The following is a 56175-nucleotide window of genomic DNA, read 5'->3' on the forward strand; positions in this document are numbered from 1 at the left end:
GGAGCGGGCCGAGGCCGCCCGGGCGGAGAGCGTCGCGGCGGGCGCGGCGGCGCGGCAGGAGGCGGCGGCCCGCGCCGGCGAGCGGGACGCCCTCGCCGCAGACCTGGCGGCCGCGCGGGAGGCCGCCGGCGCCGCCGAGGCTCGGCTGGCCGAGCTGACGGTACGGCTGCGCGCCGCCGAAACCGACCGCGACGCGGCGCAGCGGCGGGCCGCCCAGCTGGCCGACCAGGTCAGCGACCTGGCCACCGCCCTGGCGAGGCTCGGCGCCCGCGACACCTGACGTATTTTGGTTGAATGCACAACCACATGACGTTCCCGCCGCCGGTGGCGGCCACCGCCGGCAACCCCGACCCGGCGGCCCCGCTGGTCGTGCTGCTGCACGGCCGCGGCAGCCACGAGCAGGAGATCCTCTCCCTGGCCGGCCACCTGCCCGCCGGCCCGGCGTACGCGGCGGTCCGCGCGCCGATCGCCGAGGGCGGCGGCTACGCCTGGTTCGCCAACCGGGGCGTCGGCCGCCCGGTCGCCGCATCGTTACGCGCCGCCATGGGCTGGTTCCGCCGCTGGCTCGACGAGGTGGCCCCCGCCGGCCGGCCGGTGGCGCTGGTCGGTTTCAGCGGCGGCGCCGCGTTCGCCGGTGGCCTGCTGCTCGACGACCCGGCCCGGTATGCCGGCGCCGCGATCCTCTACGGCACCCTGCCGTTCGACGCCGGGGTGCCCACCACGCCCGACCGGCTGGCCGGGGTGCCCGTGTTCGTGGCCCAGGGCGAGCACGACACCGTCATCCCCCGCGAGCTGCTCGACCGCACCTGGGCGTACCTGCGCGGCGAGTCCGGCGCGGCCGCCACGGCCCGCCGTGACCCGGTCGGCCACCAGATCGCCCCGCCCGCCCTGACCGGCCTGTCCGACTGGCTGCGGGAGCGGCTGCCCGCCTGATCACGGGCTGGGACGGGGCGGCGCCGACAGCCCGGCGACGGCGATGATGCGGGTGTGGGAAAGACGTACGAGCGCATCGACGGTCGGCTGCGCACCTTCATCGAGGCGCAGCCGATGTTCTTCACCGCCACCGCCCCCCTGGCCGGCGACGGCACCGTCAACCTGTCCCCGAAGGGCCTGCGCGGCTGCCTCGCGGTGCTCGACGAGCACACGGTCGCCTACCTCGACTTCGCCGGCAGCAACGCGGAGACCATCGCCCACCTGCGGGAGAACGGCCGCATCACGCTGATGTGGTGCGCGTTCACCGGCCCGCCGAACATCGTGCGGGTGCACGGACGCGGCGAGCCGGTGTTCCGCGACGATCCCCGCTGGGCGGACCTGCTGCGCCACTTCCCCGACATCGACGCCAGCGTGCACGGGCTGCGGGCGATCATCGTGGTCCGCGCCGACCTGATCCGCGACACCTGCGGGTACGCGGTCCCGCTGATGACCTACGACGCGGACCGCGACCTGCACGGCCGGCGGTTCGCCCGGGAGGACGACGCGTCGCTGAGCGCCTACTTCGCCGGCAAGCCGCACATCGCCACCAGCATCGACGGGCTGCCCGGCCTGCCGCTGCCGCTGCCACCCACCCCGGCGGCCTGACCCCTGGCACGTCAGTGGATGCCGGCCATCAGGTGCCGGATGTGCCGGGTGAACATCACCGCGCTCACCCCCAGCACCACCGACGCGAGCCCGAAGGTGAGGAAGTACGTCGACTCCGACCAGGTCCCGGCCAGCCGGGCCACCTGGCCACCGATCGCGTCACCCACGGCGGTGGCGAGGAACCACAGCCCCATCATCTGACTGGCGTACTTGACCGGGGCCAGCTTCGTGGTGGCCGACAGGCCCACCGGGCTCAGCGACAGCTCACCGGCGACCTGGATGGCGTACACGGCCACCAGCCACCACGGCGACACCAGCTCGCCGCCGACGGCGGCCCGGGCGGCGGCGGCCATCAGCACGAACGACAGGCCGTTGAGGACCAGCCCGACGGCGAACTTCATCGGCGTGGACACCCGGTGCCCCAGCTTCAGCCACAGCCAGGCGGCCAGCGGCGCCCCGATGATGATCAGGATCGGGTTCACCGACTGCAGCCAGGACGCCGGGAACGTGAAGCCGAGCGCGTTCCGGTTGGTCTTCTCGGCGGCGAAGATGTTCAGCACCGACCCGGCCTGGTCGTAGATCAGCCAGAACGCGGCCGCGAACACGAACAGCCACAGGTACGCCTTCATCCGGCTGCGTTCGGTCCGGCTGATCTCCCGGTCGGTGAGGATCCGGGCGAAGTAGCCGATGGCCACCAGCACGGTGACCAGGGTGAGCAGGTTGACCACGGTGTTGACGGTGAACAGTCCGGTCACGGCGAGCGCGGCCAGCACCGCCAGCGCCACCACGACGACCACGCCGATGCGGGTCAGCGCCCGCCGCCGGTCGGCCCCGAGCAGCGGGTCGACCGGACGCGCGCCGGCCTCCCCGAGGTTCCGCCGGCCCAGCACGTACTGCAGGACGCCGAAGGTCATCCCGATCGCGGCGGCGCCGAACCCCAAATGCCAGTTGATCTTCTCGCCGAGGAAACCGGTGACCAGCGGCGCGATGAACCCGCCCAGATTGATACCCATGTAGAAGATGGAGAAGCCGGCGTCGCGGCGCGGGGAGTCCCGGTCGTACAGGTCGCCGACCATGGTGGAGATGTTGGGTTTGAGCAGGCCCGTGCCGAGCACGATCAGGGTCATGCCGGCGAACACGCTCCACCTTGCCGGCACCGCCATCACGTAGTGGCCGGCGGCGATGACGATACCGCCCCACAGCACGCTGCGCCGGGCGCCGAGCAGCCGGTCGGCGACCCAGCCGCCGGGCAGCGCCATCAGGTAGACCATCGCGTTGTAGGTGCCGTACACGGCGTTGGCGGTGGTTTCCGGGATGGCCAGGCCGTCGTCGGCGACGGCCGCGGTCAGGTACAGCACCAGGATCGCCCGCATGCCGTAGAAGCTGAACCGCTCCCACATCTCGGTGAGGAACAGCGTCGACAGCGCCCGGGGGTGGCCGAAAAACGTCTTCCCCCCGGGCGGTCGGGCGTCTATCGGCGCGTCACTGGTCATCGTCACCTCCCGCACACCTGCGGCGGCTAACATCCCCAATGACAGCCAAATCACTCCACCCATTCGACCCGGCCGGGGACGACCCCGCCGGGCACCTGTCATGGCCGGCTACTCTTGCAGGGTCCCGACCGATGCGGGCCGGTTCCGCGTGGGCGGGAATGGCCGGGCGGGCAGGGACCGTTACACCGAGAAGACCAGCACCACGAACGAGGGGAAGCCGATCATGGGCGAGCGCATGCTGCGCGGAAGCCGCCTGGGCGCGGTCAGCTACGAATCCGACCGCAACACGGAGCTCGCGCCGCGTCAGACCCGCGAGTACCTCTGCGCCAAGGGGCACCAGTTCGAGGTGCCGTTCGCCGTAGACGCCGAGGTCCCGACGACCTGGGAGTGCAAGTTCGACGGCAGCGTCGCCCGACTGGTCGACGGCAGCGAGCCGGAGCAGAAGAAGGCCAAGCCGCCGCGTACCCACTGGGACATGCTGCTGGAGCGGCGCTCCATCGCCGAACTGGAGGACATCCTCGCCGAGCGGCTCCAGGAGGTCCGCACCCGCCGCGGCCGCGCCTGAGCGCACCAACGACCGAAGCGCCCCCGGGGATCACCCCGGGGGCGCTTCGTCACATCTGCGCGGTTACGACCGGCCCGGCTCGATGATCTCCCCCTCAATGGGCCGGCCCGGCTCGACAACCGGCGGCTGCTGCTGCGGAGCCGGCGGTGGCTGCGGCGCGCCCCGGTACACCCGAACCCGGCGCGGGCCGAACAGGTCACCGGCGACCATCGACGACACCCGGCCCTCGGCGAGACGTTGCACCCCGACCCGGGTCAGCCGCCGCACCGGCGGCACCAGCAACAGCAGCCCCACCGCGCCGCTGAGCAGGCCGGGCAGCGCCAGCAGCAGCGCCCCCAGCAGACCCACCAGCCCGTCGGTGACCTGCCGCCCCGGCGGCTGCCCGGACTCCACGGCGGCCCGGAAACCCCGCCAAGCCCGAACCCCCTCCCGGCGCAGCAGCACCAGGCCGAGCAGGGACGCCGCGAACACCAGCAGCAGCGCCGCCCCGAACCCGACGCCCCGCCCCACCAGGACGAACACGGTCAGCTCCAGCACCGCGAGCAGCAGCAGGGCCGGCGGCACGTACCTCAGTCCTCGGCGCATCTCACCTCACAAGCCAGGGTGTCATCACGCCCCTCCAGCATGACACGCCCGCGCTCACGGCCACCGCGCCAACTCGGCGGGGGCGCCCCGACGCACCGACGGACGCCGGTCCCGCAGCCCCCAGCTGGTGATCCGCCACAACGCCTCGGCCATGATCAACGGGCTCATCTTGCTGTCGCCGTGCTCCCGCTCGACGAACGTGATCGGCACCTCCACGATCCGCACCCCAGCCCGGTGGGCCAGCCGGGACAGCTCGACCTGGAACGCGTACCCCTGCGAGCACACCGAGTCCAGGTCGATGGCGTCCAGCGCGGTCGTCCGGTACACCCGGTAGCCGCCGGTGGCGTCGGAGACCGGCATGCCCAACGCCAGCCGCGTGTACAGGTTGGCGCAGCGGGACAGCAGCAGCCGCCGCAGCGGCCAGTTCAGCACCCGCGCGCCGCGGGTCCACCGGGAGCCGATCACCACGTCGGCGTCGCGGGCCGCGGCCAGCAGCGCCGGCAGGTCCTCCGGGGCGTGCGAGCCGTCGGCGTCCATCTCCACCACGGCGTCGTAGCCGCGCTGCCGGGCCCAGGCGAAACCGGCCAGGTAGGCCGCGCCGAGGCCGTCCTTGCCCTGCCGGTGCAGCACGTGCACGTGCGGGTCGGTACGGGACAGCCCGTCGGCGATCGCGCCGGTGCCGTCGGGGCTGTTGTCGTCGGCGACGAGGATGTCCACCGCCGGCGCGGCCTCGCGGACCCGCGCGACGATCGTCCGGACGTTGTCGGCCTCGTTGTAGGTGGGGATGACCACCAGCACCCGGCCCACCCCGGGATGGCCGGCCGTGCGTTTCCCGGCTGCCACGCCCACCTCGTACCGCCCTTCCCTCGTCCTACCCCGGGGTGACCTCCCGCCGCCGACGCAGCACCGCCGCGCCGGCCAGCGCCGCCACGGCCAGCGCCGCGAGAGCCACCTCCGGCCACACCCCCGCCCGGGTGGCCGGGGTACGCCCGTGCCCGAGCTGCAACTGCCGGACCACCACTGCCGCGGCGTTGAACCCGGTGGCCCCGTCTACCCGCCCGACGGGGGAAACGAACCCGGACACGCCGACCGTGGAGGCCATCAACGCCGCACGGCCGTGCTCGACGGCACGAAGCCGCACCATGGCCAACTGCTGGCGGGCCTCCGCCGCGTCGAAGGTGGCGTTGTTGGTCTGCACCACCAGCAGCTGCCCGCCGCCGGTGACGGTGTCCCTGACAAGGCCGTCGTAGGCGACCTCGAAGCAGATCACGTCGCCGAGGGTGATCGCTCCGGCGTTGAGCACGCCGGGGGCGGCGCCGGGCACGAAGTCGGCGCGGACCCGGTCGACCTGGTCGCTGACCATCCGGGCGATCTTGCGTAGCGGCACGTACTCGGCGAACGGCACCGGATGCCGCTTGACATACAGCTGCCCGAGGTCCGGGCCGGTGCCGGGCCGCCACACCAGCCCGGCGTTGCGGACCTGCCCGGCGTCGGGGCCGAGCAGCACCGCGCCGATCAGGATCGGCGCGCCGATCGCGTCGGCGGCCTGGGAGATACGGTCCGCGGCGTCCGGGTTGCGCAGCGGGTCGATGTCACTGGAATTCTCCGGCCACACCACCAGGTCGGGGCGGCGTTGCGTACCGGCGGTGACCTGCTGCGCCAGTCGCAGGGTCGCGTCGACGTGGTTGTTGAGCACGGCCTGCCGCTGGGCGTTGAAGTCCAGCCCGAGGCGGGGCACGTTGCCCTGCACGATGGCGACGGTGACGGTGTCCCCGCCGCCGCGCACCCCGACCGGGACGGCCGACCCGGCGGCGAGCAGGGCCGCCAGCGCGGCGGCGAGCCCCGCCACGGGCCGCCAGTGCCCGGCGGGCCGGCGCCAGTCCCGCCAGGCGGCGGTGACGAGCAGCCCGCCGGCCAGCGCGACGGCGCAGGTGACCAGCGGGGCGCCGCCGAGGGCGGCCAGCCGCAGCAGCGGGGAGGTGTCCTGGCTGAACGCCAGCCGCCCCCACGGGAACCCGCCGAACGGGGTGCGGTCCCGCAGCGCCTCCTGCGCCACCCACAGCACCCCGGTCAGCAGCGGCCACGCCGCCCGGTGCCGGTCGACCAGCGGGGACACCCAGGCGGTGGCCGCGCCGAGCAGCGCCACGTAGCCGGCCTGCAGCAGGGACAGCAGGATCCACGGCAGGGCGCCGGTGTGCAGGTTGGTCCACTCCAGCAGCGGCGCGAACAGCGCCAGCCCGGTGAGGAAACCCAGCCCCGCGCCGGCGCGCAGCCGCCGCCGGTGCGCCGCCGCCGCGAGCAGCGCCACCCCGACCGGCGCCAGCGGCCACACCCCGTACGGGGGGAACGCGACCAGCAGGGCCAGCCCGGCCGCGACGGCCAGCGGCGCGGCCACCCGCAGCGGCAGCGGACGGGGCCCCGCCACCTCGTGTGCCCCGTGCGGGACACGCACCTCTTCCCGGTCCAGCGTCGTCACCGGCACCTCACCACGATCACGCGCCGAAGGCTACCCGCCCGGCCCGGCCGCCGGCCCGTGACCCGGGGAGGCAGCCCACGGCAGGATCGGGGCGTCGTGGATGAAACACGCCAGCACGGTGGTGGCCAGGTCGAGCAGGCACCGGTGTTCGCGGCGGCCAGGCCGGCCGCCGCGCGTCCAGGTTCGGCGGCTTTTCCACGCGGCGGCGGCCGGCGCTGCCAGACTCGGCAGCATGAGCGCAGGCCAGTGGCGGGGTCGCATCCTGCCTGCCGCGCCGGGGTCCGGCGTGACCCGCCTGGAGTTGTTCTACGACCTGGTGTTCGTGCTGTCGTTCCTCAACGTCACCGTCCTGCTGGCGGCGAGCCTGAGCGTGCGCACGCTGCTCGCCGGGCTCGTGGTGCTGGCCCTGCTGTGGTGGTGCTGGGTCTCGTTCGCCGCCCTCGGCAACGTGGTCCGCACCGACCAGGGGGTGCTGCCGCTGATCGGCGTGGTGACGGTGGTCGCCCTGTTCGTGCTCAACCTGAGCCTGCCGCAGGCGTTCACCAGCCGTCCCGGTGGGCCACCCGGCCCGCTCGTCTTCGCCGCCTGCTACCTGATCATCCGGGCGGTGCAGGTGCTGGTGGTGCTGACCCGCGCCGACGCCCCAGGCCGCGCGGCGCTGCGGTTCGGGCTGCCGCTGCTGGCCAGCGTGACGCTCATCGTGGTCGCCGGAGCGCTGCCGCAACAGCCGGGGGTCGGGCCGACCTGGCTGCGGGTGGCGCTGTGGGCGGCCGCCGTGGTCATCGAGTTCACCGCCGGGGGCCGGATCCGCAACGTCGGCCTGGCAGTGGTCTCCGCCGCCCACTGGGCGGAACGGTACGCGCTGATCCTGCTCATCGCGCTCGGCGAGTCGATCATCTCGCTGGGGCTGGGCCCCAAACCGGCCGTCGGCCTGCCGCTCAGCTGGGCGGTGATCGTGGCGTCGGTGTTCGGCGTCACCACCATCGCGGCGCTGTGGTGGATGTACTTCGACACCCTGGCGCCGGCCCTGGAACAGAAGCTGCACCGCACCCGCGACGTCGACAAACGGACGGCCTTCGCCCGGGACGTCTACGCGTATCTGCATCTGCCGTTGGTCGTCGGGATCATCCTGTTCGCCCTGGGCCTGAAACGCTATCTCGCCGTGATCGCCGACCCGCATGTCGACCCGTGGCGGGTGCGGGCTGTCGGCCTGGACAACCGGGTGCTGTTCGCCGGCGTGATCATCTACATCGTGGGCCTGCTGGCGCTGTGGGTGCGGGCCACCCACCGGGTCCGGCTGCTGCCGACCGTGACGGTGGTGGCGCTGGCCGTCGTGCTGCTGCCCGCGGGCCTCCTGCCGGCGGTCGCCGGCCTGGCGGTGCTCGCCGCGGCCTGCGTCGCGCTGGTGCTGGCCGGGCTGCGCACCAGCGACCCGCTGCGCCGCCACGTCCGGCAGGTCGCGCTACAGGAGCAGATCGCCACCGAGCAGGAACAGTCCGAGTGGCGCCGCCGCCACCTGTGACAGCGCAACGAAAATCGGGGCGCGGCTCGCGCCGCGCCCCGATGCTCCCAGGCCCTTCCCGGCCGGTGGGGCGAGAATGAGCGGCGCCGACCTTCGGACCGACCGGACGCGGACTGGCTGCCCCCGCCTGGCCGTTGTCTACTGGCCGTGCCTTTCACCCTGCCCGTACACCGGTAACCGCGGCCGGTTCGCGCCGCCCCGCCGACCCCCGCCCGCTGGACCTGGCCGCCGCAACCACTCGGGTCGCTCGGCCAGCGGACGAAGGGACGAAGCGAACAACAGCCGCTTCCCGTGGTAGGACTCAAAGACGGTACGGCGTGCACCCCCGCCGCTGTCAACCCACCCCGGCCTGTCGTGTGTTGCGCCACGGCGTGTCGCGTCGGCGCGTCTCGATCCGTGCCGGGTGGCGGCTCAGTCTCCGCCGAGATGCCGGCGCAGCAGCCGGGCCGCCGCTTCCGGGTGGTCGGCGGCGAGAAGCCCACCGGCCGCGAGGACGTAGTCGACGTCGACGACCGCGCGGGCCGCCCGGGGCAGCGGCCACCCCCCGGCGTGGTCGGTGAGCACCGCCGCCAGCACCGCGGCCGCGTCGCCGGCCGGCGCGTGCCGCAGCACCCCACCGGAGCCGACCATCAGCTTCACGTCGCGCAGATCCCGGCCGGCGCGTTCCCCGGTGGCCGCGCCGCGGGCATGCCGGCGCAGCGCCACCGTCGCGGCGAGCCCGGCGATGCGCCGGTCGGCGGCCCGGTCGACGTCGTCGGCGGGCAGGAACCCGGGGTCGGCGGCCCGCACCGCCGCCGCCACGGCCAACTGCTCCTCCTCCCCGAGGGTGAGCAGACGTTCCTCGGCGGCGGCGCGGACCACACCGGGGGCGCTCCACCGCATGCCCAGGTCCCCCTCCACGGTGCGGGCCCGCCACAGGGTGCCGGCGACCTCCCGGCCCGGCCCGCTGTCCCGCTCGTCGGGGGTAAGCACCGAGTACACGTCGGTGGTGGCGCCACCGACGTCGACGACGGCCAAATCCCCGCCGAGCGCGTCGGCGAGGACCTCCACCCCGGTCAGCACCGCGTCGGGGGTGGCCGCCCGCACCAGCCGGGCGAACCGGCCGCCGCGGGACAGCTTCTTCCCCCCGATCACGTGCCGCAGGAACACCTCCCGGATCGCCGCCCGCGCCGGTGCGGGGGCGAGCACCCCGATGCGGGGCAGCACGTTGTCGGCGACGGTCACCGGCACCTTCGCGGCGGCGAGCAGCGCGTACAGGTCGTCGCGGACCTCGACGTTGCCGGCGAGGACCACCGGCACCCGAAAGCGCGCCTTCGCCAGCCGGGTCGCGTTGTGCGTCAACGTCTCCGCGTCACCACCGTCGGTGCCGCCCACGAGCAGCACCACGTCGGGACGGGCGGCGCGCAACGCGGTCAGCTCGGCCGCGCCGAGCCGCCCGGCGGCCACATGCACCACGTTCGCCCCGGCCGACAGCCCCACCCGCCGACCGGCCTGAGCGGTGACGAGCGGCTCGTAGCCGACGACCGCCAGCCGCAGCCCACCACCGGCCGACGAGCACACGTACCAGGGCAGGTCCCGCACCCCGGCGCGGGCGGTGGCCACGCCGACAGCGGCGTCCAGGCCGTGCAGCACGTCCGTGCCAACAGTGGTCGGCGCGGACGCCGCCGCGACCAGCCGGCCGTCGTCGAGGTCGACCACCGCGGCCTTGGTGTACGTGGACCCGACGTCGGCGCAGACGGCGGCGTTCACGCCGCCGAGGGAACGACCACGGTGCCGGTCGCGGTGACCGCCACGATCGGCTCGGCGAGCACCTCAGCGGCGGACTCGCTCCTGTCGGGACGGCCCCGGCACACCACCCGCGCCTCGAAGTCGATGGTGCGGCTGCGGGTGCCCACCCGGGTCACCGTGGCCACCACCTCCAGCACGTCCCCGGCCTTCATCGGCGCCCTGAACTGCACATCCGAGTAGGAGGCGAACAGCCCCTCGTCACCGTCGGTGCGGATACACACCTCGGTGGCGACGTCCCCGAACAAGCCCAGCGCGTACGCCCCGTCGACAAGGTTCCCCGCGTAGTGGGCATGCGAGTACGGCACGTACCGCCGATGCGTCACCGTCAGACCGACACGGGAATCACTCATGCTCTCGCCTTCTTGTTCGTGATCAGGGCGTGGACCAGATAACTGGCCACCTCGCCGGGGGTGGTGCCGCGGCCGAAGATCCGGTCGACACCCAGCTCCCCGGTCATCGTCTCGTCGAAGCGGGGCCCGCCGACGATCAGCAGCGGCCGCTTCCCGGCCGGCATCGCCTCCCGGAACGCCGCGGACATCTCCCGCGTGTTGTGCAGATGCGCGTCACGCTGCGTCACCACCTGCGACACCAACACCGCGTCGGCCTTCTCCCGCCGGGCCGCCTCCACCAGCTCCGGAACGCTGACCTGCGCCCCCAGGTTGCTGACCTTCAACTCCCGGTAGTACTCCAGGCCCTTCTCCCCCGCGATGCCCTTGACGTTGAGGATCGCGTCGATACCGACGGTGTGCGCGTCCGTGCCGATACACGCCCCCACCACCGACAGCTTGCGCCGCAACTTCTGCTTCACCACCGCGTTGACCTCCTTGGCCGACAGCAGCGGGAAGTCCCGTTCCACCACCTGCACCTGCGACAGGTCCACCAGATGGTTCACCCGCCCGTACACCACGAAGAAGGTGAACCCGTCGCCCATCTGCTTGGCGTGCACCAGCATCGCCGGGTCGATGCCCATCTTGTTGGCCAGCTGCACCGCCGCGCCCTCGGCCCGCTTGTCGTGCGGCACCGGCAGCGTGAACGACACCTGCACCATGCCATCGCCGGTGGTGTCCCCGTACGGCCGGACGATCTTCTTTTCCGCCGGGGCCGTCACGGACGGTCTCCTTCCAGGATCTCGGTGGCCGGGTTGTAGTAGTCGGCCTCGTGCTTCGCGACCCCGTCGAGGCCCTTGCCGCGGTCCGCGGGCCGCTTCATGATCCCGAACGTGCCCTCGGCGATCGCCGTGAGCAGCGACTGGTCGCCGATACGGTCGAGCAGGTCGACGGCCTCACCGAGAACCCGGTGGGCACGCTGCTGGATGAACCCGCCCGGCGCGGGCACGAAGTCCTCGTGCAGCCCACCGGAGGCACCCAGCACATACCGCACGTTCTGCAGGGCGATGTCCCGATCGGACAGCCACGGCGTCACCACCGCCTCGGTCATCATGCCGACCAGCAGGATCCCCTGCCCGGTCATGGCACCGACCAGGTTGAAGAACCCATCGAGCAGGTTGCCGCGGAACACGTCCCCGGTCATGTGCTTCGTCGGCGGCATCCACTTCAACGGCGCATCCGGGAACAACTCCCGGGCCAGCAACGCATGCGCCAACTCCAGCCGGAACGACTCCGGCAGATCCGGGTTGATCTCGAACGCGTGCCCCAGCCCCAACTGCCAGTCGGCCAACCCCGCCTCGTGCGCGAAAAACTCGTTGAGCAGCTGCGACACCGTCACCGTGTGCGCCTCGTCGACCGCGTCGGCGGTCGTCAGGTAATTGTCCTCACCGGTGTTGATGATGATCCCGGCACGGGCGTGCACCTGCCGCGAGAACCGCTGGTCGACAAACGTGCGGATCGGATTGATGTCACGGAACAGGATCCCGTACATCGAGTCGTTGAGCATCATGTCCAGCCGCTCCAGACCGGCGAGGGTCGCCATCTCCGGCATGCACAGACCCGACGCGTAGTTCGTCAACCGCACATACCGGCCCAGCTCCCTCGACGACTCGTCCAGGGCGGCCCGCATCAGCCGGAAGTTCTCCTGCGTGGCGTACGTGCCCGCGAACCCCTCCCGGGTAGCGCCCTCCGGCACGTAGTCCAGCAGCGACTGCCCCGTCGAACGGATCACCGCGATGATGTCCGCCCCCGCCCGCGCGGCGGCCTGCGCCTGCGGGATGTCCTCGTAGATGTCGCCCGTCGCCACGATCAGATAGATCCACGGCCGCTGCTTCGGATCCCCGTACCGCTTCACCAGCCGGTCCCGCTCGGCGCGGCGCCGGTCAATCCGCCGCACGCCCGCCGCGACCGCCCGACGGGCCGCCTTCCCAGCCGCGGTCGCCGCCCGGCCCGTGGGCTGGGCAAACCGCACCGACCCCGCCGCGGCCTTCTGCGCCAGCAACGTCACGTCACTGATCTGCTCCCGCGCCAGGGCGTCGAACACCGGCACGGCCACCCCGTGCCCCAGCCCCACATCAGCCACGACCGCGTCGACGAGCCGGTTCACCCACGGAATCCCGTCCGGGTCCGCGCCGGTCACCCCGGCCAGCCGCAGCACCGCCCGCTCCACCGACACGGTGGTGTGGCTGCGCGCCAACTCCACCACCGGCTGCCCGGCGCGGCGCGCCAACTCCCGCGCCCGCGCCACCAGCGCCGGATCCAGCTCAAGCTTGCCGCTCACGCACTACCTTCCTCATAGATCAGCTCACCGCGCAGCACCGTGGCCCGGCACACCGGCAGCGGCGTCGGATCGTCCGCGCCACGCAGCTCCGGATCCTCGGCCTGCAACACCGGCAGACCCCTGTCCACCCCGGCCGGGGTGGACCACACCGCGAACGTCGCCGGCGCGCCCAGGGCCAGGACACCCTCGTTGTCCAGATGCACCGCCCGCCACCCGCCACGGGTGTGCGCGGCGAACGCCGCCCGCACACTCATCCGCTGCACCGGGTTGTGGTGCGCCGCCGCCGCCCGCACCGACCCCCACGGGTCCAGCGGCGTCACCGGCGAATCCGACCCGAACGCCAACGTCACCCCGACCCCGTGCATCGCACCCATCGGGTTGGACTCCAACGACCGCGACAACCCCAGCCGCGACTCGTACATGCGGCCCGCGCCGCCCCACAGCCGGTCGAACGCCGGCTGCATCGACGCGACGATCCCGTACTCCACGAACCCGGCGATCAACCGCTTGTTCATGATCTCCGCGTGCTCCACCCGGTGCCGGGCCAGCCGCAGCCGATCCACCCCCAACTTCTCCGCCGCCTGCGCGAACCCGTCGAGGACCGTGGAGATCGCCGCGTCGCCGATCGCGTGGAAACCACCCTGCAGCCCGTGCGCCGCGCAGTCCAACAGGTGCTCCCGCACCTGCTCGGCGCTCACATACCCGTGCCCGCACCCGCCCGGCTCCCCGTCCAGGTACGCCTGCGACACGTGCGCCGTCCGCGACCCCAGCGCCCCGTCGGCGAACAGGTCACCACCGGCCCCGACCGCGCCCAACTCCCGCGCCCGCGCCGCGCCCAGCAGCTCACCCCAGTACCCGTACACCTCGGGCAGCCCCGCGCCGGAGATGCCCAGCAGCCCGGTGAAGTCCTCCTCGTCGGAGATCTCCGGACCGCCGCACTCGTGCACCGCGGCGATGCCCAGCGACGCGGCGTGCGCCAACGCGGCCCGCTGCGCGGCGACCCGCTGCGGCCGGGTCACCGACGCGAACGCCGCCGCCCGCACCACGTGATGCGCGTCACGCCGCAACCAGCCCGACGGGTCATACCCGGCGGCGACCACCACGTCCGGGCAGGCCGCCAGCAACGCCCGCGACACCAGCGCCGAATGGATCGACGCCTGCGACAGATACACCCGCCGCCCCCCGGCCGCCCGGTCCAGCGCCGCCGCATCCGGCAACGTCCGCTGCGCCCAGGACGACTCGTCCCAGCCGTGCCCCAGCACCACCGCGTCACCCGGCAAGCCCGCCGCGAACCCCGCCACCGCGTCCAGCAGCTCACCCGCCGACCGCACCCCGGACAGGTCCAGACCCGACAGGGCCAGCCCGGTGTCGGTGGCGTGCACGTGGGCGTCCACGAACGCCGGGGTCACCAGCGCACCCGCCAGATCCACCACCCGGCCGGCAGCCGGCGCGTCCGCGTCCGCCCCCAACCAGGCGATCCGGCCGTCCCGCACCAGCAGGGCGGTCGCGCTCGGATCGGCCGGACAGTGCAGCACGCCGCCGCGGTACAACGTCGAGGGGTTCGTCATGGTGTCAGTCTGCCGCCAACCGCGCCTCGAACAGACGACGCACCCCCGGCTCGGCGCGCAGCAGCTCCAACGCCAACTCCGCGTGCCCCGGCACGTACCCGTTGCCGACCAGCATCGTCACGTCCGCCGCCAGGCCCTCCGCGCCCAACGCCGCCGCCGCGAAGCTCGTCGCCATCGAGAAGAAGATCACCGTGCCGCCGTCCTCGGTGGCCAGCACCGCCCCGTGCTCACAGCCGGGCACGTCCACGCACACCACGGTCACGTCCGCCGGCGCACCCAACGCGGTGGTCACCGCCGTGGACAGCCCCACCGGGTCCCGCGCGTCGGCCAACGCGACCACGTCGGCCAGCCCGGCCGCCGTCAGCGCGTCCCGCTCCGCCACCACCGGCACCACCCCGACCGTCCGGCCGGCACCCGCCCGCCGTGCCGCGGCCAGCGACAGCGACCCGCTCTTGCCGGCGCCGCCGATCACCGCCACCCGCACCGGCCGGGCGTCACCGGCCCTCAGCCGGCGCTGCACCTGCTCGTCGACCACCCGCGCGGTCAACGCCGGCGCCCCGCACACGTCCAGCACCGCCAGGGACAGCTCCGGGTGCAGGTCCGCCGGCAGCACCGCCGCGATCGACCGGGCGAACAGGATCGCGTACCCGTCGCACGGCACCTGCTCGCTGCGCCCGTCCCAGCGGGCCAGCCCGTCCAGGATCGTCAGCGGCGTCAGCGTCAACGACACCAGCGTGGCCACCCGGTCACCCGGCGTGAGCCCTAGCGGGGACCGCCGACCAACCTCCTCGACCGTGCCGATCAGCATGCCGCCCGAACCGGTGACCGGATTCTGCATCTTCCCCCGGGCCGAGATGATCTCCAGCACCTCGGCGCGGACCTTCTCCCCGTCACCACCGTGCTTCTCCGACAGCTGCCGGAAGCTCGCCGCGTCGAGGTTCAGCCGCTCCACCCGGATCCGCACCTCGTTCAAGGCGATCCGCGGATCGGCGTCCAGCCGCCAGGCCGCCTGCGGCAGCACCCCCGCGGGTTCCACGACACGGTGCAGTCCCACCGGTGACGTCACGCCGACCCTCCTCCGTCCAGCCGCTCGAAGCCCCTGGCCAGGACTCGCGTCGCGGGAAAACTTCCGGCAGACTAATTTCTTCACCGGATATTTTCCAGTAGCCTTCGTGACCGTTGATCCACCCGCACCGACCAGCAGGAGGGGCCGTGACCCAGACCCAACCGGTGGAGGCCATCCCAGCGCCCCACCCCGCACCGGCCGCGGTCCCCACCGCCGGACAGCCCTACGAATACCGCCGCCGTCCTCTCGTCGAACCCGACTGGACCCGCTTCCCCGGCTGGCGCCACGTCACCCGGGAACAGTGGGAGAACGCCCAGTGGCAGCGCGTCAACTGCGTCAAGAACATCAAGCAGCTGCGCACCGTCCTCGGCGACCTCGTCGACGAGACCTTCTACGCCGACCTCGAGGCCGACCAGAAGGCCCTGGCCACCATGTCCATGCTGGTGCCCCCACAGATGCTCAACACCATGGTGCCGTTCGCGCCCATGACCACCGAGGCCTTCCTCGCCGACCCGGTCCGCCGCTACATGATCCCCGTCGCCTCCGACCGGCGCACCGACTGGCCCTCCCACCCCTACGCCAGCCGCGACAGCCTCCACGAGCACGACATGTGGGTCGCCGAAGGCCTCACCCACCGCTACCCCACCAAGGTCCTCGCCGAACTGCTCTCCACCTGCCCGCAGTACTGCGGCCACTGCACCCGGATGGACCTCGTCGGCAACTCCACCCCCGCCGTCGACAAGCTCAAACTCACCCTCAAGCCCGTCGACCGCTACGACGCCCACATCGCCTACCTCAAGGCCCACCCCGGCGTCCGCGACGTCGTCGTCTCCGGCGGCGACGTGGCCAACGTGCCGTGGAAGAACCTCGAGTCATACCTGATGCGGCTGCTCGAGATCGAAACCATCCGCGACATCCGGCTCGCCACCAAGGCCCTCATGGGCCTCCCCCAGCACTGGCTGCAAACCGACGTCGTCGAAGGCCTGGAGCGGGTCGCCCGCACCGCCGCCCGCCGCGGCGTCAACCTCGCCATCCACACCCACGTCAACCACGCCCAGTCGCTCACCCCGCTGGTCGCCAAAGCCGCCCAGACCGCCCTCGACGTCGGCGTCCGCGACGTCCGCAACCAGGGCGTGCTCATGCGCGGCGTCAACGCCACCACCCCCGACCTGCTCGACCTCTGCTTCGCCCTGCAGGGCGAGGCCGGCATCCTGCCGTACTACTTCTACATGTGCGACATGATCCCCAACGCCGAGCACTGGCGGGTCCCCGTCTGGCACGCCCAGCAACTCCAGCACGACATCATGGGCTACCTGCCCGGCTACGCCACCCCGCGCATCGTCTGCGACGTCCCCTTCGTCGGCAAACGCTGGGTCCACATGCTCACCGAGTACGACCGCGACCGCGGCATCTCCTACTGGACCAAGAACTACCGCACCTCGATCGAGTCCGCCGACCTCGAAGCGCTCAACAAGCGCTACGCCTACTACGACCCGATCGACACCCTGCCCGAAACCGGCCAGGCCTGGTGGGCAGCCCACCGCAACGACTGACCTACGCACCACCCGTCGTCCGGCACCCGCACCACGGGTTGCCGGGCGACGGCGTTCCCGCCGGCTGGATCAGCCGCCCCGCGGCGCGTACATGATCACCGCCACCCCGAGCAGGCAGATCGCCGCGCCCACCACATCCCACCGGTCCGGGCGGAACCCGTCCACCAGCACACCCCACGCCAGCGACCCCGCCACGAACACACCCCCGTACGCGGCCAGGATCCGACCGAAATGCGGGTCCGGCTGGAACGTCGCCACGAACCCGTACACGCCCAGCGCCAGCACCCCGCCGGCCACCCACCACAGCCCCCGATGCTCCCGCCAGCCCTGCCACACCAGCCACGCCCCACCAATCTCGGCCAGGGCAGCCAACACGAACAGCACCAGGGAACGCGCAACCGTCACGCCGCGACCGTAACCCGGCCACCCGGTTGGCCGGCCACCCGCCCACCACACACCGGTGCCCCCGGCACGTCGTACGCGCCAGGGGCACCACCAGGCCGGGGTCAACTCGTGAAGGAGCGACCACTCACGTCCTGCTCGCTCTCCTGGACGCGCTCGCCGGGCCGTCCACCGCGGGCCTCCTCCTGCCGCCCCACCTGCTCCGCCCGCGACCGCTCCTGCCGGGTCATGTCACCCATCCGAGCCCGGGCCGCACCGGCCACCCGCTCGACCCTGTCCTTGGCCTTCTCGGTGCTCATGTCGCCTCCTGCGTCGTTCCCACAGACCGGGGGCCTTCGCCCCTCCCTACCCGCGTCCCCGTCCCTCCGCCCGGAAAACCTCCGCCGGCTCCGGACGAGGCACCTCGAAACGGAACCGGACAACCGGGCCCGGGCGGCGCATCCCGCCCAGAACCAGCCCGTACCCGGGTAGCGGAGGCGACCCAGGACACGCGGCGGCGGGCCCCCGGAGACCGGGAGCCCGCCGCCGTGCGGGTCACTTCTCGAAGTTCTTCACGTTGCGGCCGGCCTCCTTCTGCCGGTCCCGCGCCATGCGCTGCTCGCTGGCGCCCTGTGCCCGCAACCGCTCGTTGTCGGTGGCGTCGCCGATCCGTTCCTTGGCGAGGCCGCTCATCTCCTGGGCCTTGTTCTTGGCCTTGTCGGTGAAGCTCATGGCACTCCCCTTCGCTGGCAACGGTGCCCGGGCCGTTCGGCCCGCTCCCTGACCGCGTCCCCGTGGTCGTCGAGCTGAAACGCCGTTGTTGAACGCGGCGGTGGGCACCATCCCTAGAGCGTCCTAGGACACTAGGTGAACGCGAAACCGCCGTGGCTGGTTAACTGGACGAATGGGAGAGATCCTGCTGATCCGGCACGGGGAGACCACCTGGAGCGCCAGCCACCGGCACACCTCGTACACGGATCTGGAGCTGACCCCCGACGGGGAGCGGCAGGCCCGCGCGCTCGGCGTGCTGCTCGCCGGCCGCCGCTTCGCCCGCGTCCTGTCCAGTCCCCGGCAGCGGGCCACGTGCACCACGCACCTCGCCGGCCTCGACGCCGACGCCACCGACCCCGACCTGGCCGAATGGAACTACGGCGAGTACGAGGGACGCACCACCGCGGACATCCACGAGGAGAACCCGCACTGGAACCTCTGGACCGACGGTGCTCCCGGCGGCGAGTCACCGGCCCAGGTCGGCGAACGCGCGGACCGGGTGCTGGCCGGGATCGCTCCCCTGCTCGACCGGGGCAGCGTCGCCCTGGTCGGCCACGCGCACAGCCTGCGGGTCATCGGCGCCCGCTGGATCGGCCTGCCCCCGTCCGCCGGTGGGCTGCTCCGGCTGGACACCACCACCGTCTCCGTGCTCGGTCACGAGCACGGACGGCAGGTCATCCTGCGTTGGAACCAGCCGGCTCCGCCGCCGCCCGGGAACGACCCCGACCAGGCAGGTCGGCATTGATCTTCGGCGGGCGGTTCTCGTAGGGCGTGGAGAGGACCACGGTGGTGCGCGTGGTGACGTTGGCCGCGGTACGGATCTCCTGCAGCACCCGCTCCAGGTCCGCCGGCCCGGCCACCCGCACCAGCAGCAGGTAGAAGTCCTCCCCCGCCACCGAGTAACACGAGTCGATCTCGGGCAGGTGGGCCAGCCGCTCCGGCGCGTCGTCGGGCTGCGACGGGTCGAACGGCCGGATCGCCACGAACGCGGTCAACGGCAGGTCCAACGCCTCGAACGAGACCCGCGCGGCGTACCCCTTGATGACGCCGCGCTGCTCCAGCCGGCGGACCCGCTGGTGCACAGCGGACACCGACAGCCCCACCTTCTCGGCGAGGTCGGTGTACGACAGCCGACCGTCCCCGGTCAGCGCGGCGACGATGGCCCGGTCGATCTCCTCCACGCGGTGCAACCTACCGGAGAGAACGCTCCCCTGCCGCATCCGGCCCGCCGGGCGTCACGCTCGGTGGGCCGGATGGTCGCCCTCCGCGCCCGTCAGCCCATCCGGAGCGACCGGGCGATGACCAGCCGCTGGATCTGGTTGGTGCCCTCGACGATCTGGAGCACCTTCGCCTCCCGCATGTACCGCTCGACCGGATGGTCGGCGACGTAGCCGGCGCCGCCCAGCACCTGCACCGCGTCGGTGGTCACCCGCATCGCCACGTCGGTCGCGAACAGCTTCGCCTTCGCCGCCTCGATCGAGTACGGTCGGCCGGCGTCGCGCAGCCGCGCCGCGGCCAGCGTGAGCGCGCGGGCCGCCGAGATCTGGGTGGCGGCGTCGGCGAGGATGAAGCCCAGTCCCTGGAACTCGATGATCGGACGGCCGAACTGCTGGCGCTCCTGCGCGTAGCCGGCCGCGTAGTCCAGGGCGGCCTGGGCCAGACCGACCGCGCAGGCGGCGATGCCGAGCCGGCCGGAGTCCAGCGCGGACATGGCGATGGTGAAGCCCTGCCCCTCGCCGCCGACCAGCCGCTCCGCCGGCACCCGGGCCTCGTCGAAGGCGATCTGGGCGACCGGGGAGGCGTGCAGCCCCATGGTCCGCTCGGCGGCCTGCGGGTGGATCCCCGGGTTGTTCCGGTCGGCCAGCAGGCAGGAGATGCCCTTCGGGCCGGGACCGCCGGTGCGGCAGAAGATGTTGTAGAAGTCGGCGACCCGGGCGTGGGTGATCCACGCCTTGGTGCCGGAGACCACATAGTCGTCGCCGTCGCGGACCGCCTTGGTGGTCAGGGCCGCCGCGTCCGAGCCGCCCTGCGGCTCCGAGAGGCAGTAGGCACCGAGCAGTTCCCCGCCGATCATGTCGGGCAACAGCTTGCGCTGCTCGTCGGTGCCGAACTGGGCGAGCGGGTAGCAGGACAGGGTATGCACGCTGACCGCCTCGGCGACCGCGAGCCAGCGGCTGGCCAGGATCTCCAGCACCTGCAGGTAGACCTCGTACGGCTGGGCGGCGCCGCCGTGCTCCTCGGCGTACGGCAGGCCGAGCAGCCCGGCCCGGCCCAGGGTGCGCAGCACCTCACGGGGGAACTCGGCGCGCTCCTCGAAGCCGGCGGCCTTCGGGGCGAGCTCCCGATCGGCGAGTTCGGTGGCGAGGTCCAGCAGGTCGTGGGCCTCGTCGGTGGGGAGGATCCGGTCGACAGTCATAGCGCGATGAGCTCCGTGGGGGTGGTGTTGAGCCGTTGCCCGCCGTCCGTCGTGCAGACGACGATGTCCTCGATCCGGGCGCCGTGCCGCCCGGCGAGGTAGATACCGGGTTCGACCGAGAAAGCCATGCCGGCCTCCAGCGGTCGCGGGTTGCCGGCCACGACGTACGGTTCCTCGTGGGTGTCCAGGCCGATGCCGTGGCCGGTGCGGTGCAGGAAGGCGTCGCCGTAGCCGGCGGCGCTGATCACGTCCCGGGCCGCCGCGTCGACCGCCTCGGCGGTCACCCCGGGCCGCACCGCCGCCACCGCCGCCCGCTGGGCCGCGTGCAGCACCGCGTAGTAGTCGGTGAACTCGGCCGGGGCGGGACCGCTGGTGACGTACGTGCGGGTGCAGTCGGAGCGGTAGCCCGACGGCATGGTGCCGCCGATGTCGACCACGACGGGCTCCCCGGCCCGGATCGGCCGGTCGGACGTGCCGTGGTGCGGGCTGGCGCCGTTCGGCCCGGCGGCGACGATGACGAAGTCCACGTTGACGTGGCCGGCCGCGCGGATCGCGGCGGCGATGTCGGCGGCGACCTCGGCCTCGGTCCGGCCGGGACGCAGCCACTCCCCCATCCGTCGGTGCACCGCGTCGATCGCGGCGCCCGCCTCGGCGAGGGCCGCCACCTCGGCGGGCGACTTGCGGATCCGCAACTCCCGCAGCACCTCGGACGCGAGGCGCTGGGCGGCGTCGGGCAGCGCGGCGCGCAGCGCGAGCACCTGCTCGGCCCACATCCGGTCGGCCAGCCCCACCGTCGCCACCGGGCCGGGCAGCGCCGCCCGGACCAGGGGGTACGGGTCGGTGCCGTCGGCGTGGTCGACGATCCGCACGCCGGTGGCCGGGGCGGGGGACGCCTCGGCGGCCGGGCGCTCCAGGACCGGCACGATCAGGGTTGGTTCGCCCGCGGCCGGGAGCACCAGGCAGGTCAGCCGCTCCCCCTCGTGCGCGTCGTAGCCGGTCAGGTAGCGCAGGTCGGAGCCGGGCGTGAGCAGCAGCGCGTCCAGGCCCGCTGCGGCGGTGGCGCGCTGGGCGGCGGCCAGCCGCGCGGCCGGGTAAAGTTCGTCGGTCCCCACCCCGTGAGCTTAACGGTCGTTTGGGCCGCGGTGGGAGTCAGTCGGCGCGGGTCGGGGCGTGCCGGGCGATCGGGTTGGTCAGCTCGCCGACCAGTTGCAGCGCGCCGGACGGGTCGGCCAGGTCGACCATCTGCTGGTTGTCGCGCAACTGCAGCCGGTTGAGGCAGGACCGCGCGAACCGGGACGCGAACAGGTCGTACCGCCGGAACCGCTCGGCCAGGTGCGGCACGGCCGCCTGATAGTCGGCCGCGCACTCGGCCACGGTCCGCCAGAACGTCTCCTCGTCGAGGAGGCCGTCGGCGGCCAGCAGCGCCGCGAGATGGCGAAGGAAACAGTCGAAGACGTCGGTGAAGATCGACAACAGCCGCAGCTCCTCGGGCACGGCCGCGCGGATCCGTTCCACCGCCGGCGGCAGCGGCGCGTCGGGGCTCAGCACGGCGATCTCCTCGGCGATGTCCTTGAGGATGAACCGTTCCACGACCCCGTCGTGCAGCACGAGGATGACGTTCTCGCCGTGCGGCATGAAGACCAGGTCGTGGGCGTAGAAGGCGTGCAGCAGCGGGACCAGGTAGGCGTCCAGGTAGCCGCGCAGCCACGCCTCGGGCGGCCGGCCCGAACGGGCGATCAGCGCCCCGGCCAGGGGGCGGCCGGCCGCATCGCGGTGCAGCAGCGCGGCCATGGTGGCCAGCCGCCGCCCCGGCGGCAGGCCGGGCAGCGGGCTCTCCCGCCACAGCGCGGCCAGCATCTTCCGGTACGGCGAGTGCCGGTCGGTGGCCGCCTCGTACTGCCGGTGCCGGTAGCCGACGGCGGCGCGTTCCCGCAGAATCGACAGCCCGGTGCGGGTGAACACCTCGTCGCCGGCGATCAGCGCGGCGAGCCAGTCGTTGATGGCCGGGGTGGCCACCATGTACGCGGCGGACAGCCCACGCATGAAGCCCATGTTCAGCACGGACAGGGCGGTCTTGACGTAGTGCCGGTGCGGCGCGGTGACGTTGAAGAAGGTCCGCACCGACTGCTGGGCGTGGTACGCGTCCGGGCCCTCACCGAGGCAGACCAGCCGGCGGGCGGCGACTTCCCCGGCGAAGGTGACCGCGAGCTTGTTCCACCACTGCCACGGGTGCACCGCACCGGGATGAGGTGGTGGTCGGCGAGGTCGAGACCGAGATCGGCGAGGGTGGCGGCGAACCGGGCCAGCGTGCCGGCGTCCAGTTCGGCGCGGATCAGGTGGTCGTGGTCCAGGCCGGCGCCGGCGCTGAAGGTCGAGTGGTCGCGGTGGGCGGCCAGCCAGACCAGCCGCACCTCGGCGGCCACCTCCGGGGCGTACCGGTGGTGGTCGTCGACGCCGAAACCGAGCCGGCCCCCGTTGGCCACGAAGCACGGGTGTCCTTCGGTCATCGCGGCCTCGACGCTCTGGAAGTCCGCCTCGACGAGGTCGGCGGCGGACGGCTGGGCGCGGCGGCCGGTCGGCGAGGGCGGCCAGGGTGGCGGTGACCTCCTCCAGGTACAGCGGCAGGGTCCGGTCGGTCAGCCCGAGCGCGTCGCGCAGCTCCAGGCAGAGCTCGACGGCGTCGAGCGGCGCGTCCCGACCGTCGCGGGTGCGGCGGATGCTGTCCGAGTCGATCTCCCAGTGGTCCAGGGCGCGCCGCGCCGCGCTGAACCGGTACGCGACGTCCCCGGCGCGCACCAGGTATCCGCCGTCGACCGCCACGGGGATGATCAGCCGTTCATGGGCGAACTCGGCCAGGGCCTTGCGGACCAGATGGCGATTGGCGCGCGCCCAGAGCTGCGGGGTGAGGTGCGCGACGGCCTGGGTCGGGGTCATGCGGCGGGTCCTTCCGGGTGGCCCGTGGCGGCGCGGAACCGCTCCCGGGTGCAGGTGCTGAGCAGGGCGGTCTTGCCGGGCAGGGCGACCGGGCCGACGACGGTGAAGCCGACCGCCGCGTTGAGGGCGTGCACGGCGGTGTTGCGCACGTCCGGTTCCACCACCACCCGGCGCACCGCCGGGTCGGCGAAGAGCCAGGCCAGGACGGTGGTGATGACCGCCTGGGTGAAGCCGGCGACGGGGGTGTCGGTGGGGGCGCAGAGGAAGTGCATGCCGACGTCGCCGGGGCGGGCGTCGTACCGGCCGACCAGTTCGACGTGCGCCGGGTCGTAGCGTTCGGCGAGGAAGGTGGGGGTGCCACGCCACAGCCCGAGGTAGGCGTCGTGGTGCGGGTGGGCGGCGATCCGCTGGTATTCGGCAGTGACCGCGGCCGGGTCGGCGTCGGTCATCTGCCAGAACACCGCCTTCGGGTGGGTGACCCAGCGGTGCAGCAGCGCGGCGTCGGCGACCGGGTCAAGGGCACGCAGGCTGAATGCCCCCAGCCGGGGATCCTGTCGGGTGTAGACCGTCACGCCGGCACCCCGAACTCCTGGAAGGCGATGCGGCGCTCGATCGGGTAGTGCTCCCGGCCGAGCAGCTCCCGGATGATCAGCGAGTTGCGGTAGGCGCCCATGCCCAGGTCGGGGGAGGTGACGCTGTGCGTGTGGGTGCCGGCGTTCTGCAGGAAGATGCCCCGGCCGGTGTGGTCGATGCTGTAGTTGCGGGCGACCGCGAAACGGCCGTGGCCGTCCCAGCGGATCCGGCCGCGGACCGGGGCGAGGAAGTCCGGCACCCGGTAGCGGTAGCCGGTGCCGAGCACCAGGGCCTCGGTGTGCAGGGTAAGGTCGCGGCCCTGTTCGAGGTGGCACAGGCCGAGCGTGTAGCCGCCGGTGGCGGGGTCGCGGCGGGCGCTGGTCAGCTCGGTGTTGGTGAGCAGCCGGACGGGCAGCGGGCCGGCGGCGCTGCGCGCGTAGAGCAGGTCGAAGATCGCGTTGACCAGGTCGCCGTCGATGCCCTTGAACAGCCCGTGCTGTTCGGCTTCGAGCCGGTAGCGGGTCGGCTCGGGCAGCGAGTGGAAGTAGTCCACGTAGTCGGGTGAGGTCAGCTCCAGGGTGAGCTTGGTGTATTCGAGGGGGAAGAAGCGGGGCGAGCGGGTCACCCAAGTGAGCTTCCGTTGGTCCGGGTCGAGGTCGGTGAGCAGGTCGTGGAAGACCTCGGCGGCGCTCTGCCCGCTGCCGAGCAGGGTGATGCTGCGGCGACGGCGCAGCGCGGCCCGGTGGTCCAGGTAGCGGGAGGTGTGCACGGCGTCAAGGCCGGCGCAGGCGTCCGGCACGTACGGCGGGGTGCCGGTGCCGAGCACGAGGTGCCGGGCCCGGTGGGTGGCGGTCCGGCCGCCGGTGGCGGCGTGCACCACGTACCGGTCGTCGGCCGGGTCGTACTCGACGGCGGTGACCTGGTGGCCGAAGCGGAGGTTGCCGAGCTTGCCGGCGGCCCAGCGGCAGTAGGCGTCGTACTCGACGCGCAGCGGGAAGAAGCTCTCCCGGATGTAGAACGGGTAGAGCCGGCCGGTCGCCTTGAGGAAGGCCAGGAAGGAGTACGGCGAGGTCGGGTCGGCCAGGGTGACCAGGTCGGCCAGGAACGGGGTCTGCAGCCGGGCGGTGTCCAGCAGCATGCCGGGGTGCCAGGCGACGTCGGGGCGGGCCTCCAGGAACAGCCCGTCCAGGTCGGCGATCGGCGCGGTGAGGCAGGCCAGCCCGAGGTTGTAGGGGCCGAGCCCGACGGCGATGAAGTCGCGGTCGCTCACCGTGCCCGCCTTCCGTTCGCGACGGCGGGGCTCGCCAGCCCACTCCGCGCGCTCACCGGGCGTACCCGCCGGCGTGGGCGGCGATCAGGTCCAGCACCTGCCCGACGTCGGCGACGGTGGTCTCCGGGTTGAGCAGGGTGAACTTCAGGAACTGTCGGCCGTCGACGACGGTGGCGGCGACCATGGCCGCCCCGGAGGCGGCCAGGGCCGCGCGGGCGTGCCGGTTCGCCTCGTCGGCGCGGAACCGGTCCACGGGCAGGTAGCGGAAGACCACGGTGCTCAGCGGCGAGCCGGCCAGCGCCTCGAAGCGCGGATCGGCGTCGACCAGCGACCAGGCGGCGGCGGCCCGGTCGAGCACCTCGTCGAAGAGGGCGCCGACCGCGTCCGGGCCCAGCACCCGCAGGGTCAGCCAGAGTTTGAGCGCGTCGAACCGGCGGGTGGTCTGCAGGCTCTTGTCGACCTGGTTGGGCTGGGTGGATCGGGCCGGGTTGAGGTAGTCGGCGTGGTAGGTGGCGTGCCGCAGGGTCCGCCGGTCGCGGACCAGCACCGCGCTGGAGGAGACCGGCTGGAAGAACGACTTGTGGAAGTCGACGGTGACCGAGTCGGCCCCCTCGACGCCGGCCAGCAGGTGCCGCCGGGTCGGCGAGACGAGCAGCCCGCAGCCGTACGCGGCGTCGACGTGCAGCCACACCCGGTCGATGGCGCACAGTTCGGCGAGCTCGGGCAGCGGATCGATGCTGCCGAAGTCGGTGGTGCCGGCGGTCGCCACCACCGCCATCGGCACCCCTCCGGCCTGACGGCAGCGGTCCAGTTCGCGGCGTACCGCCTCGGGCCGCATCCGCCGCCCGGCGTCGGTGGGCACGGCGACCACGGCCTCCGGTGCGAGGCCGAGCAGGTCGGCGGACTTGCGGACGCTGAAGTGTCCGGCCGCGGAGACGAGGACCCGCAGCCGAGGCAGCAGCTCCCGACCGGCGCCGTGGCGGGCGCAGGCCTCCTCGCGGGCCAGCAGCAGGGCCTGGAGGTTGGACTGGCTGCCTCCGCTGGTGAACACGCCGTCGGCGGTGGACCCGAGGCCGAGCCGCCCGGCGGTCCAGCCGATCAGGCGGCGCTCGATGAGCGTCGCCCCGCCGCTCTGGTCCCAGGTGTCCAGCGAGGAGTTGACCGCGCTGAGCACGGCCTCGCCGAGCAGCGCCGGCAGCGCCACCGGGCAGTTGAGGTGGGCCAGGTAGCGGGGATGGTGGAACCAGACGGCGTCGCGCAGGTAGACGTCCTCGAGTTCGTCGAGGGCGGCGATCGGGTCGCCGAGCGGCCGGTCCAGGTCGATCGGGTCGATGCGGCGGGTCAGCACGTCCGGGCCGACGCCGGTGCACGGCCCGTCGACGCCGGCCACCCGCCGGGCCACCCGGTCGACGCCGGCGGCGACGAGCCGACGGTAGCGTTCGGCCGAGCCGGCGTGCAGCAAGTCGACGCGGGCGGCCGGCCCGGGTCGGGGCGGCGCCGCCGCGACAGGGTGCGCCTGTGTGGTCATGGTGGGTCCTCCACGGATCGTGGGCAGCCGGCGCCGGCCCGTCGGCGCGGGGCGGCGGGCTGGGTCAGACGAGGATGGGAACGGTCAGGCGGTGGCGGTCTCGGCGCGGAGGTCCTCCTCCGACGCGCCGCGGCGCCAGTAGCCGGTGAAGGTGACCCGGGCGCGGTCCAGGCGGCGCTCGCCGACCAGGTGCCGGCGCACGGCCCGGACCATGCCGGCCTCACCGGCGATCCAGGCGTACGGGGTGGTGCCCGGCAGCCGCGCGGCGCGCAGGGCATCGGCCAGCAGGGTGGTGCCGGGGGCGGTGCCGCCACGGACCAGCCAGGTCACCTCGGCGCGGGCGGCGCTGGGCAGCGGTTGGATGTCGGCGGCGCCCGGGACCTCGACGAAGGCGCGGGCCGGGGTGCCGGCGGGAAGCCAGTCGAGGATGCCGGCGACGGCGGGCAACGCGGTCTCGTCGGCCACCAGCAGCACCGCGTCGGTGCCGGCGGGTGGCCGGAAGCGGACGCTGCGCTCGTCGGGCACGGCCGGGCCGAGCAGCAGCACCCGATCGCCGGGCCGGGCCCGCCCGGCCCACCGGGTGGCCGGGGCGGTGTCGCCGTGGCGAACGATGTCGATGTCCACCTCGGCCAGCTCCGGGCGTTGGGCGCGGATGGTGTACGAGCGCATCACCGCCCGGACCTGCGGGTCGAGGTCCCGCCAGGCGGCGTGCCAGTCCTCCCCCGCCTCGACCGGCACGACCGGGGCGGCCTGGCCGGGGTGGGGCAGGAAGAGGGAAACGCTCTGATCCCGACCGCCGCCGGGGAAGCCGGCGAGGTCGTCACCGCCGAGAGTGACCCGGACCAGGCAGGCGCCGACGGGGCGGATGGCGACGACCCGGGCGGCGTAGAAGCGGTACCGCAGGGCGACGGCGGCGGTGGTCACGTGGTGACCTTCCTGGCGTCGCGGATCGCGCGGGCCAGGTTCTCCAGCAGCGAGGCCGCCCCCGCGTACGAGAAGCGGGGCACCGCGTCCCACGGGGTGACCTGGCCGGCGCGGACGGCGGGCAGTTGGGTCCAGGTGGGCTTGGCGGTGAGGTCCTTGGCCTGCAACGCGGTGGAGCGGTTGTCGAGCAGGATCAGGTCGGCCGGGAACTTGCCGGCGTTCTCCCAGCTCAGGGCCTCGAAGTAGTCCCCCTGTTCGAGCTTGGTGGGCAGCACGAGGTCGACGCCGAGTTCGGCGAAGTACATCAGGTCGGTGCTGACCTTCGGGTTGGAGACGTAGAACAGGTCGGGGCTGCCGGAGGCGGCCATCACCCGGAGGCCCGGGTTGGCCTTCACGGCCTGGCGGACGGCGTCGGCGGCGGCGGCGAACCGGGCCTTCGCCGTGGTGACCTTCGATGCGGACAGGTCGGCGCCGAGGGACTCGGCGAGTTGGGCGTACCGCTCGATGGGCCGGGTCATCGGCACCCGGGCGGTGGCCACCGCGATGCTCGGCGCGAGCGGGAGGATCTTGGCCTTGCTCTCGTCCGGGACGTACCAGAGCGCGCCCGGGTCGTACATGTGGGTGACGAGCAGGTCGGGGCGCAGCGCCGCGTACTTCTCCAGGTTGAACTCGCCCCAAGCGTTGCCGAGGAGCTCGACGCGGTCCACGTCGAGGTCGCCGGCCTGCGGGTCGCGGGTGCCGTCGGCGCGTCGGGTCTCGCCGAACACGCCGACGATCTGCGTGTCGAGTCCGAAGTCGACCAGGGCGGCGGCCACCCCGGTGAAGGCGACGACCCGCGAGGGCCGCCGGGCGACGTCGACCTGCTGCTGGCGGTCGTCGGTGAAGGACCAGGGGCCGCCGCTCGGCGCGGTGGCGGTGTCGCCGCCGCCACCGCAGCCGGCGAGGAGGGCGGTGAGGCCGGCGGCGCCGCCGGCGGCGAGCAGGCCACGGCGGGAGAGCCGGCGGCCGGACAGGGCTTCGGGCATGACGGTGTCTTTCGGTACGGGTCGGAAAATGACGATGGACAGCGAAGTTAGGTTAACCTAACCTAACTTGCTGTCAAGCCCGTTCCACCAACCGGAGTCCACACTGTCCGTCATCGCCTCACCACGAAGCGCCGCCCCACCCACGCCGCAGCGACGTCGCGGCGCACCCGCCACCGGCCTGGCCGTCGGGCTGCTGCTGCTCGGCACGGTCGCCGTGCTCAGCATCGCCGTCGGCGCGAAACCCCTGCCCCTCGCGGACGTGTGGCACGGCCTGACCGACCCCGCCTCCCCCGACTACGCCGTCGTACACCGGATGCGGCTGCCCCGTACGCTGCTCGGCCTCGTCGCCGGCGCCGCGCTCGGCGTCGCCGGCGCCGCCATGCAGACACTGACCCGCAACCCGCTCGCCGACCCCGGCCTGCTCGGCATCAACGCCGGCGCCTCCGCCGCCGTGGCCACCGCCACCCTCGCCCTCGGCGTCACCGCCCTGAACCAGCAGGTCTGGTACGCGCTGCTCGGCGCCGCCCTGGTCACCGTCGGCGTGCACGCCGTGGCCGGCGGCCGGCACGCCACCCCCACCCGGCTGGCCCTGGCCGGCGCGGCACTTAACGCCGCCCTCTACTCGTACGTCAGCGCGATCATGCTGCTCGACACCACGTCCCTGGAACGGCTGCGGTTCTGGACCGTCGGCTCCCTCGCGGGGGCGCGCACCGACACCGTCCCCCAGCTGCTGCCCTTCGTCCTGGCCGGACTGCTGCTCGCCCTGCTCGCGGCCCGGCCGCTCGGCGCGCTCGCCCTCGGCGACGATTCCGCCCGCGCCCTCGGCGCCCGCCCCGGCCTGGTCCGGGCCGCCGTCGTCGCGGCCGTCACGCTGCTGTGCGGGGCGGCCACCGCCGCATGCGGTCCGCTCGTCTTCGTCGGGCTGCTCGCACCACACCTGGTCCGCGCCCTCACCGGCCCCGATCCGCGCCGGCTGCTGCCGTACTGCGCCGTGTTCGCCCCGGTGCTGCTGCTCACCGCGGACATCGCCGGACGCGTGCTCGGCCGCCCAGGCGAACTCCAGGTCGGCCTGGTCACCGCCGTGCTCGGCGGCCCGCTCTTCCTGCACCTGGTCCGGCGCGGACAGCTGGCCCGCCCATGATCGTGCTGCGCCTCCCCGGCGGGCTGTCGCTGCGCCTGCACACCCGCGCCCTGGTCGTCGGCGGCGCCGGCACGCTGCTCGCGGCGAGCCTCGCCGTGCTGGCCGTCGGCGCGGGCGACTACCCGATCAGCCCCGCCGAGGTGCTGCGGGTCCTCGCCGGCGGCGGCACCCCCGCCGAACGGTTCGTGGTCACCGAGCTGCGCCTGCCCCGACTCGCCACGGCACTCGCCGTCGGGGCCGCCCTCGGCCTGGCCGGCGCGGTGTTCCAGTCGCTGACCCGCAACCCGCTCGGCAGCCCCGACATCCTCGGCGTCACCCAGGGCGCGGCCACCGGCGCGCTGGTCGTGGTCGTGCTCGGCGGCAGCAGCATCGCCCTCGGCGCGGCGGCCGCCGCCGGCGGACTCGCCAGCGGCGCGCTGCTGGCCGCGCTGGCCGGCCCGCGCGGTCTGACCGGCCACCGGCTCGTCCTGGTGGGCATCGGAGTCACCGCGATCCTGACCGGCGTCAACGGGTGGCTGCTCACCCGCGCCCCGCTGACGGACGCCGCCCGCGCCGCGCTCTGGCTCACCGGCAGCCTGGACGGACGCGGCTGGGCCAACGCCCTGCCGGTGCTCGCCGCGCTGGCGGTGCTCCCCGCCGTGCTGCTCGCCCGCGCGCCGGCGCTGCGACTGATCGAGCTGGGCGACGACACCGCCGCCGCGCTCGGTGTCCCGGTGCGCCGGGTACGCCTGGCCGCGCTCGGCGCGGCCGTGCTGCTGGTCTCCCTGGCCGCGGGGGCCGCCGGACCGGTGTCGTTCCTCGCCCTGGCCGCCCCCCACCTGGCTCGCCGGCTGACCCGCGCCCCGGGACCGAACCTGCTGCCCGCGGCCGCCCTCGGCGCCGCCCTGCTGGTCGCCGCCGACCAGGTGGCACAGCACGCGGTCGGCGGCCATCAACTGCCCGTCGGGGTGGTCACCGGCGTGCTCGGCGGCGGCTACCTGGCCTGGCTGCTCGCCAGCGAACGCGGGAGCCGGCGGTGACCCGACCGGACGAGAAGGAGATCCGCACCATGCGACCCGGCACCGCCCGGCTGGTCGGCGAGACGCTGACCCTCGTCTACGACCGGCGCACCGTCGCCGAGAACCTCACGGTGGCCGTTCCCGATCGTTCCTTCACCGTGATCATCGGCCCGAACGCCTGCGGCAAGTCGACCCTGCTGCGCGCGCTCGCCCGGCTGCTGCGGCCCACCCGGGGCACGGTGCTGCTCGACGGCGCCGACATCCACCGCCGCCCCGCCAGACAGGTCGCCCGTACGCTCGGCCTGCTCCCCCAGTCGGCGGTCGCCCCGGACGGCATCACCGTCGCCGAGCTGGTCGACCGCGGCCGTTACCCGCACCAGGGTCTGCTGCGGCAGTGGTCCCGCGAAGACGAGCGGGTGGTCGTCGAGGCGATGGCCGCCACCGGGGTGGCCACCCTGGCCGACCGCCCGGTCGACGAGCTCTCCGGCGGGCAGCGCCAGCGCGTCTGGATCGCCATGGCGCTGGCCCAGCAGACGCCCCTGCTGCTGCTCGACGAGCCGACGACCTATCTGGACATCGCACACCAGGTCGAGGTGCTGGACCTGTGCGCCCGGCTGCACGAGGAGCAGGGCCGAACCCTGGTGGCCGTGCTGCACGACCTGCACCAGGCGGCCCGGTACGCCACCCACCTGGTGGCGCTGCGCGACGGGCGGGTGGTCGCGGCCGGCGACCCCCGCCGGATCGTCACCGCCGAACTGGTCGAGGAGGTGTTCGGCCTGCCCTGCCGGGTCATCGAGGACCCGGAGACCGGCACCCCGCTGGTGCTGCCGGCGGCCCGGCGCCGGCCGGCCCCGACGGCCGGCTGATCGACCGACACCCCGCGGGACCGCGCCCACCCACGTTGCTGCCGCCGACCTACGGGTAAGCGACCAGGGACCGGACCGAAGGAGGAGCGATGGGACGCGATCCCGCCCAGATGAAGACCGGTGAACTACGCAAACAGGCGGAGCGCGCCGGACTCGACAACATCGACCAGATGAACAAGAACGAGATGATCCAGGCGCTCGGCGGGTCGGCCAACGCCAACCAGGGCGGCGGCCAGCGGCAGAAGGACCCGCGCCCGCAGGGGGTCAGCCCGCAGGACTACAAGAAGATACCGGGCAACCAGACCTGACCCGTCGCCCCGGTGTCCCAGCCACCCTCGGTGGGACACCGGGGCGAACTGGTTGGATCTTGCGCGCCCCGGTCACCATGGACGGGTGCTGCGCTTCGTACTGAACCTGTTGTGGCTCGTCTTCGGTGGCGGCCTCGTCCTGGCCCTGGGCTACGGGGTGGCCGCCTTGATCTGCTTCGCGTTGGTGATCACCATCCCGTTCGGGGTGGCGTCGCTGCGCCTCGCGTCGTACGCGCTGTGGCCGTTCGGCCGCACCGTCGTCCCCAAGCCGGGCGCCGGGATCGCCTCCGGCCTCGCGAACGTGCTGTGGGTGCTGCTGGCCGGCTGGTGGCTCGCGCTCTCCCACATCGTCGCCGGCGTCGGCCTCTGCGTCACCATCATCGGCATCCCGTTCGGGGTGGCGAACTTCAAGCTCGTGCCGGCGGCGCTCTGGCCGCTGGGCCAGGAGGTAGTCGACACCCCCTGAGCACGCTCGACCCAGTCCAGATCGCGTATGTGGCGGCATCCCATGCCTGGGATGCCGCCACATACGGTTGGTCACTACCGCCAGCGCATCCTAGGAGGCTGGCTTGCTGGCAGACCGCTTGGTTGCCCGAATGGCCTTCGGGTTTCCGATGGCATGGCTACGGTCGGAGCAGTGGGCGCTCATATCGGGGTGATCAAGGCACTCAAGGCGGATCCCACCATGTCGGGGCTGCGCCGGTCACTGGAGGCGTACTACGGCGACCCGGCCCGGGACGCGGCGATGGACGCCTTCTACGCGCGGTTCGTCCGCCCCGGCGACCTGGTGTTCGACGTCGGGGCGCACGTCGGCGACCGGCTCGGCAGCTTCCGCCGCCTCGGCGCCCGGGTGGTGGCCGTCGAGCCCCAGCCGCTCTGCGTCCGGGCGCTGCGCGCGCTCTACGGCGACGACGACCGGGTCATCGTGGTCGAGGCCGCCTGCGGGGCGCACGAGGACCGGGTCCGGCTGCACGTCAACTCCGCCAATCCGACCATCTCCACGGCCTCCCCCCAGTTCGTCCGAGCGGCGGCCGGCGCCGGGGGCTGGGCGCACGAGACCTGGGACGCCGAGATCGAGGTCGCCACCACCACACTCGACCGGCTCATCGCCGCGCACGGCGTACCGGCCTTCGTGAAGATCGACGTGGAGGGGTTCGAGGACGTCGTGCTGGCCGGCTTGAACCAGCCGCTGCCGGCACTGTCGTTCGAGTTCACCACGATCGCCCGGGAACTGGCCCCGCGCTGCCTCGATCGGCTCACCGGGCTCGGGTTCACCCGGTTCAGCGTCGCGCTCGGCGACGAGATGGGCCTCGCCCTGCCGGACTGGCTGCCGGCGGCGGAGGTGGCGGCGTACCTGTGGGCGCTGCCGCACGAGGCCAACTCCGGCGACGTGTACTGCGTGTCCGAGGACCACCGCCGGCGCCGGGGCACGCCGTAGGCCGAGCGCGCCGATCGGGCGGCCGGAGGACATCGAAGCTGCTCAGCGGGCTGATCCTTGCGGCACCCCACGCCGGCGCGTGAGCCACTTTTTTAATCTTTTGAACTTAGCCATGTTTCGTTACCTGGCCGTGATTGACGTGACCGGCGCCACTTCGATTCACTGCGATGCAACCGGTTCCGCAACCGGTTCCGGAATACCCGCCTCACCTCTGCGACCCGGGAGCGTCACGTGCCGATCACCATCGCCGACGTCGCGGCCCGGGCGGGGGTGAGCAAGACGACCGTCTCCCGGGTGCTCAACGGCAAGGGCGAGGTGCACGTCCGTACCGCGGACCGGGTCCGGGCCGTCATCAACGACCTGGGGTACGTGCCGAGCGCCCGCGCGGTCGGACTCGCCCGCGGCCGGACCGGGGTGGTGGGGATGCTGGTGCCGGCGCTGACCTGGCCATGGATGGGCGAGGTGCTGCAGGGTGCCGTCGACATGGTGGAGAGCGCCGGCTACGGGCTGTTGCTCTTCACCTGCAACCGCGGCGAGGAGTCGCTGCGGCAGTTCGCCTCGCAGGTCTCGGCGAAGTCGTTCGACGGGCTGCTGGTCATCGAGCCCGAGGGCAGCCTCGACTACATTGCCGAGCTGCACGGTGGTGGCCTACCGGTGGTCCTCATCGACGACCGCGGTCATCAGCGGCCGTTCCCGTCCGTGGCCACGACCAACCGCAGGGGTGGCGAGTCAGCCGCGCGCCACCTGCTCGAACTGGGTCGGCGCCGGCCACTGGTGATCAAGGGCTGCGAGGAGTTCGGCTGCACCCAGGAGCGGCTGGCCGGATTCGTCGCGGCGTACGAGGCCGCCGACCTGCCGCTGGATCCGCGGCTCGTGGTCGAGGGCGACTTCACCTTCGACTGCGGCAGCCGCGCCGTCCGGGGGCTGACCGAGGCCGGCATCGACTTCGACGCCGTCTTCGCCCACAACGACCTGTCGGCCGGCGGCGCCCTGCAGGCGATCCGCGAGGCGCGGCGCCGGGTCCCGGAGGATGTCGCGGTCGTCGGTTTCGACGACGTCCCGTACGCGGCGCACACCGAACCACCACTGACCACGGTGCACCAACCGATGCGCGAGATGGGAGAGGCCGCGGCCCGGATGCTCCTGTCGTACTTCGAGGGTGTGCCGCTGCCCGACACCCCCCGCGTCATTCCCACCACCCTCATCGTCCGCGGCTCGACCGGAGCGCCCGCGCCGGCCGACCGCCGAGCCGTCGGGCCGCGCCGGCCCGTGCCGGAGCCGTTCCAGCAGCAGATCCGCTGACCCCGGCGGGACGTCCCGCACGTCCCGCCGCGGTGACGCACACCCCGCTCCGCCGACGAACCCACCGAACCCACCACGACCGGGAGGAACACATGCGCGTCAGACGCAGCCTCGCTCTCGCCCTGGCGAGCGTGACGGCGTTGGCAACGCTCGCCGCCTGCGGCGACAGTCCGAACGCGAACAAGAACAAGGGCCAGGCGGCCACCGTGCTGAACGCCGGCATGCCGAACGGCCCGCAGGCCGAGAACCACAATCCGTTCCTCACCACCTCGGCCGCTGCCTCGCTGGGCTACCGCTGGCAGATCTACGAGCCGCTGATGATGTGGAACCCGGTCAAGCCGAGCGACCCGATGAAGCCGTGGCTGGCCAGCAAGGCCGAATGGTCGCCGGACTACACCTCGGTCAAGGTCACCATCAGGGACAACGCCACCTGGTCGGACGGCCAGAAGCTCACCGCCGAGGACGTGGCGTTCACCTACAACCTGGTCAAGAAGTACCCGGCGCTGAACGACCAGGGTGTGCCGTACACGGACGCGACGGCGAGCGGCAACGAGGTCACCATCAAGATCGCCAGCCCGCAGTTCGTCAACCAGCAGAAGGTCCTGTTCCGGGTGCCGATCGTCCCCAAGCACATCTGGGAGAAGATCAGCGACCCGACGACCGACCCCAACAAGCAGCCCGTCGGCAGCGGCCCGTACACGCTGAAGTCCTTCACCCCGGCCACCACGACCCTGACCGTGCGGGACGGCGGCTACTGGCAGGACCTGCCGAAGGTCAAGGAGCTGCGCTTCACGTCGTACACCGACAACAGCGCGCAGACCACCGCCCTGGCCAACGGCGAGTCGGAGTGGAGCTTCGTCTTCATCCCCAACTACCAGGCCGTCTTCGTCGACAAGGACCCGGCCCACCACAAGGTGTGGGCGCCACCGGTCCTGGGCATCCACGGCCTGTACGTCAACACCACCAAGAAGCCGTTCGACGACCCGGTGCTGCGCCGGGCGATGAACATGGTCATCGACCGCGAGGACATCTTCAACACCGCCGAGGCCGGCTACTTCCACCCCCTCGTGAAGAGCGTGACCGGTCTGCCCAGCCCCGCCGGTGACACGTTCATCGCTGCCGAGTTCAAGGGCCAGGAGCACAAGGTCGACGTCGACGGCGCCAAGGCGCTGCTCACCGGCGCCGGCTACCAGCTCGACGGCAACACCCTCAAGGACAAGACCGGCAAGCCGGTCAAGCTGACCCTGACCGACCCGGCCGGTTGGTCCGACTACCAGACCAGTCTCGAGATCGTGCGGGACAACCTGTCCAAGATCGGTATCTCGGCCACGGTCGACAAGGCCAACCAGGACGCCTGGTTCCGCAACGTCGAGCAGGGCAACTTCGACGCGACCTTCCGGTGGACCGAGGGCGGCGCCACGCCGTACGACATCTACCGGACCATCATGGACGGCTCGCAGCTGAAGCCGATCGGCACCGCCTCCCCGGCCGGCAACTTCGGCCGCTTCAACAACCAGCAGGCGACCGATGCCCTGCGGTCCTACGCCAACGCGACGGACGAGGCCGCCCGTACCGCCGCGATGAACACGTTGCAGAAGATCTTCGTCGAGCAGATGCCGATGATCCCGGTCGGCGCGGACAACATCGGTGGCGCGTACAGCACGAAGAACTGGACCGGCTGGCCGGACGACGCCAACCCGTACGGCGCGCTGCAGCCCACCCAGCCCAACGCGCTGGACGTGGTCCTGCACCTCAAGCCCGCCGGCAGCTGACCCACCGACACCGCCTCCCCGGTCGGCCACGGCCGACCGGGGAGGCCTACTCCCACGTTCGCAACGGTCACCGCGCACCCCTCGGTGACAGACACCCCGAAGACAGGAAACTCGGCATGACGTTGAGCGAAAGCACGGCGGCGCCGGTAAACGAAGTGGTGCTGGAGGCCGTCGGCCTGACCAAGCATTTCCCCGTCCGCAGACGGCTGCGCGACCTCGTCTCCCGGGCGCCGGCAGCCGTCCACGCCGTCGACGACGTATCGTTCGCGCTACGCCGTGGCCAGGTGACCGCGCTGGTCGGTGAGTCCGGATCCGGCAAGTCCACGGTGGCCCGGCTGCTGGCCCAGCTCTACCGCCGCACCGCCGGCGACGTCCGGCTGCACGGCGTGTCGACCCGGGTCCACGGCGGCCGGGCGTTCCGGTCGTACGTACGACGCGTCCAGCTGATCCTGCAGGACCCGTTCGCGTCGCTCAACCCGGTGCACACGATCCGCTATCACCTGAGCCGGTCGCTGCGCATCCACGGCAACGCCGGCCGCACCGCCGAGGACCTGGACCGGGCGCTCGCCGATCTGCTCACCCGGGTCAGCCTCACGCCGCCCGAGCGCTACCTGGACGCGTTCCCGCACGAGCTCTCCGGCGGTCAGCGGCAGCGCGTCGCGATCGCCCGGGCGCTCGGCGCCGCCCCGGAGGTGCTGCTGGCCGACGAGCCGGTCTCCATGCTCGACGTCTCGATCCGCCTCGGCGTGCTCAACCTGCTGCGGGACCTCAAGGAGCGGCTCGACCTCGCCATCCTGTACATCACGCACGACATCGCGTCGGCCCGGTACTTCGCCGACGAGACGATCGTGATGTACGCCGGCCGCATGGTCGAGGGCGGCGACAGCGAGACGGTCACGCAGCGCCCGGCCCACCCGTACACCCGCCTGCTCATCGAGTCGGCACCCGACCCCGACAGCATCACCGGCGCCGCAGCCGCCACCGCACACGACCGGGGCGACGGGGAGCCGCCGAGCCTCATCCGGCCGCCGGCCGGCTGCCGGTTCCACCCGCGCTGCCCGCACGCCATGCCCCGCTGCTCGGTCGACCTGCCGCCCCGGCTGGAGATCGCCGACCGGCCCGGCCACTGGGCGGCGTGCTGGCTCTACGACCCGGCCACCGTCGCCGCCGAAGACGCCGGTGCCGTCCCGCCGCCCCCGGCGTCGGCCCTCGGGGACGGCACCGCCACTTCGGGGGAGAGTCGATGAAGTTCCTGCTCCAGCGCATCGCCTTCTACCTGTTCACGGCGTGGGCGGCGATCACGCTCAACTTCTTCATCCCGCGCATGATCCCGGGCGACCCGGTCCAGGCCCTCATCTCGCGAAACCAGGGCCGGATCAGCGCGGACGCCATCCAGTCGCTTCGCGTGCTGTTCGGACTGGACAAGAACCAGAGCCTCGCTGAGCAGTACGTCGACTACTGGACGCAACTCCTCCACGGCGACCTCGGCCTGTCGTTCACGTTCTTCCCGACGCCGGTGTCGACGGTCATCGGCGACAGCCTGCCGTGGACGGTCGGCCTGGTCGGCATCACCACGATCGTCAGCTTCCTTCTCGGCACGGCGCTCGGCGTCGGCGCCGGCTGGCGGCGCGGCTCGTGGATCGACGCCCTGCTGCCGGCCACGACGTTCCTCTCCTCGATCCCGTACTTCTGGCTGGGTCTCGTCGCGATCGCCCTGTTCGCCGGGCCGGGCAGCTTCTTCCCGTCGTCCGGCGGCTACGAGCCGGGTCTCGTGCCGGCGTTCGACCAGTACTTCATCCCGAGCGCGATCCGGCACAGCATCCTGCCGGCCGCCACCATCCTGGTCTCCTCGATGAGCGGCTGGCTGCTCAGCATGCGCAACATGATGGTCACCGTGTCGTCCGAGGACTACATCACGGTCGCCCACGCGAAGGGCCTGTCGGAACGCCGGGTGGCCCTGAGCTACGCCGCCCGCAACGCGCTGCTGCCCAACGTCTCGGGCTTCGCGCTGTCGCTCGGGTTCATCGTCGGCGGCACCCTGCTCGTGGAGATCGTGTTCTCGTACCCGGGTCTCGGCTTCCAACTCTTCCAGGCGGTCGGCTACAAGGACTACCCACTGATGCAGGGGATCTTCCTGATCATCACGATCTCCGTGCTGGTGGCGAACCTCATCGCCGACGTCGCGTACCTGCTTCTCGACCCGCGGACCCGAAAGAGTGGCTGAACGATGACGATCTCACCGTCGAGTATCGAGCAGGTCATCCCCGGCCAGGGCGCGATGGCCCAGCCGTCGGCCGCGCCGGGCCGGACGAGGCGGCGCCGGTTCCGCTTCCTGACCAACGCCAAGACCGCGACCGGCGTGGTCGTCCTGGCCGGCTACGGCCTCTTCGCGATCATCGGGCCGTGGGTGGCCCCGTACGACCCGGACGGTCGCAGCGGCGACATCCTGCAGGCGCCGTCGGCCAGCCACTGGTTCGGCACCACGCATCTCGGGCAGGACATCTTCAGTCAGATCCTGGTCGGCACCCGCAGCGTGGTTCTTGTGGGCCTGTTCGCCGGCGTGTTGGCGACGATGCTGTCCATCGTCATCGGCGTGACGTCCGGCTACCTCGGTGGGTTGGCCGACGAGGCGGGCTCGGCGCTGTCCAACGTGTTCCTGGTCATCCCGGCGTTGCCGCTGATCATCATCGTGACGTCGATCGTCGACCAGGCCAGCGACATGTTGGTCGCGCTCATCATCGGTTGCACCTCGTGGGCGTGGGGCGCCCGGGTGCTGCGAGCCCAGACGCTGTCGCTGCGCCGCCGCGACTATGTCGAGGCGGCGCGGGCCACCGGCGAGCGGACCTGGCGCATCATCCTGTTCGAGATCCTGCCCAACCTCACCGCGATCATCGCGTCCGGCTTCGTCGGCACGGTGATCTTCGCGGTGATGTCGGAGATCACGCTCGCGTTCATCGGCATCTCATCGGTCTCCTCGTGGAACTGGGGCACGATCCTGTTCTGGGCACAGGGCCAGCAGGCCCTCGCCCAGGGCGCCTGGTGGTGGTTCGTACCGGCCGGGCTGGCCATCGCGCTGCTCGGCACCGCCCTCGCGCTGATCAACTTCGGCATCGACGAGTTCGTCAGCCCTCGACTGCGCAGCGGCGGCCGGGCCCGGATCCGTACCGCCGACGGGCGCACGGCACGGATGCGGGTGGGCTTCACCCCCGTCCTGGCGCCGGCCGCAGCCGTCCCGGCCCCGCGCCGGCGGCCCGCCGTCGCAAAAGAAGGAGGGCACCGGTGAGCGCGAGGAGTGCAGCGAAGCGGAGCCCCACAGCCGCGAACGAAAGAAGGCACCGATGAGCGAACCGGTCCTGGAGGTCCGCAAGCTCCGCGTCGACTACGGGCTCGGCGACGAGGCGGTACACGCCGTCCGCGACGTCGACCTGACCCTGCACCGGGGCGAGGTGCTGGGGCTGGCCGGGGAGAGCGGCAGCGGCAAGTCCACGCTGGCGTACGGGCTGACCCGGCTGCTGCCACCACCCGGGGTGGTCAGCGGCGGGCAGGTGGTCTACCACCCGCTCGACGGCCTCCCGGTCGACGTGCTGACCCTGACCCCGGCAAAGCTGCGGCAGTTCCGCTGGGCGGAGACGTCCATCGTGTTCCAGGGCGCGATGAACTCGCTCAACCCGGTGCACCGGGTCTCCACCCAACTGCTCGACGTGATCAAGGCGCACGAGCCGAGAAGCACGGCGGCGGGCCGGCTGGCCCGGGCGCGGGAGCTGCTGCGCCTGGTCGGCATCTCCGCCGACCGGCTGGACAGCTACCCGCACCAGCTCTCCGGCGGGATGCGGCAACGGGTCATGATCGCCATGGCGCTGGCGCTGGAACCGCAGGTCGTCATCATGGACGAACCGACCACCGCGCTCGACGTGGTGATGCAGCGGCAGATCCTCGGCCAGCTCGCCGAGCTGCGGCAGCGGCTGGGCTTCGCGGTGCTGTTCATCACCCACGACCTGTCGCTGCTGGTCGAGTTCTCCGATCGGATCGCCATCATGTACGGCGGCCGGATCGTCGAGGAGGCCCCCGCGGTCGAGCTGTACCGGCGGGCCCTGCACCCGTACACCGACGGGTTACTGCACTCCTTCCCGGCGCTGCGCGGCCCCCGGCGCGAGCTGACCGGCATCCCCGGCTCCCCGCCGGACCTGCGCGCCATGCCGAGCGGATGCGCGTTCCACCCGCGTTGTCCGAAAGCGTTCGGCCCGTGCGACAAGGAGTTGCCGCCGCTGGGCCCGCCCGGCGACGACCGCCCGGGGCGCGCCGTCGCCTGCTGGCTGCATCCCGCCGCCGAGCCGGTCCCCCGCTGACCACCACCGCCCGACTGAACATTCGCGACCGCGAGGAGAACCATGGACACCGACCTCACCCGCCCGGCGACCACCGACGGCTCCAGGTCGCGGCGCGGCGTCAGACCCGCCGAGCTGGAGTCGTCGCCCGGGCAGGCCGACCCGATCGACACCCTCCCGCCGACCTTCCGGTGGGGGGTGGCGACCTCGTCGTACCAGATCGAGGGGGCGGTGGCCGAGGACGGACGCACACCGTCCATCTGGGACACCTTCTGCCGCGTTCCCGGGGCGGTGGCCAACGGCGACACCGGCGACGTGGCCTGCGACCACTACCACCGGATGCCGCAGGACGTCGGGCTCATCGCCGACCTGGAGCTGGACACGTACCGCTTCTCGGTGGCCTGGCCGCGGGTGCAACCGGGCGGGCGCGGGCCGGCCAACCCGGCCGGGCTGGCCTTCTACGACCGGCTGGTCGACGAGCTGCTCGGCCGAGGCATCGACCCGTGGGTGACCCTCTATCACTGGGACCTGCCGCAGGAGCTGGAGGACGCGGGCGGCTGGCCGCACCGGGACACCGCGTACCGGTTCGCCGACTACGCCGAGCTGGTCTTCGCCGCGCTCGGCGACCGGGTGAAGACCTGGACGACGCTCAACGAGCCGTGGTGCTCGGCGATGCTCGGCTACGCGTACGGCCAGCACGCCCCGGGCCGGCGGGACCTGGGCGACGGGATCGCCGCCGCCCACCACCTGCTGCTCGGCCACGGGCTGGCGGTGCAGCGGCTGCGGGCGGCCGCGACCGGCCCGATCGAGCTGGGCATCACGGTCAACCTGGCCACCGCGGACCCGGCCACCGACAGCCCGGCCGACCGGGACGCCGCCCGGGCCTCCGACGGGCTGGGTAACCGGCTCTACCTGGACCCTTTGTTCCACGGGCGCTACCCGGTGGACGTGGTGGCGGACCTGGCCGCCGAGGGCGTCCAGCTCCCGATCGAGGACGGCGACCTGGCGGTCATCTCGTCCCCCATCGAGGTGCTCGGCGTCAACTTCTACTTCGGGCAGCTCTTCTCCGGGGTGGACGAGCGGGGCCGGGAGCGGGACGACGAGGGTCGGCCGGTGCGGCGGGTGGTCCGGCGGGACCTGCCGCGTACCGCGATGGACTGGGAGATCGTGCCAGCGTCCTTCACCGACCTGCTGGTACGGCTGAGCCGGGACTACCCGGGCGTGCCGCTGGTGGTCACCGAGAACGGGGCGGCGTTCGACGACCGGCCGGACGCCGACGGGTTCGTGGCCGACGACGATCGGGTGGCGTACCTGGCCGAGCACCTGCGGGCGGTGGCCCGGGCGCGGCAGGCCGGGGCCGACGTGCGGGGCTACTTCGCCTGGTCGCTGCTGGACAACTTCGAGTGGGCGTACGGCTACGACAAGCGGTTCGGCATCGTCCGGGTGGACTACGACACCCAGCGGCGTACCCCGAAGCGCAGCGCGCACTGGTACCGCGACACGGTGCGACGGGTGCGCGGGCAGCGCTGATCCACGGCCGGGGCGGCCGCGCGGGATCCTCCCGGGCGGCCACTCCGGCGCGCCCGGACACGCCGCCGGGCGTCGTCGCCGGCCCGGCGGCTCAGCGGACCGGCGTCCGCGGACGTGGTGCCGGCCGCGCCGGGGTCACCCGGGCGGCCGGCTCGCGCCGCACGCCGCCGTCGCGCAGCAGCCGGGCCATCGGCAGGGTGGCCGCGCCCATCGCGACCGCGTCCGGTCCGAGCCGGCACAGCTCGATCGAGGCCTGGGCGTACGGCTGGCGCAGCGCGTGCCGCGCGGTGGCCTCGCGGATCTGCGGCAGGTAGCGCTCGCCGAGGGCCAGGCCGGCCCAGCCGCCGAGCACCACCCGCTCCGGGTTGAAGAGGTTGACCAGGGTGGCCACCCCGGCGCCGAGGTAGCCGACGGTCTCGTCGAGCACCTTCGCCGCCGTCCGGCCGGTGGACCGGAGCAACTCGCCGAAGGCGCTCTCCTCGTCGCCGCCGGCGGCCGGGCGGCCCCGGTTGGCCTGCCGGAACCGGTCGAGGACGCCCTCCGCCCCGACGTACGCCTCCAGGCAGCCGAGGTTGCCGCAGCGGCAGCGGCGCCCCCCGTACACGATGGTGGTGTGGCCCCACTCGCCGGCGCTGCTGTGCGCGCCGCGGTAGCCCACCCCGTCGGCGACCACGCAGGCCCCGACCCCGGAGCCGACCAGAGCGATGACGGCGTGCCGGACGCCGCGGCCGGCACCGAACCACATCTCGGCCTGGCCGAGTGTCTTCGCGCCGTTGTCGATGTGAACCGGGACGTCGTTGCCGGCCCGCAGCATCGCGCCGAGCGGCACGCCGTCCCAGCCGAGCGTCTGGGCATGCACGACGGCGTCGGCGGTGCGCTCGACGGTCCCGGAGACGGCGACGCCGAGGCCGAGCACGGCGGCCGGGTCGACGCCGGCCTGCTCGATCACCGCGTCCAGGCCGTGCAGCAGGTGGGTGGCCACGTCCTGCGGATCGGGCTCGGCGGCGGCGATCGGGTACTCGGCCTTGGCCAGGGCGGTCATCGCCAGGTCGAAGAGCTCGACCTGCACCCGGGTCTCACCGACGTCGGCGCCGACCAGGTAGCCGTAGCCGGGGGCGACGCGCAGCAGCACCCGGGGGCGGCCGCCGTCGGACTCGACCGACCCGGCCTCCTCGACGAGCCCCTCGGCGATCATCTCGCCGACCAGGTTGCTCACGCTGGCCAGGCTCAGCGCGGTGGTCTGGCCGAGCTCGTGGCGGCTGAGCGGGCCGTCCAGCCAGATCCGGGTGAGCAGCAGCGACCGGTTGGCACGGCGCATGTCGCGCACGGTGGTGCGTCTGGCGTCCACGTCCGCCGCCGTCCTCTCCCCGGTGCCGTCGTCGGGCGGCACCGTTCACGCCATGAACCAAGCGCTGACAGCGTACTGCGCATTTACATTTAACAAAGTTAACTGATAGCCTCCGACGCATCGATGAGGAGGTATGTCATGCGACTTCGACGTGGGCTGACCGCCCTGCTCGGCGGCGCCGTACTGCTCGCCGCCACGGCCGCCCTGACGGCCACCACCGGCCTCGCCGCGACCGCCGGCCAGACCGCGCTGGCGGCCTGCTCCGGCGTACCGGCCTGGGCCGAGGGCGTCACCTGGACCGCCGGCAGCCGGGCCACCTACACCGGCCGGCTCTACCAGGCGCTGCAGACGCACACCCCGCCGCCCGGCGCCGGTTGGACCCCACCGGCCACCCCGGCACTCTGGTCCGACCTCGGCGCCTGCGACGGCGCCCCGTCCCCCACGCCGACCACGTCGTCCCCCTCCCCCACGCCGAAACCCACCCCGACCCCCACGTCGACGCCGTCGCCCACGCCCACCCCGTCGAGCCCGCCGCCGGGCGGCGACACCTGCGCGCTGAAGTCCCGGCCGGCGGGCAAGGTGCTCCAGGGCTACTGGGAAAGCTGGGACGGTGCGGCCAACGGCGTGCACCCCGGGCTCGGCTGGATCCCGATCACCGACTCACGCATCCGGACGCACGGCTACAACGTGGTCACCGCCGCCTTCCCGGTGATCCGCGCCGACGGCACGGTGCTCTGGGAGAACGGCATGGACGCCGGGGTCAAGGTGCCCACCCCCGCCGAGATGTGCCAGGCCAAGGCCGGCGGCCTGACCATCCTGCTGTCCATCGGCGGCGCGACCGCCGGCATCGACCTCAGCTCGACCGCGGTCGCCGACCGGTTCGTCGCCACCGTCGTGCCGATCCTCAAGCGGTACAACTTCGACGGCATCGACATCGACATCGAGACCGGCCTCACCGGCAGCGGGAACATCAACCAGCTGTCCACCTCGCAGGCCAACCTGGTGCGGATCATCGACGGGGTGCTTGCCCAGATGCCCGCCGGGTTCGGGCTCACCATGGCCCCGGAGACCGCGTACGTCACCGGCGGCAGCGTGACCTACGGATCCATCTGGGGCGCGTACCTGCCGATCATCAAGCGGTACGTGGACAACGGCCGGCTCTGGTGGCTGAACATGCAGTACTACAACGGCAGCATGTACGGCTGCGCCGGCGACTCGTACTCCGCCGGCACCGTGCAGGGCTTCGTCGCGCAGACCAACTGCCTCAACGCCGGACTGGTCGTGCAGGGCACCACCATCCGCGTCCCGTACGACCGGCAGGTCCCCGGCCTGCCGGCGCAGTCCGGCGCCGGTGGCGGGTACCTGGCCCCGCCGCTGGTGGGGCAGGCGTGGAACACCTACCAGGGCGGCCTGAAGGGGTTGATGACCTGGTCGATCAACTGGGACGGGTCGAAGGGCTGGACCTTCGGCGACAACGTCAAGGCCCTCCAGGGTCGCTGACCCGGGCCGGGGCCCCGCCCACCGGGCGGGGCCCCGGCGGGGCCCCGGCCGCCGGAAGCGGGGCGGACAGGGCGGGCGGACGCGTGCTTGACTGCACCACGTGGAGCCGGACGTCCTCCTCGACCGGCTCGACGAGACGGCGGCCCGGGGAGGTGATCATGGTCGACAGCCGGGGGCGGGGCCGACGGAACACCGACACCGCTTGGGCGCTCGCGGTGACCGCGGTGGTCCTCGGTGGCTGGTCCGCCGCTGTGGCGTTGCTGTTCATGTCCGTCGTGCCGCTGATTGCCGCCGGCGCGTTTCTGAGCCACGCCAGCGCGGCGGAGCAGCGGCGCCTCCAGTTGGCGTTCCTCACCTCGGTGGCCCTGGTGATCGCGGCTCCCGCCCTGGCGGGGTGGCTGGCCTGGCGGCGCCGCTGGCTACTGGCCACGTACTGGCTCGGCGGGCTCGCCGGGGTGCTGGCGGTGCTGCTCTGCGGCTGGCTCGGCCTGCACGTGCTCGCCTCGCCGTAGGAGAGCGGGCCCGTCCAGGGATCAGGCGCGCCCGGTGGGCTGGGACAGCGCCCGGGTGACCACGGTCAGGTCCGCCGCACCGAGCCCCTGGCCCACGACGCGCTGCCACTCCGCGGCCAGGCACTCCGCGGCGAGGAACCGGCCCTCCTCGACCTCCCGCAACACCAGGTTCACATCCTTGAGCGCCAGGGTGAGGGGGTACTGGGTCGTGTAGTCGTCCCGGCCGATCCGGTCCAGCTTCTCACCGGCCCAGGGTGACAGCAGCGGGCTGCCACGCAGGGCGCCCAGCACGGTCTCGCGGTCCAGGGCGAGGGCGTCACCGAGCGCGACCGACGCGGCGAGCCCCTCGGCGACGAAGGCCAGCAGCAGGTTGTTCACCAACTTCAGCCGGGACCCGGCGCCGACCGGCCCGACCCAGACCGTTTGCTGCCCGACCGCGTCGAAGACCGGGGCGACCCGGTCGCGGACCTCCGCCGGCCCGGAGGCGAAGACGACCAGCTTCCCCTGCTCGGCCGGGCCGCGGCTGCCGGCCACCGGGGCATCCAGCAGAACGATGTCGGGACGCTCCGCCGTGACCTGCCGGGCGAACCGTTCGGTGTCGGTGACGCCGATGGTGCTCATCTGGGCCCAGACCGCGCCCTCGGCCATCGCGGCCAGCATCCCCTGGTCGAAGGCGATGGAACCGAGGGCGTCGGCGTCGGTCACCATGGTCACCACGACGTCCGCCCCGCCGGCCGCGTCGGCGGGGCTGGCGGCCACCTCCGCGCCCTGGTCGCCCAGCCGGCGGGCCGGCTCGGGGTGGCGGTTCCAGACGACCGTCGGCAGACCGGCCCGCAGCACGTTCCCGGCCATGGGCGCGCCCATCCCGCCGAGCCCGATCATCGCCACCCGTGGCTGCGCCATCCGTCCCCCGTTCCACCTCACCGGCAGCGTAGGTCAGCGCGGGTGGCCGTGGCCCCGAACGACGAGATCCGCACGCAACCGGCGTGACCCGTCACAACGGACGGACCAGTTCCCCGAACCAGCGCCGGCCCGCCTCGAACGTGTCCCGGACGGCCAGCCCGGCGGCGTGCGCCGTGTCGTGCACGGCCACCGTGTCCAGCCGGGCCCAGCGGAACGCCCCGCTCCGGCACACCTTCCCCTGTGGCAAGCGGGAGGCCAACCTGACCTGCCCCCGCCACAGGCCGGGCCCGGGAGGTTCCAGCTCGACGACGACCGAGCCGCCGGCCCGGATCAGCTCCCGGCACCGGCCGAGCAGGAGGCTCGGGTCGCCGCCAATACCGATGTTGCCGTCGATGAGCAGGACGTGTGCCCAGCGTCCCTCGCCGGGCAGCGGCCCGAACACGTCCCGGTGAAGGGCGACGGCACCGCGGGCCCGGGTGAGCCGCACCGCGTGGGCGGAGACGTCGACCCCGACCGCGGCGTGCCCGGCGCGGGCCAGGGCGAGGGTGAGGCGCCCTGGGCCGCAGCCGACGTCCAGGGTCGGGCCCGCGCACCGGGCGACCACCGCGGCGGTTGCCGGCTCGGGCGGACCGTGCCAGCGCCGGACCGGCAGCGCGGTGCGCCGACCGTCGTCCTGCACGAGCCAGTGTGCGCCGGGCTGCGCTTCGAGGGCGGCGGCGAAGACGTCCTCACCCCCGCCCGCCGCGGCCGCCCACCGGCCGTCCGTGCCGAGGGTGTGCAGTGTCACCGGTGCCCGCCGGGCACCAGCGTGGGGTGCAGCGCCGATATCTGGTACGCGAACCGGGTGTCCGGCGCCTCGGCGGCCACCGCGAGCGCGTCGGGCCAGGTGTCGGCGTCGCGCAGCACCGGCAGGGTCAGGGTGCGCAGCCCGCGCCGGTCGAGGGCGGACCAGGTGCACTCGCCGGTCTCCGGGGTGGACATCGGCACCGCCCGCAGCGCGTCGGCCTGGCGGGGATCGCGCAATCCCAGCGCCCACCATCCGCCGTCCACCGCCCGGCCGAGCACCGCGTCGGCCAGGTCCAGCCGCTGGAACGCCGCGAGCAGGTGCCCGGCGGTCACCTGCGGAGTGTCCATGCCGATCTGCAGCACCGGCTGTCCGGGCCAGGCCGCTGCCACGTCGGCGTGGGCATTGGCGATCCGGTCGGCCAGGTCCCGACCTCGCTGCGGCAGCACGGTCCAGCCGGTGAGCGCCGCGGTCAGGCCGGCTCCGTCCTCGCCGTCGGCGAGGCGTCCGCTTACGGCCAGGACCGGCGTCACCCCGGGCACGGCCCGGACGGCGTCGAGGGTGTCCCGGAGCGCGGCGGCGGCGATCCGGGCGGCCTGACCGGGGGTGGCCGGTGGGCAGAGCCGGGTCTTCACGGCCCCCGGCACGGGCGCCTTGGCCATCACCAGCAGCACCGTCACCGGAGTCCGCCCACGCTGCGCAGGACTCCGGCGAAGTCGCGGGTGGCGCGCAGCGTGCCGCGTACCGAGCCGGAGACCTTGGAGCGGGTGCCGGCGGCCCGTGGGGCGTAGCTGACGTCCAACTCCTGGATCCGCCAGCCGGCGGCGGCGGCGCGGATCAGCAGTTCGAGGGGGTAACCGAAGGCCCGGTCGGTGACGCCCAGGGTGAGCAGCGCCTCGCGGCGGGCCACCCGGATCGGGCTGAGGTCGCGCAGCGGTACGCCCCGGTGCCGCAGCAACGCCGCGATGAGCGCGGTGCCGGCGCGGGCGTGCCACGGCCAGGCCCCGGCGGAGACAGGCCGTCGCCGGCCCACGGTCAGGTCGGCGGCGCCGCCGGCCACCGGGGCGACCAGGGCGGGAAGTTCGGCGGGGTCGAAGGATCCGTCGGCGTCGAGCACGCAGACCAGATCCGCCTCGGCGGCCACCAGCCCGGTGTGCACGGCGGCGCCGTAGCCTCGGCGGGGCTCGGGCACCACCCGGGCCCCGTGCCGGTCGGCAACCTCTGCCGAGCCGTCCCGGGAGCCGTTGTCCACCACGATCGCCCGGTAGCCGGGCGGCAGCGCGGTGAGCACGCCGGGCAGGGCGGCGGCCTCATCGAGGCACGGCAGGACAACGTCGATCGGCGGGGACATACCGACGACGCTAGGCCGCCACCTGGGCTGCGGCAGGAAGATCGGACCTTACGGATCTGTTACCGGGAGACCGATTCTTACCGGACGGTGACGATCCGGCGGTTCGCCGGTCACCCATCGAGGGAAGGCCGTACCGTCCGGACGGCATGAGAACGACCACAAGGCGGCCCGTCGCGCCCGGGCGGGCGCCGACCCGCCGCCGGCTCGCCGACCTGACGGTGCTGGGCGTCGAGGCGGCGCTGGTCATGCTGGCCGCCGCGGTCGGCGCGGTCCTCAACGCCCGCGGCGTGGGCCTGCACGCGGACGCCGCCCCCCTGTACGCGACCTGGCGGCCGCACCTCGGCTGGGGCACCCCGGCGGCGGTGCTGGTCGCGGCCGGGGTGGTCGGCGTCGGGGTGCGGTGGGCCGGCGCGGCGCGCTGGGGCCCGCTGCTCGGCCTCGCCTACCTGGCCTCGGTGGCGTGGGCGCTGTCGCTGGCCCTGGTCGACGGCTGGTCGGCCGGGTTGACCGAACGGCTCACGCCGCAGGCGGAGTACCTGCACGAGGTGCCCGGGGTCCGGGACGTCCCCGCCACGCTGGCCGGGTTCACGGGGCGGATCCTGGACTTTCAGCCCGACTCCTGGTCGACCCACACCGCCGGGCACCCGCCCGGCGCGCTACTGGTCTTCGTTGGGCTGGACCGGATCGGGCTCGGCGGGGGCAGCGCTGCCGCACTGGCCTGCGTGCTGGTGGGCGCGAGCGTCACCGTCTCGGTGCCCGTGGCGCTGCGGGCGCTCGGCGCCGACGCCGCGGCCCGCGCGGTCCTGCCATTCCTGGTGCTGCTCCCCGGGGCCGTGTGGGTGGGGGCGTCGGCGGACGGGCTGTTCGCCGGCGTGGTCGCGGCAGGTCTGGCGCTGCTGGCGGTACGCGGCCGGCTGGCCCCGGCCGTCGGTGGGCTGGTGCTGGGCTACGCGCTGTACCTGTCGTACGGCTTCGTGCTGGTCGGCCTGCTGGCGCTGGTGGTGCTGGCACTGCGTCCGGCGGACCGGATCGCCGCACTGCTGTCCGCGGTCGCGGGAGTCGCCGGGGTGGTGGTGGCGTTCACGGCGGCGGGATTCTGGTGGTGGGACGGCTACCAGCGAGTGGTGGAGCGGTACTACCAGGGCTGGGCGGCCGACCGCCCGTACGGCTACTGGGTCTGGGCGAACCTGGCGGCGCTGGTGCTGTCCGCCGGCCCGGCGCTCGGGCCGGCGCTGCGCCGGGCGGTGCTGGCCGGAGTCGCGGCGGTGCGGCGGCGCGGCCCGGGCGCCTGGCTCATCGGGCCGGTGGCCGCCGCCGGGCCGACGGTGCTGCTGCCGGTCGCTGCGGCGGCGGTGGTGCTCGCGGCTGACCTGTCCGGGTTGAGCAAGGCCGAGGTGGAGCGGATCTGGCTGCCGTTCGCGGTGTGGCTGCTAGTCGCCACCGCGCACCTGCCGGCGGCGGCCCGCCGCTGGTGGCTGGCCGGGCAGGCGGCGACCGCGCTGGTGGTCAACCACCTGCTGTGGACGGTCTCCTGACCTGCCGCGCGGCCCGGCGTCGTCCGCGCTGCCGCCCCCGCGGGCAGCGCGGCGGGTCAGGCATGCACGGCCGCCGGCTCGCGCAGCGGGTCGGTGGCGAAGGCGGTGACCCCGTCGGCGAAGCCGACCCGCGCGGTGTAGCCGAGCAGGTCGGCCGCCCGACGCGGATCGGCGACGACGTGCCGCACGTCGGCGACGCGGGCGCCACCGACGACCAGCGGCGCCGGCCCGGCCATCGCGGCGGCCAGGGCCGCGGCCAGGTCACCGACCGTGCGCGGCTCGCCGGAACAGACGTTGACCGGCACCAGCGGCTGCGGCGGCGGCGTGGTGAGGGCCAGCAGGTTGGCCCGCGCCACGTCGGTGACGTGGACGAAGTCCCGCCGCTGGCGGCCGTCCTCCAGCACCCGCGGCGGCCGGCCGGCCGACAGCTCGGAGCGGAAGATCGAGGCCACCCCGGCGTACGGAGTGTCGCGGGGCATCCGGGGCCCGTAGACGTTGTGGTAGCGCAGGGCCCACACTCCGCCCCCGGTCTGCCGCGCCCAGGCGGCGGCCAGGTGCTCCTGGGCCAGCTTGGTGGCGGCGTACGTGCTGCGCGGCTCCAGCGGGGCGTCCTCGGGCACCAGTGCGGGGCTGACGATGCCGGCGCACCGCGGGCAGGTCGGGTCGTAGCGGCCGGCGGCCAGGTCGGCGGGACGGCGCGGGGCGGGTCGCACGATGCCGTGCCGGGCGCACTCGTAACGGCCCTCGCCGTAGACGACCATGGAGCTGGCGAGCACCAGCCGGCGCACCCCGGCCCGGTGCATCGCGGCCAGCAGCACGGCGGTGGCGTAGTCGTTGTGGCTGGCGTACCCGGGGGCGTCCGACGGGTCGAGGCCGTGCCCGACCATCGCGGCCTGGTGGCACACCGCGTCGACGCCGGGCAGCAGCCGGTCGAGCAGGTCGGGGTCGCGGACGTCGCCGACGATCGGGTCGTGCCGCCGGGACCACTCGGGCAGTTCGCCGCCGTGTGCCTGGGGCAGCAGCGCGTCCAGCGCCACCACCTCGTGCCCGTCGGTGGCGAGCAGGTCGGCGACCTGCGACCCGATGAAACCGGCCGCGCCGGTGACGAGTACCCGCATGCCGGTCAGGGTAGGTCGGTAGGCGGTCGCGTGGGGTCCGGTCGGCCAAGCCGTAAGGACCTGGCAACATCGCGGTCCGCGGGCCGGTAAGCGTTCCGTAATTCGGCAAACCGGGTCCGACCGCCGAGGCCGCCCGTAGCCTGCCGGAGAGGGATCCGGTCGGCCGGCCGCCGCCGGGCGTCCCGGCGTCGGCAGTCGCGAGGAGGACCGGTGAGCGCGGAGAGCTCTCCCCCGGCCGGGGGTTCCCCGGTCGCATCGGGGCGCGTGCCACCCGGCCGGCCGGCCTACGGTTTCCCCCGGCGGTGGTGGGCGTTCCTGGCCGAGCATCCCCCGCCCGGCGCGGCGACCGTGAACCGGCGGTGGCGCAGCCCGCTGCGCGGCCCGTGGCTCACCGCCATGTTCGGGGTGGTCCTGCTCGTCGGCCTACCGCTGGTGTTCCTCACCGGGTTGCTGGACTACCTCGCCTACTCCCCCCAGTTCGGCCAGGCGTTCCCACGTGACGTCGGGTGGCTGCGGCTGCCGCAGTTCGACTGGCCGACCCGCCCGTCCTGGCTGTTCCGGCTCACCCAGGGCCTGCACGTGGCGCTCGGGATCACGCTGATCCCGATCGTGCTGGCCAAGCTCTGGTCGGTGCTGCCGAAGCTGTTCGACTGGCCGCCGGCCCGCTCGGTGGCGCAGGTGCTGGAGCGGCTGTCCCTGCTCCTGCTCGTCGGTGGGATCCTCTTCGAGATCGCCACCGGCCTGCTCGACATCCAGTACGCATACCTGTTCGGCTTCGACTTCTACACCGCCCACTACTTCGGCGCCTGGGTCTTCGTCGCCGCGCTGGTCACCCACGTGGCGCTCAAGCTGCGGCGGATGCGCACCGGCCTACGGTCCCGCTCGCTGCCCGAGGAGCTGATCACCTACCGCGCGGCGACCCGGCCCGAGCCGCCGGACCCGGACGAACTGGTGGCCGCCCGGCCCGGGCCGCCCACGATGAGCCGGCGCGGCGCGCTCACCCTGGTCGGTGGCCTGTCGCTGCTGCTCGCCGCCCTCACCGTGGGGCAGCACCTCGAGGGGCCCTGGCGGCGGACCGCGCTGTTGCTGCCCCGGGGGCGGCAGCCGGGGGCGGGCCCGACCGGCTTCCCGGTGAACCGGACCGCGGCCGCGGCCGGCGTCCGGGCCGCGGACACCGGGCCGGGCTGGCGGCTCGCCCTGCGCGCGGGCGGCCGCACCGTCGCGGTGGACCGTGCCGGCCTGCTGGCCATGGCCCAGCACACCGTCACGCTGCCGATCGCCTGCGTGGAGGGCTGGTCGACCGTGCAGACCTGGACCGGGGTACGGCTGCGCGACCTGGCCGCCCTCGTCGGCGCGGACGGGATCGCCGCCGCGCACGTGCGGTCCCTGGAGAAGGCGGGGCTGTTCAAGCAGGCGACCCTGCAGGCCAACCAGGTCCTCGACGCGGACTCCCTGCTCGCCCTGCAGGTCAACGGCGTCGACCTCTCCCTCGACCACGGCTACCCGGCGCGGGTCATCGTCCCGGCCCTGCCCGGCGTGCACTGCACGAAGTGGGTGGCGGAGATCGAGTTCCGGAGCCGTACCGGTGGGTGACCTGGCGGCCCGGTTCCGGGCGGCGTACGGGGCGCCGGCCGGGCACCTGCTGCTGCTCGTCGGCGCCTTCACGGTCGCCGGGTGGGTGGCGCTGCGGCTCGCCGCGGAACCGACCTCCGGCCGGATGCTGGTCTGGTTCGTCGGCGCGGCGATCGCACACGACTTCGTGCTGTTCCCGATCTACGGGCTGGCGGACCGCGTGCTGCAGCGCGCGCTCGGCACCCACGGCGTGCCGGCGTCGGGTCCCGCATTGCTGAACCACGTCCGGGTGCCGGCCCTGGCCTCGGGCCTGCTGTTCCTCGTCTACCTGCCGGGCATCCTGCGGTTGGGCCGGCCGACCTACCTGGCCGCGTCCGGGCAGGACCAGCGGCCGTTCCTCGCCCGCTGGCTGCTCATCACGGCCGCCCTGTTCCTGGCCAGCGCCGTCGGCTACGTGCTGCGCCGGTGGTGGGCGCAGCGCCGCTGAATCGTCGGCCGCCGTCGGCGAATGGACCGGCCCGCCGAAACGATCATGGAGAGCTGAAGTGTCGACCGCGAAACGTATGAAAACGGGGCTGATCGCGGCGCTGGCACCGATTGTGGTGCTCGGCGTCTTCGCTCAGCCGGCACGGGCGGACGTGTCCGCGCCTCGTGTTCATGTCGTCCCACGCGGAGCTGAGGGACTGACCGGGACAGGACGGTAGACCGTGGGCCGCGACGCCGGACACAGCGTCGCGGCCCACGCCGTCGAACAGGGCATCGAACTCCCGCCGGGCGGTCCGCGCCCCGCTGGGGGGCTCAGATGCCACCGTCGACGTGCAGGGTCTCCCCGGTGATGTAGGAGGACTGGTCGCTCAGCAGGAAGGCGACGGCGTCGGCGACCTCCTCCGGCCGCCCGTAGCGCCGCAACGCGATGATCTGGCGGTGGCGTTCGACGTACGCCCGCCGTTCCGCCGAGGAGTCCCGTGCCGCTTCCTCGGTCTCGATGGTGCCCGGAGCCACCACGTTGACCCGGATGCCCTGCGGGCTCAGTTCCTTGGTCAGCGAACGCATCAGCCCGACGAGGCCGGCCTTCGCCGCGGTGTAGTGCGCCCGCAGCGGGATCCCGACCGTGGCCGCCCGGGACCCGATGGCCACCACCGACGTGCCCGCGGTCATCAGCGGCAGTGCCTTGTTGACGAGGAGGTACGCCGCGGTGAGCGTCGTGTCCACCACCCGGTGCCACTCCTGGGGCGTCAGCTCGGCGAACCGCACGGGGCTGATCACTCCCGCGTTGTGCACCAGGCCGTGCAGCGTACGATGGCCGCTCCCGGCCTCGTCGACGAGCCGCTCGACGTCCTCGACGTCGGTCACGTCGGCCCGGATCAGCCGGTGGCTGCCCGGCGTCTCCTTGAGTTGGTGGGCGAGCGCCTCGACGTGCTCACCCTCGGTCCGGTAGCAGGCGACCACGTTCGCGCCGGCGGCGGCCAGTCCGAGGGTGATGCCCCGACCGATGCCGCGGGTGCCTCCGGTGACGATCACATTCTTGCCGGCGAGTTGACCGATCATGGCTCTCCCTCTTCTCGCGCTGGGGCGACTGACCGAGCTGTTCCCGCGACTGTTCGACGGGGAACCGGAACCTCCATCACCGGGTTGGCCGGCGCGCCGGCATGCACCGTCGGCTGCGGTCCACTCGATGATCTGCGTGGTCAGGCGCGTGTCGGCCTCGGTCTGTGCGTTGAGGTGTCGCTCCGCGACCGCGTCGTCCAGACAGGACCATCGGTCTTCAGCTCGAACTGTCGGCTAGCGCGGCTCGGTGTCGTCCGGCTTGTCCCGATGTTCCCAGAACAGGGATATGAATGCCAGACGGAAAGGCTTTCGGTACTTTGCGGCCCTCGTCCGGAAGCCCGGTTGGTACCGAGCGCGGCAGGTCACCTCGCCACGAGCCGCGGCGACAGACGCGTGCTCATGGCCGGTCACCCCCACCCGCGGAGCTGACCGCTGGCCGCTGCCGCAGGTCGAGCGTCCAGTTTCTGGCCGACGAGGTCGTGGCCGAAGCTGTGGTGCCGCTCCTCGTCGCTGCGGACGAAGCCAACGGCCTCATAGATTCTGCGTGCGGACACCAGCACGTCGTTGGTCCACAACGTGACCTGCCGGTAGCCGGCCGCGCGAGCGAAGGCGACGCACGTCTCGACCAGGCGGGTGCCGGCGCCGAGGCCACGCGCGGTCGGGGTGACCAGCAGGATCCGCAGCTTGGCCACCCCGGGCTCGCCGTCGGCAACGCAGAAGACGCATCCCACGCGTGCCCCGTCGACCTCGGCGATCCAGGCCGCCTCCCGGCTCGGGTCGTGATCCGTGGCGTAGTCGGCAACGATCCTGGCCACCAGCGCCTCGAAGTCGGTGTCCCAGCCGAACTGCTGGTCGTACACCTCACCGTGGGCCATCACCACCCAGCCCAGGTCGCCGGGGCGGTCCGCCCGGCGCACCACGACTCGCGGCTGACGGTCCTGCTGCGACATGGGCCACCCTCCCGGATCCCTGACCAACGGCTCCCGCCACTGACACAACTGTTTCAGTAGCGGGTAGGCTACCCCCATGTCCCAGGACCCGACAACGCCGTCCCCCCGGCAGATCGAGCTGTTGGAGGCCGCCTACCGGTACGTGCTCGAGCACGGCCTGGCCGACCTGTCCCTGCGTCCGCTCGCCGCGGCCATCGGCTCAAGCCCCCGGGTGCTGATGTTCCTCTTCGGAAACAAGGACGGCCTGGTGCGGGCACTGCTCGCGCGGGCCCGCACCGACGAGCTCGCGATCCTGGACCGCCTCGGACAGGCCAGCCATGGCACGCCCATCGGCCTGGTCCCGGCCGTCGAGCAGGTCTGGGCGTGGCTGGCCGCCGAGGAGCATCGGCGGCTGCTGCGGCTGTGGGTCGAGGCGTACGCCCACTCCCTCGTCGAGCCCGACGGCGCGTGGGCCGGGTTCGCCCGCGCGACCGTGCACGACTGGCTCGCCGTCCTGGCCGCCTGCCAACCACCGCCCGAGCGGAACACCGAGGCGGGCGCCGTCCGCCGCACCCTGGCGCTGGCGGTGCTCCGCGGCGCTCTGCTCGACCTCCTCGCCACCGGTGACCGACACCGGGTCACGGCCGCCGTCCGACACCAGCTCGCCCTGTTGCCTCATCCACGGGGATTTGGCGAGCACGGCGGCTCCCGA

General features: G+C 73.3%; 54 protein-coding genes and 2 pseudogenes (1 of these 56 only partly in view). 26 read left to right on the top strand and 30 right to left on the bottom strand.

Annotated elements, in window-relative coordinates:
* The 3 genes and pseudogenes from A6A27_RS14365 to A6A27_RS14375 form a co-directional block, all read left to right on the top strand.
* Nucleotides 1-280, top strand: a pseudogene (locus A6A27_RS14365) (hypothetical protein); the annotation flags it as partial.
* 14 nt (nt 281-294) lie between these two features.
* Entirely contained in the window at nt 295-933 is a 639-nt protein-coding gene (locus A6A27_RS14370; protein WP_198940304.1) for an alpha/beta hydrolase, read from the top strand.
* A gap of 54 nt (nt 934-987) precedes the next feature.
* On the top strand, nt 988-1578 hold the full coding sequence (locus A6A27_RS14375) for a pyridoxamine 5'-phosphate oxidase family protein (RefSeq protein ID WP_073835105.1): 591 nt from the start codon (nt 988-990) through the stop codon (nt 1576-1578).
* An 11-nt stretch (nt 1579-1589) separates the two neighbouring features.
* On the opposite strand, the gene A6A27_RS14380 is transcribed toward A6A27_RS14375, so the two are convergent.
* Nucleotides 1590-3071, bottom strand: a complete 1482-nt coding sequence (locus A6A27_RS14380; RefSeq protein WP_073835221.1) for a peptide MFS transporter — start codon at nt 3069-3071, stop codon at nt 1590-1592.
* 223 nt (nt 3072-3294) lie between these two features.
* Between A6A27_RS14380 and A6A27_RS14385 the strand changes: the two genes are divergently transcribed.
* Nucleotides 3295-3636, top strand: a complete 342-nt coding sequence (locus tag A6A27_RS14385) for an RNA polymerase-binding protein RbpA (RefSeq protein ID WP_046564157.1) — start codon at nt 3295-3297, stop codon at nt 3634-3636.
* Nucleotides 3637-3699: 63 nt separating this feature from the next.
* On the opposite strand, the gene A6A27_RS14390 is transcribed toward A6A27_RS14385, so the two are convergent.
* The 3 genes from A6A27_RS14390 to lnt are packed head-to-tail and all read right to left on the bottom strand — an operon-like array spanning nt 3700 to nt 6697.
* Nucleotides 3700-4221, bottom strand: coding sequence for an FxsA family protein (locus A6A27_RS14390; RefSeq protein ID WP_073835106.1), 522 nt, complete (start codon nt 4219-4221; stop codon nt 3700-3702).
* A gap of 54 nt (nt 4222-4275) precedes the next feature.
* Nucleotides 4276-5070, bottom strand: a complete 795-nt coding sequence (locus A6A27_RS14395) for a polyprenol monophosphomannose synthase (RefSeq protein WP_073835107.1) — start codon at nt 5068-5070, stop codon at nt 4276-4278.
* A 22-nt stretch (nt 5071-5092) separates the two neighbouring features.
* Nucleotides 5093-6697: an apolipoprotein N-acyltransferase gene (gene lnt / locus A6A27_RS14400; RefSeq protein WP_073835222.1), complete on the bottom strand. Its 1605-nt coding sequence runs from the start codon at nt 6695-6697 to the stop codon at nt 5093-5095.
* 232 nt (nt 6698-6929) lie between these two features.
* Here lnt and A6A27_RS14410 point away from each other — a divergent pair, with 232 nt between their 5' ends.
* Complete coding sequence (locus A6A27_RS14410) at nt 6930-8219, top strand: low temperature requirement protein A (RefSeq protein WP_073835109.1); 1290 nt, start codon at nt 6930-6932, stop codon at nt 8217-8219.
* A gap of 411 nt (nt 8220-8630) precedes the next feature.
* Here A6A27_RS14410 and A6A27_RS14415 read toward each other — a convergent pair whose 3' ends face one another.
* From A6A27_RS14415 to A6A27_RS14440, 6 genes are read right to left on the bottom strand one after another with little or no spacing between them, the layout of a single operon-like run.
* Complete coding sequence (locus tag A6A27_RS14415; RefSeq protein WP_073835110.1) at nt 8631-9968, bottom strand: glutamate mutase L; 1338 nt, start codon at nt 9966-9968, stop codon at nt 8631-8633.
* The gene (locus tag A6A27_RS14420) at nt 9965-10357 is read right to left on the bottom strand and encodes a hotdog domain-containing protein (RefSeq protein WP_073835111.1); all 393 of its coding nucleotides are present in this window, start codon (nt 10355-10357) and stop codon (nt 9965-9967) included. The genes A6A27_RS14415 and A6A27_RS14420 overlap by 4 nt, the downstream gene beginning before the upstream one ends.
* Nucleotides 10354-11115, bottom strand: coding sequence for an OAM dimerization domain-containing protein (locus A6A27_RS14425; protein WP_073835112.1), 762 nt, complete (start codon nt 11113-11115; stop codon nt 10354-10356). Before A6A27_RS14425 ends, A6A27_RS14420 begins: the two co-directional genes overlap by 4 nt.
* On the bottom strand, nt 11112-12674 hold the full coding sequence (locus A6A27_RS14430) for a lysine 5,6-aminomutase subunit alpha (protein ID WP_073835113.1): 1563 nt from the start codon (nt 12672-12674) through the stop codon (nt 11112-11114). Before A6A27_RS14430 ends, A6A27_RS14425 begins: the two co-directional genes overlap by 4 nt.
* Nucleotides 12671-14242 (bottom strand): amidohydrolase, encoded by a 1572-nt coding sequence (locus A6A27_RS14435; RefSeq protein ID WP_073835114.1) that lies wholly within the window; start codon nt 14240-14242, stop codon nt 12671-12673. The genes A6A27_RS14430 and A6A27_RS14435 overlap by 4 nt, the downstream gene beginning before the upstream one ends.
* A gap of 4 nt (nt 14243-14246) precedes the next feature.
* Nucleotides 14247-15296 (bottom strand): zinc-binding alcohol dehydrogenase, encoded by a 1050-nt coding sequence (locus A6A27_RS14440; protein WP_198940309.1) that lies wholly within the window; start codon nt 15294-15296, stop codon nt 14247-14249.
* Nucleotides 15297-15454: 158 nt separating this feature from the next.
* Here A6A27_RS14440 and A6A27_RS14445 point away from each other — a divergent pair, with 158 nt between their 5' ends.
* Nucleotides 15455-16861, top strand: coding sequence for a KamA family radical SAM protein (locus A6A27_RS14445; protein WP_073835116.1), 1407 nt, complete (start codon nt 15455-15457; stop codon nt 16859-16861).
* A 69-nt stretch (nt 16862-16930) separates the two neighbouring features.
* Here A6A27_RS14445 and A6A27_RS14450 read toward each other — a convergent pair whose 3' ends face one another.
* The 3 genes from A6A27_RS14450 to A6A27_RS14460 all read right to left on the bottom strand — a co-directional run bounded on the left by A6A27_RS14450 (nt 16931) and on the right by A6A27_RS14460 (nt 17974).
* Nucleotides 16931-17266: a YnfA family protein gene (locus tag A6A27_RS14450; RefSeq protein ID WP_073835117.1), complete on the bottom strand. Its 336-nt coding sequence runs from the start codon at nt 17264-17266 to the stop codon at nt 16931-16933.
* A 101-nt stretch (nt 17267-17367) separates the two neighbouring features.
* Nucleotides 17368-17562, bottom strand: a complete 195-nt coding sequence (locus tag A6A27_RS43135; RefSeq protein WP_073835118.1) for a hypothetical protein — start codon at nt 17560-17562, stop codon at nt 17368-17370.
* Between the two features lie 235 nt (nt 17563-17797).
* Nucleotides 17798-17974 carry a CsbD family protein gene (locus A6A27_RS14460; RefSeq protein ID WP_073835119.1) on the bottom strand — a complete coding sequence of 59 codons (177 nt, stop codon included), beginning with the start codon at nt 17972-17974 and terminating at the stop codon, nt 17798-17800.
* A 172-nt stretch (nt 17975-18146) separates the two neighbouring features.
* Between A6A27_RS14460 and A6A27_RS14465 the strand changes: the two genes are divergently transcribed.
* The gene (locus A6A27_RS14465) at nt 18147-18758 is read left to right on the top strand and encodes a histidine phosphatase family protein (RefSeq protein ID WP_073835120.1); all 612 of its coding nucleotides are present in this window, start codon (nt 18147-18149) and stop codon (nt 18756-18758) included.
* Here the strand turns inward: A6A27_RS14465 and A6A27_RS14470 are convergent.
* The 9 genes and pseudogenes from A6A27_RS14470 to A6A27_RS14510 form a co-directional block, all read right to left on the bottom strand.
* Nucleotides 18688-19194 (bottom strand): Lrp/AsnC family transcriptional regulator, encoded by a 507-nt coding sequence (locus A6A27_RS14470; RefSeq protein WP_073835121.1) that lies wholly within the window; start codon nt 19192-19194, stop codon nt 18688-18690. The two genes, A6A27_RS14465 and A6A27_RS14470, sit on opposite strands and share 71 nt — an antisense overlap.
* Nucleotides 19195-19286: 92 nt before the next feature.
* On the bottom strand, nt 19287-20429 hold the full coding sequence (locus A6A27_RS14475) for an acyl-CoA dehydrogenase family protein (protein WP_073835122.1): 1143 nt from the start codon (nt 20427-20429) through the stop codon (nt 19287-19289).
* A complete protein-coding gene (locus tag A6A27_RS14480) occupies nt 20426-21541 on the bottom strand; it encodes a M24 family metallopeptidase (RefSeq protein WP_073835123.1) in 1116 nt (371 codons plus the stop codon). Before A6A27_RS14480 ends, A6A27_RS14475 begins: the two co-directional genes overlap by 4 nt.
* Nucleotides 21542-21578: 37 nt before the next feature.
* Nucleotides 21579-23363, bottom strand: a pseudogene (locus A6A27_RS14485) (IucA/IucC family protein).
* A complete protein-coding gene (locus tag A6A27_RS14490; protein ID WP_073835124.1) occupies nt 23360-23935 on the bottom strand; it encodes a GNAT family N-acetyltransferase in 576 nt (191 codons plus the stop codon). Before A6A27_RS14490 ends, A6A27_RS14485 begins: the two are co-directional and overlap by 4 nt.
* Nucleotides 23932-25206, bottom strand: coding sequence for a lysine N(6)-hydroxylase/L-ornithine N(5)-oxygenase family protein (locus tag A6A27_RS14495; protein WP_073835125.1), 1275 nt, complete (start codon nt 25204-25206; stop codon nt 23932-23934). Before A6A27_RS14495 ends, A6A27_RS14490 begins: the two co-directional genes overlap by 4 nt.
* 52 nt (nt 25207-25258) lie before the next feature.
* A complete protein-coding gene (locus A6A27_RS14500; RefSeq protein WP_073835126.1) occupies nt 25259-26734 on the bottom strand; it encodes a pyridoxal phosphate-dependent decarboxylase family protein in 1476 nt (491 codons plus the stop codon).
* 84 nt (nt 26735-26818) lie between these two features.
* Nucleotides 26819-27658: a siderophore-interacting protein gene (locus tag A6A27_RS14505; RefSeq protein ID WP_073835127.1), complete on the bottom strand. Its 840-nt coding sequence runs from the start codon at nt 27656-27658 to the stop codon at nt 26819-26821.
* On the bottom strand, nt 27655-28683 hold the full coding sequence (locus tag A6A27_RS14510; protein WP_073835128.1) for an ABC transporter substrate-binding protein: 1029 nt from the start codon (nt 28681-28683) through the stop codon (nt 27655-27657). The genes A6A27_RS14505 and A6A27_RS14510 overlap by 4 nt, the downstream gene beginning before the upstream one ends.
* Nucleotides 28684-28750: 67 nt before the next feature.
* Here A6A27_RS14510 and A6A27_RS14515 point away from each other — a divergent pair, with 67 nt between their 5' ends.
* The 13 genes from A6A27_RS14515 (at nt 28751) to A6A27_RS14575 (ending at nt 42363) form a co-directional block, all read left to right on the top strand.
* Nucleotides 28751-29824, top strand: a complete 1074-nt coding sequence (locus tag A6A27_RS14515) for a FecCD family ABC transporter permease (protein ID WP_073835129.1) — start codon at nt 28751-28753, stop codon at nt 29822-29824.
* Nucleotides 29821-30843 carry a FecCD family ABC transporter permease gene (locus A6A27_RS14520; RefSeq protein ID WP_073835130.1) on the top strand — a complete coding sequence of 341 codons (1023 nt, stop codon included), beginning with the start codon at nt 29821-29823 and terminating at the stop codon, nt 30841-30843. Before A6A27_RS14515 ends, A6A27_RS14520 begins: the two co-directional genes overlap by 4 nt.
* Before the next feature lie 29 nt (nt 30844-30872).
* Complete coding sequence (locus A6A27_RS14525) at nt 30873-31688, top strand: ABC transporter ATP-binding protein (protein WP_073835223.1); 816 nt, start codon at nt 30873-30875, stop codon at nt 31686-31688.
* 89 nt (nt 31689-31777) lie between these two features.
* Nucleotides 31778-31996 (top strand): Rho termination factor N-terminal domain-containing protein, encoded by a 219-nt coding sequence (locus A6A27_RS14530; RefSeq protein ID WP_073835131.1) that lies wholly within the window; start codon nt 31778-31780, stop codon nt 31994-31996.
* Between the two features lie 85 nt (nt 31997-32081).
* A complete protein-coding gene (locus A6A27_RS14535) occupies nt 32082-32462 on the top strand; it encodes a YccF domain-containing protein (protein WP_083672596.1) in 381 nt (126 codons plus the stop codon).
* A gap of 219 nt (nt 32463-32681) precedes the next feature.
* Nucleotides 32682-33434, top strand: coding sequence for an FkbM family methyltransferase (locus A6A27_RS14540; RefSeq protein ID WP_241825267.1), 753 nt, complete (start codon nt 32682-32684; stop codon nt 33432-33434).
* Nucleotides 33435-33665: 231 nt separating this feature from the next.
* Nucleotides 33666-34736 carry a LacI family DNA-binding transcriptional regulator gene (locus A6A27_RS14545; protein ID WP_083672598.1) on the top strand — a complete coding sequence of 357 codons (1071 nt, stop codon included), beginning with the start codon at nt 33666-33668 and terminating at the stop codon, nt 34734-34736.
* Nucleotides 34737-34828: 92 nt separating this feature from the next.
* Entirely contained in the window at nt 34829-36508 is a 1680-nt protein-coding gene (locus A6A27_RS14550) for an ABC transporter substrate-binding protein (RefSeq protein WP_073835134.1), read from the top strand.
* 116 nt (nt 36509-36624) lie between these two features.
* Entirely contained in the window at nt 36625-37755 is a 1131-nt protein-coding gene (locus A6A27_RS14555) for an ABC transporter ATP-binding protein (protein WP_073835135.1), read from the top strand.
* Nucleotides 37752-38732 carry an ABC transporter permease gene (locus A6A27_RS14560; protein WP_073835136.1) on the top strand — a complete coding sequence of 327 codons (981 nt, stop codon included), beginning with the start codon at nt 37752-37754 and terminating at the stop codon, nt 38730-38732. Before A6A27_RS14555 ends, A6A27_RS14560 begins: the two co-directional genes overlap by 4 nt.
* A 3-nt stretch (nt 38733-38735) precedes the next feature.
* Nucleotides 38736-39791 carry an ABC transporter permease gene (locus A6A27_RS14565; RefSeq protein WP_073835137.1) on the top strand — a complete coding sequence of 352 codons (1056 nt, stop codon included), beginning with the start codon at nt 38736-38738 and terminating at the stop codon, nt 39789-39791.
* A gap of 55 nt (nt 39792-39846) precedes the next feature.
* Nucleotides 39847-40854, top strand: coding sequence for an ABC transporter ATP-binding protein (locus tag A6A27_RS14570; RefSeq protein WP_073835138.1), 1008 nt, complete (start codon nt 39847-39849; stop codon nt 40852-40854).
* A gap of 42 nt (nt 40855-40896) precedes the next feature.
* Complete coding sequence (locus A6A27_RS14575) at nt 40897-42363, top strand: GH1 family beta-glucosidase (protein WP_083672599.1); 1467 nt, start codon at nt 40897-40899, stop codon at nt 42361-42363.
* Between the two features lie 91 nt (nt 42364-42454).
* On the opposite strand, the gene A6A27_RS14580 is transcribed toward A6A27_RS14575, so the two are convergent.
* Entirely contained in the window at nt 42455-43753 is a 1299-nt protein-coding gene (locus A6A27_RS14580; protein ID WP_241825259.1) for an ROK family transcriptional regulator, read from the bottom strand.
* A gap of 96 nt (nt 43754-43849) precedes the next feature.
* Here A6A27_RS14580 and A6A27_RS14585 point away from each other — a divergent pair, with 96 nt between their 5' ends.
* Complete coding sequence (locus A6A27_RS14585) at nt 43850-45211, top strand: glycosyl hydrolase family 18 protein (RefSeq protein WP_073835140.1); 1362 nt, start codon at nt 43850-43852, stop codon at nt 45209-45211.
* Between the two features lie 158 nt (nt 45212-45369).
* Entirely contained in the window at nt 45370-45723 is a 354-nt protein-coding gene (locus A6A27_RS14590) for a hypothetical protein (RefSeq protein WP_143193995.1), read from the top strand.
* Between the two features lie 21 nt (nt 45724-45744).
* Here the strand turns inward: A6A27_RS14590 and A6A27_RS14595 are convergent, their stop codons facing one another.
* The 4 genes from A6A27_RS14595 to A6A27_RS14610 form a co-directional block, all read right to left on the bottom strand.
* Entirely contained in the window at nt 45745-46626 is an 882-nt protein-coding gene (locus tag A6A27_RS14595; RefSeq protein WP_073835142.1) for an NAD(P)-dependent oxidoreductase, read from the bottom strand.
* Nucleotides 46627-46717: 91 nt separating this feature from the next.
* Complete coding sequence (locus A6A27_RS14600; RefSeq protein ID WP_083672600.1) at nt 46718-47413, bottom strand: class I SAM-dependent methyltransferase; 696 nt, start codon at nt 47411-47413, stop codon at nt 46718-46720.
* Nucleotides 47410-48090 (bottom strand): TIGR04282 family arsenosugar biosynthesis glycosyltransferase, encoded by a 681-nt coding sequence (locus tag A6A27_RS14605; protein ID WP_073835143.1) that lies wholly within the window; start codon nt 48088-48090, stop codon nt 47410-47412. The genes A6A27_RS14600 and A6A27_RS14605 overlap by 4 nt, the downstream gene beginning before the upstream one ends.
* Nucleotides 48087-48761: a glycosyltransferase family 2 protein gene (locus A6A27_RS14610; protein WP_073835144.1), complete on the bottom strand. Its 675-nt coding sequence runs from the start codon at nt 48759-48761 to the stop codon at nt 48087-48089. Before A6A27_RS14610 ends, A6A27_RS14605 begins: the two co-directional genes overlap by 4 nt.
* A 146-nt stretch (nt 48762-48907) precedes the next feature.
* Between A6A27_RS14610 and A6A27_RS14615 the strand changes: the two genes are divergently transcribed.
* Nucleotides 48908-50296: a hypothetical protein gene (locus A6A27_RS14615; protein ID WP_073835145.1), complete on the top strand. Its 1389-nt coding sequence runs from the start codon at nt 48908-48910 to the stop codon at nt 50294-50296.
* 56 nt (nt 50297-50352) lie between these two features.
* Here A6A27_RS14615 and A6A27_RS14620 read toward each other — a convergent pair whose 3' ends face one another.
* Nucleotides 50353-51414, bottom strand: a complete 1062-nt coding sequence (locus A6A27_RS14620; protein WP_073835146.1) for an NAD-dependent epimerase/dehydratase family protein — start codon at nt 51412-51414, stop codon at nt 50353-50355.
* A 264-nt stretch (nt 51415-51678) separates the two neighbouring features.
* Between A6A27_RS14620 and A6A27_RS14625 the strand changes: the two genes are divergently transcribed.
* Entirely contained in the window at nt 51679-53007 is a 1329-nt protein-coding gene (locus tag A6A27_RS14625; RefSeq protein WP_073835147.1) for a molybdopterin-dependent oxidoreductase, read from the top strand.
* Complete coding sequence (locus tag A6A27_RS14630; RefSeq protein ID WP_143193996.1) at nt 53000-53473, top strand: hypothetical protein; 474 nt, start codon at nt 53000-53002, stop codon at nt 53471-53473. The genes A6A27_RS14625 and A6A27_RS14630 overlap by 8 nt, the downstream gene beginning before the upstream one ends.
* 311 nt (nt 53474-53784) lie before the next feature.
* Here the strand turns inward: A6A27_RS14630 and A6A27_RS14635 are convergent, their stop codons facing one another.
* A complete protein-coding gene (locus A6A27_RS14635) occupies nt 53785-54534 on the bottom strand; it encodes an SDR family NAD(P)-dependent oxidoreductase (protein WP_073835148.1) in 750 nt (249 codons plus the stop codon).
* A 407-nt stretch (nt 54535-54941) separates the two neighbouring features.
* A complete protein-coding gene (locus A6A27_RS14640) occupies nt 54942-55484 on the bottom strand; it encodes a GNAT family N-acetyltransferase (protein ID WP_073835149.1) in 543 nt (180 codons plus the stop codon).
* Between the two features lie 76 nt (nt 55485-55560).
* On the opposite strand from A6A27_RS14640, the gene A6A27_RS14645 reads away from it, so the two are divergent.
* Nucleotides 55561-56175, top strand: the 5' portion of a protein-coding gene (locus A6A27_RS14645) for a TetR/AcrR family transcriptional regulator (RefSeq protein WP_073835150.1). 21 nt of this gene lie beyond the right edge of the window; the window shows 615 of its 636 coding nt (coding positions 1-615); it begins with the start codon at nt 55561-55563; its stop codon lies off the right edge, out of view.

It is taken from the genome of Micromonospora sp. CB01531, assembly GCF_001905095.1.
GTDB lineage: Bacteria > Actinomycetota > Actinomycetes > Mycobacteriales > Micromonosporaceae > Micromonospora.

Bases quoted from the DNA above. Each gene is read 5' to 3' on its own strand.
- A6A27_RS14370 (WP_198940304.1), top strand. From the start codon at position 295: ATGCACAACCACATGACGTTCCCGCCGCCGGTGGCGGCCACCGCCGGC.
- A6A27_RS14380 (WP_073835221.1), bottom strand. From the start codon at position 3,071: ATGACCAGTGACGCGCCGATAGACGCCCGACCGCCCGGGGGGAAGACG.
- A6A27_RS14385 (WP_046564157.1), top strand. From the start codon at position 3,295: ATGGGCGAGCGCATGCTGCGCGGAAGCCGCCTGGGCGCGGTCAGCTAC.
- A6A27_RS14390 (WP_073835106.1), bottom strand. From the start codon at position 4,221: ATGCGCCGAGGACTGAGGTACGTGCCGCCGGCCCTGCTGCTGCTCGCG.
- A6A27_RS14410 (WP_073835109.1), top strand. From the start codon at position 6,930: ATGAGCGCAGGCCAGTGGCGGGGTCGCATCCTGCCTGCCGCGCCGGGG.
- A6A27_RS14420 (WP_073835111.1), bottom strand. From the start codon at position 10,357: ATGAGTGATTCCCGTGTCGGTCTGACGGTGACGCATCGGCGGTACGTG.
- A6A27_RS14435 (WP_073835114.1), bottom strand. From the start codon at position 14,242: ATGACGAACCCCTCGACGTTGTACCGCGGCGGCGTGCTGCACTGTCCG.
- A6A27_RS43135 (WP_073835118.1), bottom strand. From the start codon at position 17,562: ATGAGCACCGAGAAGGCCAAGGACAGGGTCGAGCGGGTGGCCGGTGCG.
- A6A27_RS14460 (WP_073835119.1), bottom strand. From the start codon at position 17,974: ATGAGCTTCACCGACAAGGCCAAGAACAAGGCCCAGGAGATGAGCGGC.
- A6A27_RS14465 (WP_073835120.1), top strand. From the start codon at position 18,147: ATGGGAGAGATCCTGCTGATCCGGCACGGGGAGACCACCTGGAGCGCC.
- A6A27_RS14475 (WP_073835122.1), bottom strand. From the start codon at position 20,429: ATGACTGTCGACCGGATCCTCCCCACCGACGAGGCCCACGACCTGCTG.
- A6A27_RS14500 (WP_073835126.1), bottom strand. From the start codon at position 26,734: ATGACCACACAGGCGCACCCTGTCGCGGCGGCGCCGCCCCGACCCGGG.
- A6A27_RS14510 (WP_073835128.1), bottom strand. From the start codon at position 28,683: ATGCCCGAAGCCCTGTCCGGCCGCCGGCTCTCCCGCCGTGGCCTGCTC.
- A6A27_RS14520 (WP_073835130.1), top strand. From the start codon at position 29,821: ATGATCGTGCTGCGCCTCCCCGGCGGGCTGTCGCTGCGCCTGCACACC.
- A6A27_RS14525 (WP_073835223.1), top strand. From the start codon at position 30,873: ATGCGACCCGGCACCGCCCGGCTGGTCGGCGAGACGCTGACCCTCGTC.
- A6A27_RS14530 (WP_073835131.1), top strand. From the start codon at position 31,778: ATGGGACGCGATCCCGCCCAGATGAAGACCGGTGAACTACGCAAACAG.
- A6A27_RS14540 (WP_241825267.1), top strand. From the start codon at position 32,682: ATGTCGGGGCTGCGCCGGTCACTGGAGGCGTACTACGGCGACCCGGCC.
- A6A27_RS14550 (WP_073835134.1), top strand. From the start codon at position 34,829: ATGCGCGTCAGACGCAGCCTCGCTCTCGCCCTGGCGAGCGTGACGGCG.
- A6A27_RS14555 (WP_073835135.1), top strand. From the start codon at position 36,625: ATGACGTTGAGCGAAAGCACGGCGGCGCCGGTAAACGAAGTGGTGCTG.
- A6A27_RS14560 (WP_073835136.1), top strand. From the start codon at position 37,752: ATGAAGTTCCTGCTCCAGCGCATCGCCTTCTACCTGTTCACGGCGTGG.
- A6A27_RS14565 (WP_073835137.1), top strand. From the start codon at position 38,736: ATGACGATCTCACCGTCGAGTATCGAGCAGGTCATCCCCGGCCAGGGC.
- A6A27_RS14570 (WP_073835138.1), top strand. From the start codon at position 39,847: ATGAGCGAACCGGTCCTGGAGGTCCGCAAGCTCCGCGTCGACTACGGG.
- A6A27_RS14575 (WP_083672599.1), top strand. From the start codon at position 40,897: ATGGACACCGACCTCACCCGCCCGGCGACCACCGACGGCTCCAGGTCG.
- A6A27_RS14585 (WP_073835140.1), top strand. From the start codon at position 43,850: ATGCGACTTCGACGTGGGCTGACCGCCCTGCTCGGCGGCGCCGTACTG.
- A6A27_RS14590 (WP_143193995.1), top strand. From the start codon at position 45,370: ATGGTCGACAGCCGGGGGCGGGGCCGACGGAACACCGACACCGCTTGG.
- A6A27_RS14595 (WP_073835142.1), bottom strand. From the start codon at position 46,626: ATGGCGCAGCCACGGGTGGCGATGATCGGGCTCGGCGGGATGGGCGCG.
- A6A27_RS14610 (WP_073835144.1), bottom strand. From the start codon at position 48,761: ATGTCCCCGCCGATCGACGTTGTCCTGCCGTGCCTCGATGAGGCCGCC.
- A6A27_RS14615 (WP_073835145.1), top strand. From the start codon at position 48,908: ATGAGAACGACCACAAGGCGGCCCGTCGCGCCCGGGCGGGCGCCGACC.
- A6A27_RS14620 (WP_073835146.1), bottom strand. From the start codon at position 51,414: ATGCGGGTACTCGTCACCGGCGCGGCCGGTTTCATCGGGTCGCAGGTC.
- A6A27_RS14635 (WP_073835148.1), bottom strand. From the start codon at position 54,534: ATGATCGGTCAACTCGCCGGCAAGAATGTGATCGTCACCGGAGGCACC.
- A6A27_RS14640 (WP_073835149.1), bottom strand. From the start codon at position 55,484: ATGTCGCAGCAGGACCGTCAGCCGCGAGTCGTGGTGCGCCGGGCGGAC.